25 protein-coding genes (2 of these 25 only partly in view) are annotated in these 57,671 nt (G+C 74.2%); 9 read left to right on the forward strand and 16 right to left on the reverse strand.

Annotation, left to right across the window (positions count from 1 at the left end):
- Positions 1-396 carry the end of a LacI family DNA-binding transcriptional regulator gene (locus FHU36_RS39220; protein ID WP_185089183.1) on the forward strand. 675 nt of this gene lie to the left of the window's left edge, so only the last 396 of its 1,071 coding nucleotides appear in the window; its start codon lies off the left edge, out of view; it ends in the stop codon at positions 394-396.
- Positions 397-434: 38 nt separating this feature from the next.
- On the opposite strand, the gene FHU36_RS46650 is transcribed toward FHU36_RS39220, so the two are convergent.
- From FHU36_RS46650 to FHU36_RS39270, 10 genes are all read right to left on the reverse strand, one after another.
- Positions 435-5,903: a type I polyketide synthase gene (locus FHU36_RS46650; protein ID WP_185089184.1), complete on the reverse strand. Its 5,469-nt coding sequence runs from the start codon at positions 5,901-5,903 to the stop codon at positions 435-437.
- Positions 5,904-5,924: 21 nt separating this feature from the next.
- Entirely contained in the window at positions 5,925-12,338 is a 6,414-nt protein-coding gene (locus FHU36_RS39230) for a type I polyketide synthase (protein WP_185089185.1), read from the reverse strand.
- An 11-nt stretch (positions 12,339-12,349) separates the two neighbouring features.
- Positions 12,350-18,733, reverse strand: a complete 6,384-nt coding sequence (locus tag FHU36_RS39235; protein ID WP_185089186.1) for a type I polyketide synthase — start codon at positions 18,731-18,733, stop codon at positions 12,350-12,352.
- Positions 18,734-18,738: 5 nt separating this feature from the next.
- Positions 18,739-20,004, reverse strand: a complete 1,266-nt coding sequence (locus FHU36_RS39240; protein ID WP_185089187.1) for an activator-dependent family glycosyltransferase — start codon at positions 20,002-20,004, stop codon at positions 18,739-18,741.
- Between the two features lie 43 nt (positions 20,005-20,047).
- Positions 20,048-22,492: an ABC transporter permease gene (locus tag FHU36_RS39245; protein ID WP_185089188.1), complete on the reverse strand. Its 2,445-nt coding sequence runs from the start codon at positions 22,490-22,492 to the stop codon at positions 20,048-20,050.
- Positions 22,492-23,289 carry an ABC transporter ATP-binding protein gene (locus FHU36_RS46060; RefSeq protein WP_312892147.1) on the reverse strand — a complete coding sequence of 266 codons (798 nt, stop codon included), beginning with the start codon at positions 23,287-23,289 and terminating at the stop codon, positions 22,492-22,494. Before FHU36_RS46060 ends, FHU36_RS39245 begins: the two co-directional genes overlap by 1 nt.
- Before the next feature lie 41 nt (positions 23,290-23,330).
- Positions 23,331-36,059, reverse strand: a complete 12,729-nt coding sequence (locus FHU36_RS39255; RefSeq protein WP_185089190.1) for a type I polyketide synthase — start codon at positions 36,057-36,059, stop codon at positions 23,331-23,333.
- An 11-nt stretch (positions 36,060-36,070) separates the two neighbouring features.
- Positions 36,071-37,312, reverse strand: a complete 1,242-nt coding sequence (locus FHU36_RS39260; RefSeq protein WP_185089191.1) for a type III PLP-dependent enzyme domain-containing protein — start codon at positions 37,310-37,312, stop codon at positions 36,071-36,073.
- Entirely contained in the window at positions 37,309-38,817 is a 1,509-nt protein-coding gene (locus FHU36_RS39265) for an AMP-binding protein (RefSeq protein ID WP_185089192.1), read from the reverse strand. Before FHU36_RS39265 ends, FHU36_RS39260 begins: the two co-directional genes overlap by 4 nt.
- 93 nt (positions 38,818-38,910) lie before the next feature.
- The gene (locus FHU36_RS39270; RefSeq protein ID WP_185089193.1) at positions 38,911-40,389 is read right to left on the reverse strand and encodes an AMP-binding protein; all 1,479 of its coding nucleotides are present in this window, start codon (positions 40,387-40,389) and stop codon (positions 38,911-38,913) included.
- Between the two features lie 64 nt (positions 40,390-40,453).
- Between FHU36_RS39270 and FHU36_RS39275 the strand changes: the two genes are divergently transcribed.
- A complete protein-coding gene (locus tag FHU36_RS39275; protein ID WP_221497284.1) occupies positions 40,454-40,693 on the forward strand; it encodes an acyl carrier protein in 240 nt (79 codons plus the stop codon).
- Between the two features lie 42 nt (positions 40,694-40,735).
- Here the strand turns inward: FHU36_RS39275 and FHU36_RS39280 are convergent, their stop codons facing one another.
- From FHU36_RS39280 to rfbC, 4 genes are read right to left on the reverse strand one after another with little or no spacing between them, the layout of a single operon-like run.
- The gene (locus tag FHU36_RS39280; protein ID WP_185089194.1) at positions 40,736-41,647 is read right to left on the reverse strand and encodes an ACP S-malonyltransferase; all 912 of its coding nucleotides are present in this window, start codon (positions 41,645-41,647) and stop codon (positions 40,736-40,738) included.
- On the reverse strand, positions 41,644-42,543 hold the full coding sequence (locus tag FHU36_RS39285) for a proline iminopeptidase-family hydrolase (RefSeq protein WP_185089195.1): 900 nt from the start codon (positions 42,541-42,543) through the stop codon (positions 41,644-41,646). Before FHU36_RS39285 ends, FHU36_RS39280 begins: the two co-directional genes overlap by 4 nt.
- 8 nt (positions 42,544-42,551) lie before the next feature.
- Positions 42,552-43,667 (reverse strand): DegT/DnrJ/EryC1/StrS family aminotransferase, encoded by a 1,116-nt coding sequence (locus FHU36_RS39290; protein WP_185089196.1) that lies wholly within the window; start codon positions 43,665-43,667, stop codon positions 42,552-42,554.
- Entirely contained in the window at positions 43,664-44,284 is a 621-nt protein-coding gene (rfbC, locus tag FHU36_RS39295; RefSeq protein ID WP_246503229.1) for a dTDP-4-dehydrorhamnose 3,5-epimerase, read from the reverse strand. Before rfbC ends, FHU36_RS39290 begins: the two co-directional genes overlap by 4 nt.
- A 245-nt stretch (positions 44,285-44,529) precedes the next feature.
- Between rfbC and FHU36_RS39300 the strand changes: the two genes are divergently transcribed.
- The 6 genes from FHU36_RS39300 (at position 44,530) to FHU36_RS39325 (ending at position 52,281) form a co-directional block, all read left to right on the forward strand.
- Complete coding sequence (locus FHU36_RS39300) at positions 44,530-46,689, forward strand: penicillin acylase family protein (RefSeq protein WP_312892149.1); 2,160 nt, start codon at positions 44,530-44,532, stop codon at positions 46,687-46,689.
- A 75-nt stretch (positions 46,690-46,764) separates the two neighbouring features.
- Entirely contained in the window at positions 46,765-48,183 is a 1,419-nt protein-coding gene (locus FHU36_RS39305) for an acyl-CoA carboxylase subunit beta (RefSeq protein WP_185089197.1), read from the forward strand.
- Positions 48,184-48,200: 17 nt separating this feature from the next.
- Positions 48,201-49,529 (forward strand): crotonyl-CoA carboxylase/reductase, encoded by a 1,329-nt coding sequence (gene ccrA, locus FHU36_RS39310; protein WP_185089198.1) that lies wholly within the window; start codon positions 48,201-48,203, stop codon positions 49,527-49,529.
- Positions 49,530-49,551: 22 nt separating this feature from the next.
- A complete protein-coding gene (locus FHU36_RS39315; protein WP_185089703.1) occupies positions 49,552-50,481 on the forward strand; it encodes a 3-oxoacyl-ACP synthase III family protein in 930 nt (309 codons plus the stop codon).
- Positions 50,478-51,338, forward strand: a complete 861-nt coding sequence (locus tag FHU36_RS39320; protein ID WP_185089199.1) for a 3-hydroxybutyryl-CoA dehydrogenase — start codon at positions 50,478-50,480, stop codon at positions 51,336-51,338. The genes FHU36_RS39315 and FHU36_RS39320 overlap by 4 nt, the downstream gene beginning before the upstream one ends.
- A 10-nt stretch (positions 51,339-51,348) precedes the next feature.
- Positions 51,349-52,281, forward strand: coding sequence for an alpha/beta hydrolase (locus FHU36_RS39325; protein ID WP_185089200.1), 933 nt, complete (start codon positions 51,349-51,351; stop codon positions 52,279-52,281).
- 19 nt (positions 52,282-52,300) lie between these two features.
- Here the strand turns inward: FHU36_RS39325 and FHU36_RS39330 are convergent, their stop codons facing one another.
- Positions 52,301-53,074: a thioesterase II family protein gene (locus FHU36_RS39330; RefSeq protein ID WP_185089201.1), complete on the reverse strand. Its 774-nt coding sequence runs from the start codon at positions 53,072-53,074 to the stop codon at positions 52,301-52,303.
- Between the two features lie 355 nt (positions 53,075-53,429).
- On the opposite strand from FHU36_RS39330, the gene FHU36_RS39335 reads away from it, so the two are divergent.
- A complete protein-coding gene (locus FHU36_RS39335; RefSeq protein ID WP_246503231.1) occupies positions 53,430-56,165 on the forward strand; it encodes a helix-turn-helix transcriptional regulator in 2,736 nt (911 codons plus the stop codon).
- Between the two features lie 44 nt (positions 56,166-56,209).
- Here FHU36_RS39335 and FHU36_RS39340 read toward each other — a convergent pair whose 3' ends face one another.
- On the reverse strand, positions 56,210-57,671 hold the 3' portion of the coding sequence (locus FHU36_RS39340; RefSeq protein ID WP_376774205.1) for an MFS transporter. 95 nt of this gene lie beyond the right edge of the window; 1,462 of the gene's 1,557 nt are visible here — the last part of the coding sequence; its start codon lies beyond the right edge, outside the window; the stop codon is at positions 56,210-56,212.

Here is a 57,671-nt window from a genome sequence, read left to right on the forward strand (position 1 = left end):
CACGAGGACTACGGCGTCACCTGCGACCCCGGCCTCGTCATCCCGGCCGACTTCACCCGCGCCGCCGGCCACGCGGGCGCCAGGCGGCTGCTGGCCGCCGGCGTCGACTTCACCGCGATCTTCGCCGGCACCGACATGGTGGCCGTCGGCGTGCTGGCCGCGCTGCGCGAGGCCGGGATCAGCGTGCCGGGCGAGGTGTCGGTGGCCGGCTACGACGACATCCCGCTGGCCGCCGACCTCGTGCCGGCGCTGACCACCGTACGGGTCCCCAGCGAGGAGCTGGGCCGGACGGCGGTGCGCCTGGCGCTCCATCCCGACCAGCCGCAGCACGTCACCCTCGGCACCCACATCGTCGTCCGCGACTCCGTCAAGCCCCCGCCCCGCGCTCGTCGCTGAGGCCCCCGTCCCGGTGCGTCACTCGGGCGGGCGGTGGGTCAGTCGAGTGTGGGCAGCCACTCCTCGATGGCCTCCGTCATGAGCGGTGCCGTGTCCTCCAGCATGGTGAAGTGGTCGCCCTTGACCTCCTGGGTGACCTGGGCGGCCGGCCAGGACGAGCGCCAGCCCTCGGGAGCGGGCTGTGACAGCGGCGTGTCCGGCACCACGAACAGGATGGGCGCCTCCAGCGGACCCAGCGTCGACTGGCGGAACAGCCGGTAGTACCTGCCCATCGCGGACAGCCGGGCGTCCGAGAACGGGCCGAACCTGTTCTCCCTGTCGAACATGCCCTGCATCATCTGCGCCCCCAGGTCGTCGATGACGGCGTCGTCCGGGAGGAACGTGTCGAGCAGGATCACCCCCGCGGGCGGGAGGCCGCGCTGCTCCAGGAGCCCGGCGACCCGGTGGGCGAAGTTGCCGCCGGCGCAGTAGCCGAGCAGCGCGTACCGCCGGCCGGGTTCGAGTGCCGCGGCCACGATCTCGGCCCAGGTCGCCACGGCCGCCTCGACGGTCGCGGGCAGTCCCTCGTCCTCGACGAAGCCGTGCACCGGCAGCGCGTACACGTCCCGGACGCCGCGGAAGGCCGCGGCGAGCCGGGCGAACTGGGCGGCGCCACCCAGCGCCATGGGGGTGCTCATGCAGAACAGGGCCAGGTCGCCCGGCCCCTCGGCCAGCTTGAGCGCGGGAGGCAGCGCCGGCAGCTCGCCGGGCGCGTCGAACGAGTCGCGCAGCGCGGCCGCCGCCTCCAGCAGCGCCAGCCCCTCGTGCACGCGACCGGTCCGCATCGCCCGGCGCAGGAGCGCGCTCAGGCCGCCGTCGGGCTGCTCGCCCGTGGGGGCCAGCTTGGCCGACAGGTGGGCGGCGAGTGCCGTGGGGCTCGGATGGTCGAAGATCACGGCGGTGGGCAGGCGCAGGCCGAGCGCCTTGGTGAGGGCGTTGCGGAGCTCCACGGAGGTGAGCGAGTCGAAGCCGGCCTCCAGGAAGTTCTGGTCGGCGGCCACGGCGTCGGGTCCGGCGTGGCCGAGGACCCGGGCCACGTGCGTCCTGATCAGGTCGCGCAGCGCGGCCAGCCGTTCCTCCTCCGGCAGCGCCGCCAGGCCGGGGTCCTCGGCGGGCTCCTCGGCCGCGGCACCGGCGAGGACCTCGTCGACCTCGGGGAGGCCGCGCAGCAGCGGGCGCGGCCGGGCCAGGGTGTAGGCGGGGGCGAACCTCACCCAGTCGACGTCGGTCACCACCAGGTGCGTCTCGTCGTCGTGCAGCGCGCGGCCGAGGACGGTCGTGGCCCGCCTGGGGTCCATGGCGCGCAGGCCGAGCCGGCGCAGCCAGTCGCCCACCTCGCCGTCCACCATGCCGCCGCCGTCCCAGGCGCCCCAGGCGATCGACAGCGCGTGACGGCCCGCGGCGCGGCGGGCGTCGGCCAGCGCGTCGAGCACGGCGTTGGCCGCCGCGTACGCCGCCTGCCCGGCCTGCCCCCAGACCGCCGAGCCGGAGGAGAACAGCACGAACCGCTCCGCCGCGTCGCCGAGCAGGGCGTCCAGGTGCAGCGCACCGGCCACCTTGGCGCGGGCCACGTCGGCGAACTCCCCGACCGTGATCTCGTCGAGCGTCAGGCCGTCGTGCACGACGCCGGCCGCGTGGAACACCGCCGTCGGGGACAGCCCGTCGAGCGCTGCGGACAGCGCGTCGCGGTCGGCCACGTCGCAGGCGGTGACCGTGACCTTCGCCCCGAGGGCCACCAGCTCGGCCTCCAGCTCGGCGACGCCCGGAGCGGCGCGGCCACGCCGGCCGAGGAGGACGAGGTGCTCCGCGCCGCCCTCGGCGAGCCAGCGGGCCACGTGCGCGCCGACCCCGCCGGTGCCGCCGGTGACCAGGACGGTGCCGTGGGGCCGCCATCCCGCTCCGGCTCCCGTGCCGACTCCTGCGCCGGCTCCTGCGCCGGCTCCTGCGCCGGCTCCTGCGCTGGCTCCTGTGCTCGCCGCGCGCACCATGCGCCTGCCGTACGCCTTGCCGTCCCTGACCGCGATCTGGTCCTCGTCGCCCGTCAGCGCGCCGAGCAGCGCGTCCACGTCGCGGTCCGCGGGCGCGGCGGGCAGATCCGCCAGGCCGCCCCAGGTGGCGGGGTGGTCGAGGGACAGCACGGTGCCCAGGCCCCAGACGGCGGCCTGGTGCGGCGCGGCGACCTCGCCGGGCCGTTGCGTGGCGACGGCGCCGCCGGTGACCGCCCACAGCGGGGCGGTGACGCCGGCGTCGCCGAGGGCCTGCGCCAGGGCGACGGTGCCGGCCGTGCCGAGGGAGAGCACCGGGTGCTCGGGGTGCGGGCGGTCGTCCAGCGCGACCAGGGACAGCACGCCCACCGGCGGGCCGTCGGCCACGACCTCGCGCAGGGCGGCGGCGAGCGGCTCCCGGCCGGCTCCCGCGGGGACGATCGTCACATGCGCGCCGAGCCGCCGCATGCGGCCGGCGACCCGTTCCCCGAACCCGGCCCCTCCGGACTCCAAGGAGTCGCGATCCCCGGACCCGGCCGTCCCGCTCTCCGGGGTGACGAGGAGCCAGCGGCCGGTGAGCGAGGGGTCCGGGCGGTCGCGGAGCAGCCGCCAGGCCACCCGGTAGCGCCAGGAGTCCGCGGTCGCCTCCTCTCGCCGGCGCCGCCGCCAGGAGGCCAGCGCGGGCAGCACCTTCCCGGCGACCTCGGGCCCCATCTCGGCGGCCAGCGCGGGGTCGCCCCGCTCGACCGCCTCCCAGAGCTCCGCCTCCGCCGATCCGTCCGGCCGGGCCTTGGCCGCCGGGGCCAGCCAGTAGCGGGACCGCTCGAAGGGGTAGGTCGGCAGGTCCACCAGGCGGCCCTCGGCGGGCCAGACGACCGGCACGCCCTGGACGTGCAGCTCGGCCAGGGACGCCAGCGCGCGGGCCGGGCCGCCTTCGCCGCGCCGCAGCGTGCCGGTGACCACGGCCTCGCGGCCCAGCTCGTGCAGGGTCTCCTGCATGCTCGTGGTGAGCACCGGGTGGGGGCTGCTCTCCACGAAGACCCCGTAACCCTGGTCGAGCAGCGCCGCGACGGCGTCGTGGAAGCGCACGGTCTGCCGGAGGTTCGCGTGCCAGTACGCGGCGTCGAGCCCCGACCCGTCGCACCGTTCCCCGGTCACCGTCGAGATCATCGGCACGTCGGCGGCCCGCGGCCTGATGGGCGCCAGGTCGCTGAGCAGCCGCTCGCGCAGCTCCTCCACCTGCGCCGAGTGCGAGGCATAGTCCACGGGCACGTGCCTGGCCCGCACGCCTTCGGCGGTCAGGTCGGCGACGAGCCGGTCCAGGGCGTCCGGAGGTCCGGACACGACGGTCGAGCGGGCCCCGTTGACGGCGGCGAGCGAGAGCTCGCCGAGCCTGGGCAGCAGTTGCTCGGCCGGCAGGGCGACCGACACCATGCCGCCGCGGCCGGCCAGCACCTCTCCGATGGCGCGGCTGCGCAGGGCGGCGACCCGGGCGCCGTCCTCCAGGGACAGCGCGCCGGCCACGGTGGCGGCGGCGATCTCCCCCTGCGAGTGGCCGACGACCGCGTCGGGCCGGACCCCGTACGACGCCCACAGCTCGGCGAGGGCCACCATCACGGCCCACAGCGCGGGCTGCACCACGTCGACCCGGCGCAGCGCCTTCTCGTCGGCCAGCACGCCGGCGACGGTCCAGTCCACGTACGGTTCCAGCGCCCGCGAGCAGGCGGCCAGCCGGTCGGCGAAGGCGGGCGAGCGGGCGAGCAGCTCCGTCGCCATGCCCGTCCACTGGGAGCCCTGCCCGGGGAAGACGAGCACGGTCCTGCCGCGCGTGTCGGCCACGCCGCGTACCCCGGCCTCGCCGCCCTCGGCGAGGGCGCGCAGGCCGGCGAGGAGGTCCGCCCCGTCGGTGCCGACCAGCACCGCCCGGTGGCGGTAGGGGGTCCTGGCGGCCAGGGTCCTGGCGACGTCCGCCGGGGCGGGGCCGGGGTGGCCGTCGAGGTGGGCGGCGAGGCGGGCGGCCTGGTCGCGCAGGCCCCGCTCGGTCTTCGCCGAGACGGTCCAGGCCACGGCGTGCCCGTCCGCCGGCGCGGCCGGCGCGGGCTCGTCCTGGGGGGCCTGTTCGATGATGATGTGCGCGTTGGTGCCGCTGACGCCGAAGGACGACACGCCGCCCCGCCGCGGCCGCCCGGCCTCCGGCCACGGCCTGGCCTCGGTGAGCAGCCTGACCTGTCCGGCAGACCAGTCCACGTGCGAGGACGGCGCGGCGACGTGCAGCGTCGGCGGCAGCACCGCGGACCGGAGGGCGGCCACGGTCTTGATGACGCCGGCGATGCCGGCGGCGGCCTGGGTGTGGCCGATGTTGGACTTGATCGATCCGAGCCAGAGCGGGCGGTCCTCGGGCCGGTCCTGGCCGTAGGTGGCCAGCAGCGCGTGGGCCTCGATGGGGTCGCCGAGCGTGGTGCCGGTGCCGTGCGCCTCGACGACGTCCACGTCGGCGGGGGTCAGGCCGGCGTTGGTCAGCGCCCGGCGGATGACCCGCTGCTGTGACGTGCCGCTGGGCGCGGACAGGCCGTTGCTGGCGCCGTCCTGGTTGACGGCCGAGCCGCTGACCAGCGCCAGGACGGGGTGGCCGTGGCGCCGGGCGTCGGAGAGCCGTTCGAGCAGGACCAGGCCGGCGCCCTCGCCCCAGCCGGTGCCGTCGGCGTCGTCGGAGAACGCCTTGCACAGCCCGTCGGCTGCGAGCCCGCGCTGGCGGCTGAACTCGACGAACACGTCCGGCGTGGCCATCACGGTGACGCCTCCGGCCAGCGCCATCGTGCTCTCGCCCCGGCGCAGCGACTCGCAGGCCAGGTGCAGCGCCACCAGGGAGGAGGAGCAGGCGGTGTCGATCGTGATCGCCGGCCCCTTCAGCCCGAACACGTAGGCGATCCTGCCGGAGACCACCGAGGTGGCGTTGCCGGTGAGCAGATGCCCTTCGACCTCGGTGGGCGAGGCGGCGCCGTACCCGCTGTCGAAGGCGCCGACGAACACGCCGACCTGGCTGCCCTTCAGCGCGGGCACGTCCAGCCCGGCTCGTTCGAACGTCTCGTGCGCGACCTCCAGCAGCATCCGCTGCTGCGGGTCGGCGGCCAGCGCCTCGCGCGGCGAGATGCCGAAGAAGGCCGCGTCGAACTCGGCCGCCTCGTGCACGAACCCGCCCTCCCTGGTGTAGCTGGTGCCGGGAGTGCGGCCGTCCGGGTCGTAGAGGGCGTCGAGGTCCCAGCCGCGGTCCTCGGGAAAGGCGCCGATGGCGTGCCTGCCCTCCGCCACCAGCCGCCACAGGCTCTCGGGGTCACGGACACCGCCGGGGAACCGGCAGCCCATCGCCACGATCGCGATGGGCTCGCGGTTCTCCTGCTCGACGGCGCGCAGCCGCTGCCTGGCTTCTTGCAGGTCGGCGGTCACCCGCCGCAGGTAGTCGAGGAGCTTCTGCTCATCCGCCACGTCGTCTCACCTTCCGGGAGTTCAGAGCCCTTTGTCGATCAGCGCGAGCAGTTCGTCGGCGCTGGCGGTCTCGATGCCGCCGGTGCCGCCGGTGCCGCCGCCGGGTCCCTCCCCGCGCCATCGGGTGAGGAGGCCGCTCAACCTGGCAGCGACGATGGACCGGGTCTCCTCGTCGGCGTCGAGCCCGGCCAGCAGCGCGGCGACCCGGTCCAGCTCACGCAGCACCCGTTCCCCGGCGGGGGCGTCGGCCGGAGCCAGCTCGCCGAGCAGGAAGTCGGCCAGCGCGACGGGGGTGGCGTGGTCGAACACGAGCGTGGAGGGCAGCGGCCGGCCCGCGGCGGCGCTCAGCCGGTTGCGCAGCTCGACGGCGGTCAGGGAGTCGAACCCGAGGTCGTCGAAGGCCTGTTCCCTGTCCACCGACTCGGCCGAGCCGTGCCCGAGCACGTCCGCCACCTGTCCCAGCACCAGGCCGAGGACGTGGTCGCGGCGTTCGTCCTCGCCCAGTGCGGCCAGCCGGGCCGCGAGGTCGGCCTGCTCGCGCCGCGGAGCCGCGGCCCTGCGGTCCCGCCGGGCCGGGAGCAGGCCGCGCAGCAGCGGCGGCAGGCTCTCGCCCCGGGCGGCGAGGGCCTTGACGTCGAACCGGGCGGGCAGCAGGACCGGTTCGGGACGGGACAGCGCGGCGTCGAGGAGGGCGAGCCCGTCGGCCGCGGTCAGCGGTACGACGCCCTCCCGGGCCAGGCGGGCCAGCTCGGCCTGGCCGAGGCCGTCGAGCATGCCGGCCGCCCACGGACCCCACGCCAGGGAGAGCGCGGGCAGTCCCCGGGCCCGGCGGGCGCGGGCGAACGCGTCGAGGAAGGCGTTGGCCGCGGCGTAGTTGCCCTGGCCGGTGCTGCCGGCCGTACCGGCCATGGAGGAGAACAGGACGAAGGCCCGCAGGTCGTGGTGGCGGGTGAGCTCGTGCAGGTGGAGGACGGCGTCCGCTTTGGGACGCAGGACGCGGTCGAGCCGCTCGGGGGTGAGCGACGTGATGGCGCCGTCGTCGAGCACTCCGGCGCAGTGGACGACGGCGGTGAGGGAGCGGCCGGTGAGGAGCTTGGCCAGGGCGCCGCGGTCGGCGGCGTCGCAGGCGGCGATCTCCACGGTCGCGCCCAGGCCGGTGAGCTCGTCGCGCAGTGCGGCGGCGCCGGGCGCGTCCGGTCCGGAGCGGCTGGTGAGCAGCAGGCGGCGCAGGCCGTGCGCGGTCACCAGGTGCCTGGCGGCCAGCGCGCCGAGCCCGCCGGTGCCGCCGGTGACGAGCACGGTGCCGTCGGGGTCGAGCGGGGCGGGGACGGTGAGGACGACCTTGCCGATGTGCCGGGCCTGCTGCATGTGCCGGAAGGCGTCCTTGGCCTGCCTGACGTCCCAGCAGGCGCGCGGGTGGGCGTGCAGGTGTCCGTCGCCGAAGAGGGTGAGGAGGTGCCGCAGCATCTCGCCGATCCGGGCCGCTCCGGCGTCTCCGAGGTCGAAGGCGGTGTAGCCGGGTCCGGTGCGGATGTCGGTCTTGCCCATCTCGATGAACCGGCCGCCGGGCTTCAGCAGCCGCAGCGAGGCGTCGGTGAACTCGCCCGCCAGCGAGTTGAGCACCACGTCCACGGGCGGGAACTTCTCCTCGAAGTCCAGCGTGCGGGAGGAGGCCAGATGCTCCTCGTCCAGACCCGTCGCCTCCCACTTGCCGGGACTCGCCGTCCCGAACACCTCCGCGCCCAGATGACGCGCGATCTGCACCGCCGCCATCCCCACCCCACCCGCGGCCGCGTGGATCAGCACCCTCTCCCCCGCGCGCAGCCCGGCCAGGTCCACCAGGCCGTAGTACGCGGTCAGGAACGCCACCGGGACGGCCGCGCCCTCCGCGAACGTCCAGCCTTCGGGCAGTGGGGCCACCTGGCGGTGGTCCGTGACCGCGAGCGGGCCGAAGGCGCCGCCGTCGAACATGCCCAGCACCCGGTCGCCCGGGGTCAGTCCGGTGACGCCGGGCCCGGTCTCGACGACCACGCCGGCGCCCTCCAGGCCCATCGGCCCGCTCTCGCCCGGGTACATGCCGAGCGCGTTGAGCACGTCGCGGAAGTTCACGCCGGCGGCGCGGACCGCGATCCGGACCTCGCCGTCCCCGAGGGGGGCGGCGGCCTCGGGCGCGGGCACGGCGGTCAGCTTGTCGAGGCTGCCCTTGTCCTCGCTGTCGATCCGCCAGGCGGCCGGCCGGCGACCCGGTTCGCCGCCCGCCCCGGCGTCGTCCGCGCGTCCGGCGGGCGGAGTGAGGAAGCCGCCGGCGCGGGCGAGGCGGGCTGCCTGCGCCTTGCCGTCACGTATCCGGAGCTGGTCCTCCCCCGTCGCCAGCGCGGCGGGGAGCAGGTCGCGCGAGGCGGGCGCGGCGTCCAGGTCCGCGAGCGCCACCAGGCCGGGATGTTCGGCCTGGGCCGACCGGACGAGCCCCCATACGGCCGCGGCCGCCACGTCGTGACCGTCGACGGCGTCCCCGGTCACGAACGCGAGCCTGGCCCCCTGCGGCCGGTCCTCGGCCAGCCACGCCTGGAGCAGGGCGAGCGCCTGCCGCAGTGCCGCGCGCACCGACTCCTCCGTGGTGAGGGCGTCGAGCGGGGTGGCCGGCTCCGCCAGGAGCAGCTCGCCGGCGGCCACGTCGGCCGGGATCGGGCCGGCCGGGTCGATCCATCGGTGGGCGCCGGACTCCTGGGCGGGGGTGACGGGTGTCCAGGTGAGCTGGTGGAGGAGCCGGTCGAGGGGCTGGGTGAGCCGGTCGGCGGTGACCTCGCGCAGCACCAGACCGTCGATCGACGCCACGGGGTTGCCCAGGTCGTCCGCCGCCTCCAGGGCCACGGCCGACGGGCCGGGCGTCAGCCGGACGCGCAGCGCGCTCGCGCCCGTGGCGTGCAGGGTGACGCCGGTCCAGGTGAACGGCAGCCGGACGGTGTCGTCGCCGGGGTCGGTCAGGTCGATGCCGTGCAGGGCGGCGTCGAAGAGCGCGGGGTGCAGGCCGTAGCCGGGTCCGTCCCGGACGGTGTCGGGCAGGGTGACCTCGGCGTAGACGTGCTGGTCGTCGGCCCAGGCGGCGGTCAGGCCGCGGAAGACGGGCCCGTAGGAGACGCCCTGCTCGGCGAGCCGTTCGTAGAAGCCGGTGACGTCCAGCGGCGTCGCCCCGGGCGGCGGCCACGACGCGAGCACGTTGTCACGCGTGTCGTCGGCGCGTGCCGGGGTGAGGAGGCCGTCGGCGTGCCGGGTCCAGCCCCCGCTGAGCGTGTGGGAGTGGATCGTGACCGGGCGGGTGCCGTCGTCGCCGGGGGCGGCGACCGTCACGTGCAGCGCGGCACCCTCACGAGTGAGCACCAGCGGCGCGTGCAGGGTCAGCTCCTCCACCACCGGGCAGCCGACGTGCGCGCCGGCGTGCAACGCCAGCTCGACCAGAGCGGTGCCCGGCAACAACGGCGTGTCCATGATGGTGTGGTCGGCCAGCCACGGCTGCGCGGCCAGCGACACCTGCCCCGTCATCACCAGCTCGTCACGCTCGGCCAGCGGCACGATCGCCCCGGCCAGCGGATGCCCGGCCGCCACCAGGCCGAGTCCCGCCGCGTCGCTCACGTTCTCCGGCGTCAGCCAGTAGCGCTGCCGCTGGAACGGGTAGGTCGGCAGATCAACCCTACGCGGCCGCAACGGCCCATAAAACGCCCCCCAATCCACCCCCACCCCACGCGCATACGCACGACCCACCCCCGACACCAACGCCCGAACCTGCGACTCCCCCCCACCCGACAACGCAACAAACCCCACCCGATCCCCAACAACCTGCGAACCCAAACCAGACAACACCCGCCCCGGACCCACCTCCAAACACGTCACCACACCCGACTCCGCCAAAAACCCCACCCCATCCGCGAAACGCACCGTCCCCCGCACATGCGCCACCCAATACTCCGGATCCAACAACCGATCACCCGCCGGCCCACCCGTCAGATTCGACACCACCGCCACCCGCGCCCGCCGATACGACAACCCCTCCGCCACCACCCGAAACTCCCCCAACATCGGCTCCATCAACGCCGAATGAAACCCATGACTCACCGGCAACCGCCGACACCGCACCCCACGCCCCACCAACCGCTCAACCGCCGCCACCACCCCCGACTCCACACCCGACAACACCACCGAAGCCGGCCCATTCACCGCAGCCACCTCCACCCCATCCCCCAACACATCACCCACCTGCTCCAACCCAGCCGCCACCGCCACCATCGCCCCACCCGACGGCAACCCCTGCATCAACCGGCCACGAGCCGCCACCAACGCACACGCATCCGACAACGACCACACCCCCGCCACGAACGCCGCAGCCAACTCACCAATCGAATGCCCCGCCACCACATCCGGCCGCAACCCCCACGACTCCAACAACCGAGCCATCGCCACCTCCACCGCGAACAGACCACACTGCGCGAACAACGTCTGATCCACCCGCTCCGGCTCCGACCACATCACCCCCCGCACCCGCTCACCCAACTCACCGAACCCGCCCAGCACCTCCTCCAACGCCCCCGCGAACACCGGAAACGCCCCCGCCAACTCCCGCCCCATCCCCAACCGCTGACTGCCCTGACCCGGAAACAACCACGCCGTCTTCCCCTCCACCACCAACTCAGCCGACAACGGACCCGACAGACCCGCCACCAACTCCTGCCGATCAGCGGCCACCACCACCGCACGCCGCTCCAAACCCGCCCGCGACACCACCAGCGAATGACCCACATCCGCCACCGACACACCCGACCGCCCCGCCAGATCCGCACCCAACCGCGCGGCCCACGCCGACACCCCACCCTCACCACGCCCCGACACCACGACCGGCACCGGAAGCGCCACACCGGCGACGTCCTCGGGCGACTGCCCGACGGCCTGCGCGGGCTCCTCCTCGGGCGACTGCCCGACGGCCTGCGCGGGCTCCTCCTCGGGCGACTGCCCGACGGCCTGCGCGGGCTCCTCCTCGGGCGACTGCCCGACGGCCTGCGCGGGCTCCTCCTCGGGCGCCTGCTCCAGGATCACGTGCGCGTTCGTCCCGCTGATGCCGAACGACGACACCCCGGCCCGGCGCGGACGACCCGCCTCCGGCCAGTCCACCGCCCGCGTCAGCAGGCTCACCCGGCCCGCCGACCAGTCCACGTGTGACGTCGGCGCGTCCACGTGCAACGAGGCGGGCAACCTCCCCTGCCCCAGCGCCAGCACCGTCTTGATCACGCCCGCCACCCCGGCGGCCGCCTGCGCGTGACCGATGTTGGACTTGACCGACCCCAGCCACAGCGGCACCTCCCGCTGCTGCCCGTACGTGGCCAGCAACGCCTGCGCCTCGATCGGGTCCCCCAGCATCGTCCCGGTGCCGTGCGCCTCGACGGCGTCCACCTCGTCCGGCGACAGGCGCGCCGCGGCCAGCGCCGCCCGGATCACCCGCTGCTGCGACGGGCCGCTCGGCGCCGTCAGCCCGTTGCTCGCCCCGTCCTGGTTGACCGCCGAACCACGCACCACGGCCAGCACCCGATGGCCACGCCGCCGCGCCTCCGACAACCGCTCCAGCAGCACCAGCCCCACGCCCTCGGAGAACACCGTGCCGTCCGCCGCGTCCGCGAACGCCTTGCAGTGCCCGTCGGGGGCCAGGCCCCGCTGCCTGCTGAACTCCACGAAGATCTCGGGGATGCTGATGATCGTGGCGCCTCCGGCGAGGGCCATCGAGCATTCGCCCTTGCGCAGCGACTCGCAGGCCAGGTGCAGCGCCACCAGCGACGACGAGCAGGCCGTGTCCACGGTGACGGCGGGCCCTTCCAGGCCCAGCACGTACGAGATCCGGCCCGACATGACGGCCGTGGAAGCCCCGGTGAGCAGGTGTCCCTCCACCCCGGCCGGGGCGGCGCCGACGCCGTACCCGCTGTACGCCGCGCCGACGAAGACGCCCGTGCGGGTGCCGCGCAGCGCGTTCGGCCGGATGCCGGCGCGTTCGAGCAGTTCCCAGGACGTCTCCAGCAGCAGCCGCTGCTGCGGATCGGAGGCGAGCGCCTCGCGCGGGCTCATCCCGAAGAAGCCCGCGTCGAAGTCGCCGGCGTCCTCCAGGAACCCGCCCTTGGTGACGTACGCGGCGCCGCTGGCCTCCGGGTCGGGGTCGAACAGCCGCTCCAGGTCCCAGCCGCGGTCGGCGGGGAACGACGACACCGCCTCCTCACCGGCGTCGACGAGCCGCCACAGCTCCTCGGGGGTGCGCACGCCGCCGGGAAGCCGGCAGCTCATGGACACGATGGCGATCGGCTCGTGTTCCCTGGCCTCCCACTCGCGCAACCGCCGGTTCGCCTTCTGCAGGTCGGCGGTCGCCCGCTTGAGGTACTCGCGGAGCTTGTCGTCATTCGCCATGGTGTCCCGCCTCATCGTTGGGTGCCGAGCTCGTTGTCGAGGATTCCGAACAGCTCCTCGTCGGTGTCCGGGTCGAACTCCGCCAGGTCGTCGTCCGGTGAGTCGGTCGCGTGGGAGTCGGTCCATCGGCGCAGCAGCGCTCGCAGCCGCGCGGTGACCCGCTCCGCGTCGCCGTCCGGCACCGTGGCCAGTGCCTCCTCCAGCCGGTCCACCTCGTCGAGCACGACGCCCGCCGGGTCGTGCTCGGCCGGGGCGAGTTCGTCGCGCAGGAGTGCCGCGAGCAGCCGGGGGGTCGGGTAGTCGAAGACGAGGGTGGACGGCAGCCGCAGCCCGGTCGCCGCGTTGAGCCGGTTGCGCAGGTCCACGCCGGTGAGCGAGTCGAAGCCCAGCTCCTTGAACGCCCGGTCGGGTGGTACGGCGTCGGCGTCCGCGTGGCCGAGCACCCCGGCGGCCTGCGCGCAGACCAGGCGGGTCAGGTCGGCCTCGTCGAGCCCGTCGAGCCCGCCGGGGCCGGCTGCGGCCGGGTTCCGCGGCTGCGCGGCCGGCTCCGTCCGGGGCTTGACCAGGCCGCGCAGGAGTCCGGGGACCGGTCCGGGCGCGGACCGGAAGGCGGCCAGGTCGAGGGGGGCCGCCAGCAGGAGGGGTTCGTCGAGGGTGCAGGCGGCGTCGAACAGGGCGAGCGCCTTGGCGGTGGGGAGGGTGCCGAGGCCGGAGCTCCGGATCCGGTCGAGGTCGCCGTCGTCCAGGTGCCCGGTCATGCCGCTGCGCTCCTCCCACAGTCCCCAGGCGAGTGACTGGGCGGGCAGCCCCTGGGATCGGCGGTGCGCGGCGAGGGCGTCGAGGGCGGCGTTCGCGGCCGTGTAGGCGGCCTGGCCCGCGGGAGCGACCAGCGACGCCGCGGAGGAGTAGAGGACGAAGGCGTCCACATCACCCACCAGCTCGTGCAGGTTCCACGCCGCCACGGCCTTGGCCCGCAGCACCGCCCCCAACCGCTCCGGCGTCAACCCCTCCACCACACCGTCATCCAGCAACCCCGCACAGTGCACCACCGCACTCACCGAACGACCCGCCAGCACACCCGCCAGCGCCTCCCGATCAGCCACGTCACACGCCGCGACCTCCACCACCGCGCCCAACCCCGCCAACTCCGCACGCAGCTCCGCCACCCCGGCACCCGCCGCACCACCACGGCTCACCAGCAGCAACCGCCGCACCCCGTACGCCACCACCAGATGACGAGCCACCAACCCGCCCAGCGTGCCCGTCCCACCCGTGACCAGAACCGTCCCCCCAGGACCCAGCCGCGGCGGCATCGTCAACACGAGCTTGCCCACATGCCCGGCCCGCTGCATCACCCGGAACGCCTCCGGCGCCCGCCGCACATCCCACGCCCGCACCGGCAACCGCCGCAACGCGCCACCCGCGAACAGCTCCAGCACCTCGGCCAGGATGGCCCGGATGCGCTCGGGGTCCACGGCGATGAGGTCGAAGGCGGTGTAGCCGGGTCCGGTGCGGATGTCGGTCTTGCCCATCTCGATGAACCGGCCGCCGGGCTTCAGCAGCCGCAGCGAGGCGTCGGTGAACTCGCCCGCCAGCGAGTTGAGCACCACGTCCACGGGCGGGAACTTCTCCTCGAAGTCCAGCGTGCGGGAGGAGGCCAGATGCTCCTCGTCCAGACCCGTCGCCTCCCACTTGCCGGGGCTCGCCGTCCCGAACACCTCCGCGCCCAGATGACGCGCGATCTGCACCGCCGCCATCCCCACCCCACCCGCGGCCGCGTGGATCAGCACCTTCTCCCCCGCGCGCAGCCCGGCCAGGTCCACCAGGCCGTAGTAGGCCGTGGCGAAGACACCCGCGACCGAGGCGGCGTCGGTGAAGGACCAGCCGTCGGGGATCGGCGCCAGCAGGCGGTGGTCCGTGACCGCGACCGGCCCGAAGGCGCCGTCCATCAGGCCCATGACCCGATCACCCGGCGCGAGGCCGGTCACGCCCGGGCCCACCTCGGTCACCACGCCCGCCGCCTCGCCGCCCATGGGCGTGCCCCGCTCGGGCACCATGCCGAGGGCGACGACGAGGTCGCGGAAGTTCAGCCCCGCCGCGCGGATCTCGACCCGCACCTCCCCCGCCTCCAGCACCCGACCGGCGGCGGGCTCGGGCACCAGCCGCAGGCCGTCCAGGGTGCCCGGGTTCACGGCGTCGAGCCGCCAGAGGCCGGGGGGCGGCACCAGTGCCCGCCCGGTCGCCGCCCGGGCCAGCCGGGGCAGCAGCACCTCGCCGCCGCGCACCGCCGCCTCCGTCTCCTCCTCCAGGGCGGCCAGCACGGCCAGGGCCGGCAGCTCTCCCCCTCCGGGATCGAGGTCGAGCAGCGCGAACCGGCCGGGATGCTCGGCCTGCGCGGCCCGCACCAGCCCGTGGGCGGCGCCCGCCGCCGGGTCGCGGACGTCCGTGGCCGCCGCACCGGCGGTGACGACGACGAGCAGGTGCTCGCCGTCTCCGGCCAGCCCGGTCCGCACCGCGTCGAGCGCCGCCTGCGCGGACTCCTCCGCGCTCCGGCCGGTGGGCAGCACGAGGAACTCCACCTCGGGCGCGCCGCCGTTCACCTCGACGCCCGCCCCGGCCAGCGCCGCGGCCAGGGCTTCGGCCGGGGCGCCGGCGCCGGTCACCGTGCAGCGGCGGGTGCGCGGGTTCCGGTACGGCGACGGCGTCCAGTCCACCCGGTACAGGTGGTCCAGGTTCGCCGTGTCCATGGGGCGGGAAGCGAGTGAGGCCACGGACGCCACCGGCCGCCCCGCCGCGTCGGCCAGCCCCAGGGTCAGCTCGCCCGAGGCGGATTTGGCCAGCCGTACCCGCAACCGGGTCGCCTCACGGGCATGGACGCGCACGCCCGACCAGGCGAACGGCAGCCCCGGGGGGCCGGAGTCCAGCACGGCCTCGGCGTGCAGGGCCGCGTCGAGCAGCGCGGGATGCAGGCCGAAGCCGCTCGCGCCGGCGTCGCCGGGCAGGACGACCTCGGCGTACGCCTCGCCGTCCAGCAGCCACGCGGCGGTGAGCCCGCGGAACCGCGGCCCGTACTCCAGGCCCTGGTCGGCCAGCCGGTCGTAGAGGCCGTCGAGGTCCACCGGCGACGCGCCGGGCGGCGGCCAGGCGGTGAGCTCGACCGCGGCGGGCCCGTCCTCGCGGGTCAGCGCGCCCGTGGCGTGGCAGGTCCAGGGCGAGACGTCGTCCTGGCGCGAGTGGACGGCCACCGGACGGGTGCCCGACTCGTCCGGCGCGCCGACCGCCACCTGCAGGCGCACGGCCGAGCCCGCCGGCAGCGTCAGCGGCGCCTGCAACGTCAGCTCCTCCAGGCAGCCGTGCCCCACCTGGCCGCCGGCGTGCAGGGCGAGTTCCACGAACGCGCTGCCGGGGAGCAGCGGGCTGCCGGACACGACGTGGTCGGCCAGCCACGGCTGCGCCGCCTGCGACAGGCGGCCGGTGAAGAGCACCTCGTCGGTGCCGGCCACCGGCACGGCGGCGCCCAGCAGCGGGTGCTCGGCCGCCGCGAGGCCGGCGGACTCCAGGTTGGGCCGCTCGTCACCCTCCAGCCAGTAGTGCTCGCGCTGGAAGGCGTACGTGGGCAGGGCCGCCGCCGGGCCGTCCCCGAGCAGCGGGCCCCAGTCCACGGCAGCGCCCCGCACCTGCGCCTCGGCGGCCGACAGCGCGAACCGGGCGAGGGTCGCCTCGTCGCGGCGCAGCGTGCCGATCACGGTGGCGCTCTCCGCGACCTCCTGCACGGCGGAGGTCAGCACCGGATGGGCGGTCACCTCGACGAACAGCCCGTGCCCCGGCAGGGCCGCGACGGCCTCGCCGAACAGCACCGGCGAGCGGAGGTTGGTGTACCAGTACGAGGCGTCGAGCCTGCGGGCGCCGAGCGGCTCGCCGGTCACGGCGGAGCAGAACGACACCCGCGGCTCGCGCGGCGCCAGTCCCGCCAGCGCGTCCAGGAGGGGTTCGCGGAGTGGTTCGACGTGGGGGCAGTGGGAGGCGTAGTCCAGCGGGCTGATGCGGTGGGTGCGGACGTCGTCGGACCTGAGCCGCCGCTGCAGCTCGTCGAGCGCGCCGGGCTCGCCCGTGACGACCACCGCGCCGGGGGCGTTCACCGCGCCGACCCACAGCCGGCCCGCCCAGGGCTCCAGCCGTCGCTCGGCCTCCGCGGCGGGCAGGCTCACCGCCATCATGCCGCCGGAGCCGGACAGGTCGCGCGTGATGATCCGGCTGCGCAGGGCCACCACCTTCGCGCCGTCCTCCAGGGTCAGCGCGCCCGCCACGCAGGCCGCCGCGATCTCGCCCTGCGAGTGCCCGACGACCGCGTCGGGTTCGACGCCGTACGCGCGCCACAGCTCGGTCAGCGCCAGCATGATCGCCCAGGAGGCGGGCTGGACGACGTCCATCCGGTCCGGCACGGGGGCGCCGGGGTCGCCGCGCAGCAGGTCGGTGAGCTTCCAGCCGACGTACGGCGCGAGCGCGGCCTCGCACTCCTCGATCCTGGCCGCGAAGGCGGGGGCGGTGTCCAGCAGCTCCGCCAGCGCGCCGGGCACCACGGACGTCTGGCCGGGGAAGACGAAGGCCACGCGGGGATCGAGCTCCGCCGCGCCGGACACCACGCCCGGCGCCGGCGCGGCCTCGGCCACGGCCCGCAGGCCGGTCAGCAGGTCGGCCCGGTCGCGCCCGACCACGACGGCCCGCTGCTCGAACGCCGTCCTGCCGCCGGCCAGTGCCCGCGCGACCTCCTCGGGGGCGAGGCCGGGCGCTGACCCGAGGTGATCGAGGAGTTTGGCGGCCTGGGCCGTCAGCGCGCCAGGTGTCCGGCCCGACAGCGGCCAGGGCACCACGACCGGCACCACGACCGGCTCTGTCGTCGTGTCCTGGCCGGCGGCCCCCCCGGCGTCCTGACCCACGGCCGGGACGGCACCCTGACCCGCGATCCGGCCCGCGGACGGTCGGCCGGGTGCGGGCGGCTCCTCACCGGTCGCCGGCTCCGGCGCGGGCGGCTCCTCCAGGATGAGGTGGGCGTTCGTGCCGCTGACGCCGAAGGCCGACACGCCCGCCCGGCGGGGCCGCTCGGGCGTGCCCGGCCAGGGCTCGTCGGCCGTGGCCAGGACGACGCCGCCGGAGGACCAGTCGACCTTCGGCGTGGGCTCCGTCACGTGCAGCGTCCTCGGCAGGACGCCGTGCCGCATGGCGAGGATCATCTTCATGACGCCGGCCACGCCCGCGGCGGCCTGCGTGTGCCCCAGGTTCGACTTGATCGAGCCCAGGCGCAGCGGCCCGCGGTCCGCCCGGGCGTTGCCGTACACCGCGAGCAGGGCCTGCGCCTCGATGGGGTCGCCGAGCACGGTGCCCGTGCCGTGCGCCTCGACGGCGTCGACGTCGGCGGGCGAGAGACCCGCGTCGGCCAACGCCTGCCGGATGACCTTCTGCTGGGCGGGGCCGTTGGGGGCGGTGAGCCCGCTGCTGGCGCCGTCCTGGTTGGCGGCGCTGCCGCGGATGACGGCCAGGACGCGGTGGCCGTTGCGCCGGGCGTCGGACAGCCGTTCCAGCAGCAGCATGCCCGCGCCCTCGGCCCAGCCGGTGCCGTCCGCGTCGGCGGAGAACGCCTTGCACCGGCCGTCCGGCGACAGCCCGCGCTGCCTGCTGAACTCGACGAACGTGGCGGGCGTGGACATCACGGTCGCCCCGCCGGCCAGGGCCAGCGAGCACTCTCCCCGGCGCAGCGCCTGGACGCCCAGGTGGAGGGCCACGAGGGAGGACGAGCAGGCCGTGTCGACGGTGATCGCCGGGCCTTCGAGCCCCATCACGTAGGAGACCCGCCCGGTGGCGACCGCGCCGTCGCTGCCGTTGCTGAGGTAGCCCGCCACGTCCTCCCGGCCGGAGCCGCGGGTGCCGTAGTCGTGGTAGATGACGCCCGCGTACACGCCGGTGTCGCTGCCCTTGGCGCGTGCCGGGTCGATCCCGGCGTCCTCGAACGCCTCCCACGAGGTTTCGAGCAGGAGCCGCTGCTGCGGGTCCATGGCGACGGCCTCGCGCGGGCTGATGCCGAAGAAGGCGGCGTCGAACCAGGCGGCGTCGTGCAGGAAGCCGCCCTCGCGCGTGTAGCTCTTGCCGGGGGTGTCCGGGTCGGGGTCGTAGAGCCCGTCCACGTCCCAGCCCCGGTCGGCCGGGAACCCGGTGACGGCGTCACCGCCGGACTCCAGCAGCCGCCACAGCCGTTCGGGTGTGTCGGCGCCGCCGGGGAACCGGCAGCTCATGCCGATGACCGCGATGGGCTCGCCGAACTTCTTCAGCCGCCCGCGGGCCTCCCGCAGGTCGGCGGTCGCCCGGCGGAGGTATTCCAGGAGTTTGGCCTCGTTTTCCACGGACGTCACCTCTCGCGGCGGGCGGCGACCAGGTTCTCCAGGTCGCTGACAAGGTCGGCTGGGGACGGGGTGTCCGCCGCGTCCCGCTGGAGCCGGGTGGCGGCGGCGGCGTACGAGGGCCCGTCCAGCAGGCTGATCAGGCCCTTGCGCAGCGTGTCGCCCGTCAGGTCGCCGGGCTCGACGACCACGGCGGCGCCCTGGCCGGCCAGGGCGAGGGCGATGCCCCGCTCGTCGTAGAGCTGGGCGGGCACGATGAGCTGCGGCACGCCGTGCGCGAGAGCGGTGCAGGTGGTGCCGGTGCCGCCGTGGTGGACGATCGCGGCGCAGCTCGGCAGCAGCGAGTTGAGCGGGACGAAGTCGACGAGCCTGACGTTGTCCGGGGCCTTGACGCCGGGGGGCAGCCGGTCGGGCGAGACGGTGGCGATCACTTCGACGTCGAGGTCGGCGACCGCGTCGAACAGGTCGGTCAGGGCGATGCTGCCCTGACCCGCCCACATCTCCGCGCCGCTGACGCCGAGCGTGAAGCAGACCCGGCGCCGGTCCGCGACGGGGATGAGCCAGTCGGGGACGACGGCGGGGCCGTTGTGCGGGATGTAGCGGGCCGGCAGGTAGGTGTGGTCCATGGCCAGGGGGAAGCGCGCCCAGCGGGGCATGGTGTCGACGGTCGCCTGCCCGAGCACCAGGTCCTCGTCGTAGCCGCACCCGTACCTGCCGAGCTTGGCGGTGAGCCAGTCCGCCACCGGGTCCTCGTCGCGGTCGCCGCGCAGGGTCAGGAAGAGGTCGCGCATCCTGGCCCAGTGGTCGCGGCCGAACGTGGTGCGCACGTGGGCGGCGCCGCAGGCGCGCGCGGCCACCGGGCCGGGAAAGGTGATGGAGTCCCAGATCACGAGGTCGGGACGCCACGCGCGGCAGAACTCGACCAGGTCGTCGTACATGGACTGGTCGGTGATGAGGTCGAAGGCGAGGGGCGAGGCCCAGGCGGCCAGGCAGTCGCGCACGTACGGGTAGGTGAGCACCTCCGCGCGCTCCTCCGTCAGGTCGTGACCGGAGCCGTAGATGTGCTGGTCCGGCGGGAGGGCGGCGAGCCGCGCGGCCACGTCCGACAGGACCCCGACCGACACGCCGGTCAACCCGGTCCGGCGAATTCCGTCGACGATGTCGGGTTGCCCCGCGATCACCACGTCGTGTCCGGCGGATTTCAGCGCCCACGCGATGGGGACCATCAGATAAAGATGGGCGGACGCCGCGTGCTGGGTGAGCAGGACACGCATTTACCATTCCTCCAGGCCGCATTTCCGGTAATCGGAAAATTACCTAGCGGCGGGCCTCGCTCCGACCCCTAAGCCACCCCTCTCGCCCCCCTGTGCACCAGGCGTGATAAAGGGTGGCGACCAGTGCGGACGACAGCCCGGTGCCGACGACGGCCAGATAGACCCAGGCCGGGCCGGACGGCAGGGGCAGGCCGTTGACGGCGAGGGCATAGGGGATCACGACAGGGGTGACGGCGGCGGTGCCGAGCACGACCCCGATGACGGCGACGAGCACGGCCTCGACGCCCAGCATGCGCAGCACCTGACCCCGGGTCGCGCCGCCCGCCCGTTGCACGCCGAACTCCTCGCGCCGCCGGACCGCGGCGGTGCCCTGCGCCGAGGCCACGGCGATGGCGGTGAACACCACGAGCACCCCGGTGACCAGGTAGTCGACCCACGCGCGCAGCGGCCGTCCGGCGGGTCCGGCAGCGGGGCGCAGGCCGGCCGACTCCCCCGCGCGGTGCGCGTCCACGCCGGGGCCGGCGCGGATCAGCACCCGGGTGGGGACGGTCGCGGTCGTGTGCGGCGCGAGCAGGTCGGCGGGCAGGAGCAGGAAGTCCTCGCACCACCGGAGCGACAGCAGGGCGACCACCCGCACGTCCACGGCCGCGCCGTCGCCGAGCCACACGGTGAGCGTCTGGCCGACGGTCACGCCGAGCCGCCGCCCGTGCTCCTCGCCCAGCGCGACGCTCCGGCCGTGCAGGGCGGCGAGCGATCCGGCCGACACCGGCAGCCCGGCCACGCCCGCGGGGTCGGTGACGCCGTGCGCCGGCCGGCCCGCCTCGCCCTGCCACGGGTCGCCTCCGACGTACACCCTGCTGGTCACGATCCCGGTGGCGGTGACCCCGGGCCGCGCGGCGGCCCGGGCGAGCGCCGCGGGCGCGACACCGCCCGACCCGGTCTCCATGACGGCGGCGCCCGGCAGGTGCTCGCCGAAGGGCCGCGCGGAGTCGTCCGCGCCGCCGGCGTGCAGGTAGAGGTTGGCGGTGGCCAGGCAGGTGGCGAGCATGATGGGCAGCGCGGCCATGCCCGCCCGGCCGCCCCGGGCGTTGAGCAGCGCCAGATGGCCGGTCCTGACCGACAGAGCGCGCATCGGGCGGGCGAGCAGGCCGGTGATCGCCCTGGTCAGCCGGGGCAGGGTGAGCGCGCCGGCCAGCGCGAGGAGCACCACGGACAGTCCGGCGATGCCCAGGTGCGGCGGGCGGACGAGCAGGGCGGTCGCCACGCTCAGCACGCCGCCGCCGGCCAGGCAGATCGCGGCCAGCGGCGAGCGCTCCCGCTCGTCCCGCCGGCTGTCGTGGTCCGCACCGGCGGCACGGCGCAGGGGCAGGTAGGCGGCGGCCAGGCCGCTCGCCAGGCAGAGGCAGGCGGCGGCGCACACCGCGACCGGCGAGGAGTCGAAGACGAGCGGCGCGGGCACCACTCCCCCGGACTCCAGCCGGTCGAACAGCCAGCGGGCCAGCGGAGGCCCGGCCAGGCACCCGGCCGGCACGGCGGCGGCGCAGAGCACGGCGGCCTCGCCGAGCATCATGCGGCGGATCCGGGCGGCCGGCGTCCCGAGGCCGCGCAGCACCGACACCTCGTGGCCGCGGCGGCCGGTCACCAGGCCGATCACCCCGGCGATGACCGGCATCGAGATCATCAGCGTGATGGCGCCGAGCACGGTGGCGACGGAGGCCAGGTCGCTGGCGTCCTCCCGACCGGCGGGGAACTCGGCCAGCCCGCGTTCGTAGCCGGTGAGCGTCACCGTTCTGGTGCCGGCGAGCGCCGCCGCGACCTGCCGTTCGAGCTGTGCCGGCGGGACGGCGGCGGCGGGCAGCACGGCGAGCGCGTCGGCGGTGCCCGGGTGGCCGGCGAGCCGGCGCGCGTCCGCGGTGGAGAAGAACAGCGCGGGCCGGGCGACCGGCCGGTCCCGTTCGCGGGCGGCCAGGCCCGTCACGGTGAACGTCTCGGTGACGCCGTTGACCTCGACGCCGACACGGCCGCCCACGGCGGCTCCGGTCCGGGCGGCCAGGCCGGCGTCGAGCACGAGCCCGCCCGGCCGGGCGGGCGGCGCGCCCGCCGTCAGCGTGTACGGCCCCAGCCGCGCGACGGCCCAGTCCTGCCCGAGCCCGGCGATCCCCCCGGACACGGCGGGGAAGGACACGTCCTCGACCACCTCGGCGACGCCCGGCAGCGCGCGCAGCACCACGGCGGCCGAGGCGCTCAGCCGTACCTTCTCCGCGAGCCACACCTGGTCCGGGTCCTCGACCGGCGGCCGGAACGACTGGTCTCCCAGCACGACGACCGGCGCGCCCGCCAGGCGCTGCGGCGGCACGGCCGCGCGCGTGCCGGTGGCGGCGAGCACGGCGCAGGCCGACACGATCGCCGCGCCCGCCGCCATGGCGAGGAAGGCGGCGGTGAAGGCGCTCCTGCGGTAGCGGAGGTTGCGCAGGATCAGCGGCCACATCAGAACGGATCCCTCGCCTCCCACACCGCCAGGTGGACGGCCCGTTCCATCACCGCCTTGTCCTCCGCGAGTGTCAGCTCCCGCACCACCCGCCCGTCCTTCAGCAGGACGGCCCGGTCGGCGTAGGCGGCGGCCATGGGGTCGTGGCTGGCCATGACCACGTTGCCGCGGCCCTCATGGACGTAGGAGGCGAGCAGCTCCAGCACCTCGCCCGCGCCGCGCGGGTCGAGCCCGCGAGCCGGGTCGTCGGCGAAGATGACCGCGGGACCGCTGATCATGGCGCGGGTGACCGCCACCATCTGCTGGCGGCTGCGGCACAGGTCGGCCGGCATGCTGTCGAGGTGGTCGGACAGGCCCGCGCGCCTGACCAGCTCGACCACGCGGCCGGGCGCGGCCGACCGCTTCGCCAGCCGCAGGGGCAGCGTGAGGTTCTCCGCCACGGTGAGCGCGGGCAGCAGGTTGCGCGAGGAGAACACGTACGAGATGCGCTCCCTGCGCAGGACGTCGAGCGCGGCCTCGTCCATGGTGGTCAGGTCGGCCCCCTCGACGGCCACCCAGCCCGAGGTGGGCCGGTCCAGGCCGGCCGCGCACCTCAGCAGCGTGGTCTTGCCCGCGCCGGGCGGTCCCACAATGGCGGTGAAGGCGTTTTTCGGACAGCGAAGTGTTACCTCTTCCAGTGCTTTCTTTCCGGCGTAGGTTTTGGTAACGGATTCGAGTCGGACGATTTCCTCGCCAGCTGTTCCCATGTGGCCAGGGTATGGCGCGCACGATCGTCTCCCATCGAACCGCAGGACCATCTGGTCATCCTCCGGAGTAATGACATCGAGCCTTTCTTGATTTACAGCTCGTTGTCGAGAATGCTGAACAGCTCGTCGGCGCCGGCTGTCGCCAGCTCGTCGCCGGCCGTCCAGGCGGCTGCCAGCTCGCGGAGTCTGGCGGCGATCCGCTCCCGGTCCGCCGGCGACGGCTCGGCGCCCGCCATGGCCCGTTCGAGCTCGGCGAGCTCCGCCTCCAGCGGTGGTTCCTCGCCGACCAGTTCGGTCCTGATGTGCGTGGCGACGGCCTCGGGCGTCGGGTAGTCGAACACGAGGGTGGCCGACAGCCTGACGCCCGCGAGCGCACTCAGCCGGTTGCGCAGTTCCACGGCCGTGAGCGAGTCGAATCCGAGGTCCTTGAAGCCGCGCCGGGGGTCGATCTGCTGGGGGTCGGTGTAGCCGAGCACTCCCGCGGTGTGGGTCCGTACGAGGTCCAGCATGAGCCGGGCGCCGGCGGTGCCGGGGAGTGCGCGGAGCCGGTCGGCCAGCGACTCGGCCGGGGCGTCGGCGTCGTCGGCGGCTCGGCGGGTGCTGCCGGAGACCAGTCCCCGCAGCATCGGGGGCGGGCCGTCCTCCCGGTCGCGGACGGCGGCCAGGTCCAGCGGGGCCGCGACGACGGCGGGGGCGGCCAGGCCGAGTGCGGCGTCCAGCAAGGCCAGGCCCTGCTCGGGCGGCATCGGGCGCAGGCCGTCGCGGCGCACGCGCCGCAGGTCGGACTCGCCGAGCCGGGCCGTCATGCCGCCGCTCTCCGGCGCCCACATGCCCCAGGCGATGGAGAGTCCGGGCGATCCGGCGGCCGACCGGGCCTCGGCGAGGGCGTCCAGGTAGGCGTTGGCGGCGGCGTAGTTGGCCTGCCCGGCCCCGTCGAAGGTCCCGGCGCAGGAGGAGAAGAGCACGAATGCCGCCAGGTCGTGGGTGCGGGTGAGGTCGTGCAGGTGCCGGGCCGCCTCCGCCTTGGGCCGCCAGACCTTGTCCAGTCGCCCGGGGGTGAGGGCGGGCACCACGCCGTCGGCCACGAGGCCGGCGGTGTGCACGACGGCGGTGAGCGGGCGGTCGGCGACGAGGTCGGCCAGCGCCTTCCGATCGGCGACGTCGCAGGCGACGACCTCGACGGCGGCGCCCAGGCCGGTGAGCTCGTCGCGCAGGGCGGCGGCGCCGGGCGCATCCGGTCCGGAGCGGCTGGCCAGCAGGAGGCGCCGGGCGCCGTGCGCGGTCACCAGGTGCCTGGCGGCCAGCGCGCCGAGCCCGCCGGTGCCGCCGGTGACGAGCACGGTGCCGTCGGGGTCGAGCGGGGCGGGGACGGTGAGGACGACCTTACCGATGTGCCGGGCCTGCTGCATGTGCCGGAACGCCTCGGGGGCCCTACGCAGGTCCCAGGCGCGGACGGGCAGGGGGTCGAACGTGCCGTCGGCGAGGAGGGCGGCGAGGTGGGCGAGCATCTCGGCGGTCCGGTCGGGTCCGGCGTCTCCGAGATCGAAGGCGGTGTAGCCGGGTCCGGTGCGGATGTCGGTCTTGCCCATCTCGATGAACCGGCCGCCGGGCTTCAGCAGCCGCAGCGAGGCGTCGGTGAACTCGCCCGCCAGCGAGTTGAGCACCACGTCCACGGGCGGGAACTTCTCCGCAAAGTCCAGCGTGCGGGAGGAGGCCAGATGCTCCTCGTCCAGATCCGTCGCCTCCCACTTGCCGGGACTCGCCGTCCCGAACACCTCCGCGCCCAGATGACGCGCGATCTGCACCGCCGCCATCCCCACCCCACCCGCGGCCGCGTGGATCAGCACCCTCTCACCGGGACGCAGCCCGGCCAGGTCCACCAGGCCGTAGTAGGCCGTGGCGAAGACGGCGGGGACGGCGGCCGCCGTGGCGAAGTCCCAGCCGTCGGGGATCGGGACGAGGTGCCGGCGGTCGGCGACGGCGTGCGTGGCGAGGGCGGCGTCGAACAGGCCCATCACGCGGTCGCCGGGTGCCAGGTCGGTCACCTCGTCGCCGACCTCGACCACGACTCCCGCGCCCTCGCTGCCGAGTTCGGCCGCGCCCGGGTACATGCCCAGCGCGATCAGCACGTCGCGGAAGTTGAGGCCGCAGGCGCGCATCGCGACCCGCACCTCGCCGGGGGCCGGCGGTCGGTCGGGGAGGGGGACGGTCGTCAGGTTGTCGATCGTGCCCTTCTCGGTGACGTCCACCCGCCACGCGCCGCCGGGCGCCCGCAGCGGGGCCGGTTCGGCCCGTGCCAGCCTGGGCGTCAGGGCCGCGCCCGCGCGCAGCGCCACCTCGGGCTCGTCCGCTTCGAGGACGGCGGGCAGCGCCCGGTAGGAGGCGTCGGCCCCGTCCACGTCGATCAGCAGCAGCCTGCCCGGGTTCTCCGCCTGGGCGGCCCGGAGCAGGCCGGCGACCGCCGCCTGCTCCGGCTCGGGGGCCGCGTCGTCGGCCCCTGCGGACACGGCGCCCCGGGTCACCACGGCCAGGCGCGTCGTCGCGGACCGCTCGTCGGCGAGCCAGGCCTGGAGCATGGCGAGCACCGCGTGGACGGAGGAGGGCGCACCGGTGTCCGCGTCGTCGCCGGACCGCGCCCGGGACGGCGTCGCAGGCGCGGCGACCAGGACGGCGCCCCGGCCGCCGACGTCGTCCGCGACGGCGACCCCGGCCGTGGCGAGCGCCCGGCGCAGCCAGGCGTCGTCGTCGCCGTTGCCGATCATGGCGACCTGGCCGGCGACCTGCGCGGGTTGCGGGCCCGCGGTCCAGGCGACCTGGTACAGGCCGTCCCGGGGTGCGGCGGCGGGCGCGGCGGCCGGGGCGTCGGCGACAGGCCGCATGGTGAGCCCGTTCACCTCGGCGAGCGGGGCGCCGGCGCCGTCGGCGAGCACGACGCTGGTGACGCCGTCCGTCGTGGTGATCCGCGCCCTGGCCCGGGTGGCGCCCGTGGCGTGCAGGGTGACGCCGGTCCAGGTGAACGGCAGGTCGACGGTGTCGCCTGCTGGATGGGCCAGGTCGATGCCGTGCAGGGCGGCGTCGAAGAGCGCGGGGTGCAGGCCGTAGCCGGGTCCGTCCCGGACGGTGTCGGGCAGGGTGACCTCGGCGTAGACGTGCTGGTCGTCGGCCCAGGCGGCGGTCAGGCCGCGGAAGACGGGCCCGTAGGAGACGCCCTGCTCGGCGAGCCGTTCGTAGAAGCCGGTGACGTCCAGCGGCGTCGCCCCGGGCGGTGGCCACGACGCGAACACCTTCTCCCGGGCCGGCTCCTGCCGGGAGGGGGCGAGGACGCCGCTGGCGTGTCTGGTCCAGGCGCCGTCCGGGGTGTGCGAGTGGAAGGTCACGGGGCGGGTGCCGTCGTCGCCGGGGGCGGCGACCGTCACGTGCAACGCGGCACCCTCACGAGTGAGCACCAGCGGCGCGTGCAGGGTCAGCTCCTCCACCACCGGACAACCGACGTGCGCGCCGGCGTGCAACGCCAGCTCGACCAGAGCGGTGCCCGGCAACAGCGGCGTGTCCATGATGGTGTGGTCGGCCAGCCACGGCTGCGCGGCCAGCGACACCTGCCCCGTCATCACCAGCTCGTCACGCTCGGCCAGCGGCACGATCGCCCCGGCCAGCGGATGCCCGGCCGGGATCTGTCCCAGCCCGGCCACGTCGCCGCCGGGGGCGGAGGTGAGGGTGAGCCAGTAGTGTCGCCGCTGGAACGGGTAGGTCGGCAGATCAACCCTACGCGGCCGCAACGGCCCATAAAACGCCCCCCAATCCACCCCCACCCCACGCGCATACGCACGACCCACCCCCGACACCAACGCCCGAACCTGAGACTCCCCCCCACCCGACAACGCAACAAACCCCACCCGATCCCCAACAACCTGCGAACCCAAACCAGACAACACCCGCCCCGGACCCACCTCCAAACACGTCACCACACCCGACTCCGCCAAAAACCCCACCCCATCCGCGAAACGCACCGTCCCCCGCACATGCGCCACCCAATACTCCGGATCCAACAACCGATCACCCGCCGGCCCACCCGTCAGATTCGACACCACCGCCACCCGCGCCCGCCGATACGACAACCCCTCCGCCACCACCCGAAACTCCCCCAACATCGGCTCCATCAACACCGAATGAAACCCATGACTCACCGGCAACCGCCGACACCGCACCCCACGCCCCACCAACCGCTCAACCGCCGCCACCACCCCCGACTCCACACCCGACAACACCACCGAAGTCGGCCCATTCACCGCAGCCACCTCCACCCCATCCCCCAACACATCACCCACCTGCTCCAACCCAGCCGCCACCGCCACCATCGCCCCACCCGACGGCAACCCCTGCATCAACCGGCCACGAGCCGCCACCAACGCACACGCATCCGACAACGACCACACCCCCGCCACGAACGCCGCAGCCAACTCACCAATCGAATGCCCCGCCACCACATCCGGCCGCAACCCCCACGACTCCAACAACCGAGCCATCGCCACCTCCACCGCGAACAGACCACACTGCGCGAACAACGTCTGATCCACCCGCTCCGGCTCCGACCACATCACCCCCCGCACCCGCTCACCCAACTCACCGAACCCGCCCAGCACCTCCTCCAACGCCCCCGCGAACACCGGAAACGCCCCCGCCAACTCCCGCCCCATCCCCAACCGCTGACTGCCCTGACCCGGAAACAACCACGCCGTCTTCCCCTCCACCACCAACCCAGCCGACAACGGACCCGACAGACCCGCCACCAACTCCTGCCGATCAGCGGCCACCACCACCGCACGCCGCTCCAAACCCGCCCGCGACACCACCAGCGAATGACCCACATCCGCCACCGACACACCCGACCGCCCCGCCAGATCCGCACCCAACCGCGCGGCCCACGCCGACACCCCACCCTCACCACGCCCCGACACCACGACCGGGACGGGCAGGCGGGGGCTCTCGGGGGACGGCTCGGCCGTCTCGGGCCGGTCGCCGGGTGCCTGTCCGGGGATTTCGGGCGCCTGCTCCAGGATCACGTGCGCGTTCGTCCCGCTGATGCCGAACGACGACACCCCGGCGCGGCGCGGACGACCCGCCTCCGGCCAGTCCACCGCCCGCGTCAGCAGGCTGACCTGACCAGCGGACCAGTCCGCGTGCGACGTCGGCGCGTCCACGTGCAGGGAGGCGGGCAGCACACCGTTGCGCAGCGCCAGCACCATCTTGATCACGCCCGCCACCCCGGCGGCCGCCTGCGTGTGACCGATGTTGGACTTGACCGACCCCAGCCACAGCGGCGCCTCACGGTCCTGGCCATAGGTGGCCAGCAACGCCTGCGCCTCGATCGGGTCCCCCAGCATCGTCCCGGTGCCGTGGCCCTCGACGGCGTCGACGTCACCGGGGGTCAGCCGGGCCGCGGCCAGCGCCGCCCGGATCACCCGCTGCTGCGACGGGCCGCTCGGCGCCGTCAGCCCGTTGCTCGCCCCGTCCTGGTTGACCGCCGAACCGCGCACCACGGCCAGCACCCGATGGCCACGCCGCCGTGCCTCAGACAGCCGCTCCAGCAGCACCACCCCGGCGCCCTCGGAGAACACCGTGCCGTCCGCCGCCTCGGCGAAGGACTTGCACCGGGCGTCGCGGGCGAGCCCGCGCTGCCTGCTGAACTCGACGAAGACCTCGGGGGTGGACAGGATGGTCACGCCTCCGGCCAGGGCGAGGCTGCTCTCGCCCTTGCGCAGCGACTCGCAGGCCAGGTGCAGCGCCACCAGCGACGAGGAGCAGGCCGTGTCCACGGTGATGGCGGGCCCTTCCAGGCCCAGCACGTACGAGATCCGGCCGGACATCACCGAGATGGAGTTGCCCGTGATCAGGTAGCCCTCCACGTCCTCGGGCAGCGGGCCGGGACCGGTGGCGTAGCCGGTCGCGGTGGCGCCGACGAAGACCCCGGTGTCGGTGCCCTTGAGGGTGGCGGGGTCGATGCCCGCCCGCTCCAGTGCCTCCCAGGCGACCTCCAGGACCGTCCGCTGCTGCGGGTCGGTGGCCAGCGCCTCGCGCGGGCTCATCCCGAAGAACTCGGCGTCGAACTCGCCGGCGTCCTCCAGGAACCCGGCCTCCCGGACGTAGCTGGTGCCGTGCTTGGCCGGATCGGGGTCGAACAGCCGCTCCAGGTCCCAGCCGCGGTCCGTGGGGAACGCCGACCGGCCTTCGCCCTCCTCCGTCAGCAGGCGCCACAGGGCCTCGGGCGAGTCGACGCCGCCGGGCAGCCGGCACGCCATGCCGACGATCGCGATCGGCTCGTCGGCCTCCGCGGTGTGGGTGACCGGCGCGGCGGGCGCCGTGGCCTCGCCGAGGAGCCGTTCCTTGACGTATCCGGCGAGCGCGGCGGGGGTCGGGTAGTCGAAGACGAGGGTGGACGGCAGCCGCAGCCCGGTCGCGGCGTTGAGCCGGTTGCGCAGTTCGATGGCGGTCAGCGAGTCGAAGCCCAGGTCCGTGAACGCGCGCTGGGTGGAGATGGCGTCCGTTCCCGAGTGGCCGAGCACGGTGGCCACCTGGGTCTTGACCAGCTGGAGCAGCAGCTCGTCGCGTTCGCCGTACGGCAGCGCGGCGAGCCGGCGCTCCAGCGCGGCGGCGGCGCCGGCCGGCGCGGGGCCCGCCGCCGCACCCCGGCGGGCCGGCCTGCGCACCAGCCCGTGGAGCAGCGGCGGGGCGGCGTCGGCGCGGGGGAGGTCGAGGTGGATCGGTACGAGCAGCGCCTCGTCGATGCTCAGCGCGGCGTCGAACAGGGCGAGCCCCTCCTCGGAGGACAGGCCGCGGGCGCCGGCGCGCTCCATGCGGGCCACGTCGGCCTCGCCGAGGTGGGCGCTCATGGCGCTGCGCTGCTCCCAGAAGCCCCAGGCGAGCGACTGGGCGGGCAGGTCACGCGCCTTGCGGTGGGCGGCGAGGGCGTCGAGGAAGACGTTCGCGGCGGCGTAGTTGGCCTGCCCGGCGTCGCCCAGGACGCCCGCTGCGGAGGAGTAGAGGACGAAGGCGTCCACATCACCCACCAGCTCGTGCAGGTTCCACGCCGCCACGGCCTTGGCCCGCAGCACCGCCCCCAACCGCTCCGGCGTCAACCCCTCCACCACACCGTCGTCCAGCAACCCCGCACAGTGCACCACCGCACTCACCGAACGACCCGCCAGCACACCCGCCAGCGCCTCCCGATCAGCCACGTCACACGCCGCGACCTCCACCACCGCGCCCAACCCCGCCAACTCCGCACGCAGCTCCGCCACCCCGGCACCCGCCGCACCACCACGGCTCACCAGCAGCAACCGCCGCACCCCGTACGCCACCACCAGATGACGAGCCACCAACCCACCCAGCGTGCCCGTCCCACCCGTGACCAGAACCGTCCCCCCAGGACCCAGCCGCGGCGGCATCGTCAACACGAGCTTGCCCACATGCCCGGCCCGCTGCATCACCCGGAACGCCTCCGGCGCCCGCCGCACATCCCACGCCCGCACCGGCAACCGCCGCAACGCGCCACCCGCGAACAGCTCCAGCACCTCGGCCAGCATCGTGCCGAGCCGGTCGGGTCCCGCCTCCATGAGCGAGTAGAGCAGGTAGCGCACGCCGCTGTCGGTCCGGACGTCGGTCTTGCCGAGCTCCAGGAACCGGCCGCCGGGCTTCAGCAGCCGCAGCGAGGCGTCGGTGTACTCGCCGGCCAGCGAGTTGAGCACCACGTCCACGGGCGGGAACTTCTCCTCGAAGTCCAGCGTGCGGGAGGAGGCCAGGTGCTCCTCGTCCAGACCCGTCGCCTCCCACTTGCCGGGGCTCGCCGTCCCGAACACCTCCGCGCCCAGATGACGCGCGATCTGCACCGCCGCCATCCCCACCCCACCCGCGGCCGCGTGGATCAGCACCCTCTCACCGGGACGCAGCCCGGCCAGGTCCACCAGGCCGTAGTACGCGGTCAGGAACGCCACCGGGACGGCCGCGCCCTCCGCGAACGTCCAGCCTTCGGGCAGCGGGGCCAGCAGCCGCTGGTCCGCGACGCCGGCGGGCCCGAAGGCGCCGTCCATCAGGCCCATGACCCGATCACCCGGCGCGAAGCGGGTCACGCCCGGGCCGACCTCGGTCACCACGCCCGCGATCTCACCGCCGATGGGCTCGTCGTTCTCCGGCACCATGCCGAGGGTGACGACGAGGTCGCGGAAGTTCAGCCCCGCCGCGCGGATCTCGACCCGCACCTCCCCCGCCTCCAGCACCCGACCGGCGGCGGGGTCCGGCACCAGGGTGAGGGCGGACAGGCTGCCCTTGACCGGCGCGTCCAGCCGCCATTCGGCGACCCCGGCGGGCGGGACGAGGGTGGGCGTGCTCGTCGCCCGCGCCAGCCGCGCCGCCAGCAACGTCCCGGTCCGCGCGGCCGGGTCGGCGGAGGGGCGCACCGCCAGTTGCGGCTCTCCGGCGGCCAGCGCCCCCAGCACCGCGCCGGCGGGCACATCGCCGGCGGCCGGGTCCAGGTCGAGCAGGGCGAACCGGCCGGGATGCTCCGACTGCGCCGACCTGACCAGGCCCCACACCGGCGCGGCTGCCAGGTCGCGCACGTCGCCGTCGGCTCCCGCGGACACCGCCCCGCCGGTCACCAGGACGAGCCGGGTGTCGGCGAGCCGCTCGTCGGCCAGCCATGCCTGCAGCAGCGCCAGCGCCTGCGCCGAGACCTCGCCGAGCCCGGTGGCCACGTCGGTGGTGGACGGGCGCGCGGGGCAGGCGGCGAACACCGTGCCGGGCCGCGGCTCCGCCGCCGCGACGTCCTCCAGGTCTCGGTGGACGGCGCCGGCCAGGCCGTGCCGTACCAGCTCGTGGACGTCGTCGCCCAGCACCGCGGCCGAGCCGCCCGCCGGGGCGGACAGTTCCGGCAGCGGGGTCCACTCGACGCGGAAGAGGGAGTCGTGCCGGGCCGGGGCGAGCTGCCCCGCCGAGACCGGGCGGGACACCAGCGAACGCACCGTGGCCAGCGGGGCCCCTCCGGCGTCGGCCAGCGACAGCGACACGGCGTCACGGCCCGAGCGCCACAGGTGGACCCTGGCGGTGGACGCGCCCGACGCGTGCAGGGTCACGCCCGTCCACGCGAACGGCAGGCTGACGCCCTGCTCGTCGCCGCCGAGCAGCGCCTCGGCGTGCAGGCCGGCGTCGAGCAGCGCGGGGTGCAGCCCGTACCGGTCGGCGCCGGCGCCCTCCGGCAGGCCGACCTCGGCGAACACCTCGTCGCCGCGCAGCCAGGCCGCCTGCAGCCCGCGGAACATCGGGCCGTAGCCGTAGCCGAGCCCGGCGAGCCGCTCGTAGAAGCCGTCGAGGGAGACGGGGGCGGCGCCCTCGGGCGGCCACACGGTCAGGTCCCCGCCGGTGTGCCCGCCGGTGTGCCCGTCGATGGGCCCGTCGGCGGGCTCCGCGTGCGGCGTGAGCAGCCCGGCGGCGTGCCGGGTCCACGATCCCTCCCCGACGCGGGAGTGCACGCTGACCGTGCGGGTGCCGTCCTGGTCCGGGCCGACGGCGATCTGCACCTCGACGCCGCCGCGCTCGGGCAGCGCCAGCGGCGACTCCAGCGTCAGCTCGGCCAGGTGACCGCAGCCGGCCTGGTCGCCCGCCGTGATCGCCAGCTCGACGAACGCGGTGCCCGGGAGCAGCACCGTCCCGGAGGCGGCGTGGTCGGCCAGCCACGGGTGCGTCTGCAGGGAGAGCCTGCCGGTCAGCACGATCCCGCCCGACTCGGCGAGCAGCACCGCCGCGCCCAGCAGCGGATGGTCGGCCGCGGCCAGCCCCGCCGCGGCCACGTCGCCGCCGCCGGTGGCGGCGTCCAGCCAGAACCTGCGCCGCTGGAAGGGGTAGGTGGGCAGCTCCACCCGGTACGGCGAGGTGCCGGTGACCACGGCGGTCAGGTCGGCGGGCACGCCGTTGGCGTACGCCTCGGCCGCGGAGGCGAGGAAACGCCGGGGGCCGCCTTCCTCCCGGCGCAGCGTGCCGGTGGCGTACGCGTCGGCCTCGGCGGCCTCGATCGCGTCCCGCACGCTCATCACCAGCACCGGGTGCGCGCTGCACTCGACGAACGCGCCGTGCTCCTCCGCGAGGAGGGTGGTGACCACCTGGTGGAACTCCACGGGCCGGCGCGCGTTGCTGAACCAGTAGTCGGGGGTCAGCGCCGCGCCGTCCATGGCACCGCCGGTGACCGTCGAGTAGAAGGGCACCCGGCCGGAGCGGGGGCTGATGGGCGCCAGCAGCTCCAGGAGGCGGTCGCGCAGCGGATCGACCTGGTCGCTGTGGGAGGCGACGGTGCTGGCGAGCATGCGCGCCCGCACCCCCTCGGCCTCGCACGCGGCGACCAGCTCGGCCAGGGCCGCCTCGTCGCCCACGACTGTGGAGTGCGACGGGCCGTTCTTGGCGCCGACCGACAGCCGGCCGTCCCAGGAGGCGAGCCTGCGCTCCAGCTCCGCGGCGGGCAGCGCGATCGCGGCGATCGCGCCCTTGCCGACGAGTGTCTCGGCGAACAGGCGGCTGCGCAGCACGATCACGCGGACGGCGTCCTCCAGCGAGAGCGCGCCCGCCACGTACGCGGCGGCCACCTCGCCCTGGGAGTGCCCGACGACGGCGGCCGGTCGCACGCCCACGGACTCCCACAGGGCGGCCAGCGACACCATGACCGCGAACAGCACGGGCTGGACCACCTCCAGCCGCTCCAGCGCCTCGGGGTCGCGCAGCGCGTCGAGCACGCGCCAGTCGACGTACGACTCGATCTCCGCGGCGCACTCGGCCATCCGCGCGGCGAAGACGGGGGACGAGTCGAGGAGCTCCGTGGCCATGCCGGGCCACTGGGAGCCCTGGCCGGGGAAGACGAAGACCGCCTCACGGCGCGCGTCGGCGGTGCCGTGGACGACGGTCGCGGCGGGCTCGTCGGCCGCGAGGGACGCGAGCGCCGCGCGCAGTTCCGCCGCGTCGTCCGCGACGACGACGGCTCGGTGTTCCCAGGCGGTGCGGGTGGTGAGCAGGGAGTGCGCGACGTCGGCGAGCCGCAGGCCGGGACGCTCGGCGAGGTGGGCCTCCAGCCGGGCCGCCTGCGCCCGCAGCGCCGCCCGGCTCCGTCCGGAGACGGCGAACGGCAGCACGGCGGCCTCGAACGCGGGCGGGGTCGGCTCCTCCGTCGGCGGCCGCTCGCCGGAGCCGGTGTCGGCGGGGTCGGGCTCCTCCAGGACGACGTGCGCGTTGGTGCCGCTCACCCCGAACGACGAGACACCGGCGCGGCGGGGCGTGCCGTCCGACGGCCACGGCGTGTTCTCCGTGAGCAGCTCGACGCCCCCCGACGACCAGTCGACGTACGGCGAGGGCTCGTCCACGTGCAGGGTGCGCGGCAGCGTCTCGTGCCGCATCGCCATCACCATCTTGATCACCCCTGCGGCGCCCGCCGCCGCCTGGGTGTGGCCGATGTTCGACTTGATCGAGCCCAGCCGGAGCGGGCCGCGCCCGTTGCGGTCGCGGCCGTAGGTGGCGAGCAGCGCGTGCGCCTCGATGGGGTCGCCCAGCTTGGTGCCGGTGCCGTGCGCCTCGACCACGTCCACCTCGTCGGGCGCGAGACCGGCGTTGGCCAGCGCCTGACGGATCACCCGTTCCTGGGAGGGGCCGTTGGGGGCGGTGAGCCCGCTGCTGGCGCCGTCCTGGTTGATGGCCGAGCCCCTGATCACGGCGAGCACGGGGTGGCCGCGGCGGCGGGCGTCGGAGAGCCGCTCGACGGCCAGGATGCCGACGCCCTCGGCGAAGGCGGCGCCGTCGGCCGACGCGGCGAACGCCTTGCAGCGGCCGTCGCGCGACATCACCCGCTGCTGGCTGAACGCGGTGAACGTGCCGGGCGACGACATGACGGTGACGCCGCCGGCCAGCGCCAGGTCGGTCTCGCCCGTGCGCAGCGACTGGCAGGCCAGGTGCAGGGCGACCAGGGAGGCCGAGCACGCGGTGTCCACGGTGAACGTGGGCCCCTCCAGGCCGAAGGTGTAGGCGACCCGGCCGGACACCACGCTGGGGGCCTGGCCCGTGACGAGATACCCCTCCACGCCCGCCGGCGCCTTGTCCAGGCGCGGGCCGTAGTCCTGCGGCTCGGCGCCGACGAACACGCCCGTCTGGCTGCCGCGCAACGTCGTGGGGTCGATGCCGGCGTGTTCGAGCGCCTCCCACGCCGTCTCCAGCACCAGGCGCTGCTGCGGGTCCATGGCCTGCGCCTCGCGCGGGTTGACGCCGAAGAAGTCGGGGTCGAAGTCGGCGGCGTCGTGCAGGAAGTGCGCCGACCTGGCGTACGTGGTGTTGGGGGTCTCCGGGTCGTCGTCGAACAGCCGGTCCAGGTCCCACCCGCGGTCGGCGGGGAAGCCGGTGAGCGTCTCGCGGCCCTCGGCGACGAGCCGCCACAGCTCGTCGGGCGTGGTCACGCCGCCGGGGTAGCGGCAGCCGATGCCGACGATGGCGATCGGCTCGTCCGACCCCACGACGGCCTTGACGCCGTGGTCCTCCTCGGCGGCATGACCGAAGACGCGGGCGTAGAGGTAGTCGGCCACGGCCTCCGGAGTGGGGTGGTCGAAGGCCAGCGTCATGGGCAGCTCGGCGCCGACGGCCTCGGCCAGCCGGTCGTGCAGCTCCACCGCGCCCAGCGAGTCCAGGCCCAGCTCACGGAATCCACGGCCGGCCTCGACCGTGTCGGGCGGGTCCGGCAGCATGGCCCGCAAGATCTCGGCAGTGACGTCCCGCACCAGCTTGACCAGGAAGCTCCGCTGCTCGCTCAATTCGTACTCCGTCACTCGTACTTGCGGTTGAATTCGACGCGGGAGACCGACACGATCGCGTCGCCGGCCAGGACGATCTCGGTGGGGGCGGGCCGGCCGAGGAACATGACGAGGCTGGCGGTCATGCCATAGGCGCCGGCGTTCGGGATGGTGACCACGTCGCCCGGCCGCAGCTCGGGGAGGCGCACGTTCCTGCCGAGGATGTCGCCCGGGGTGCACAGCGGCCCCACCAGCGTGGCCGTCTCATCCGTCTCCCCCGGGTCCCCGCCCGTGCTCTCGTCCGTGCCCCCGTCCGTGGTGAGGCCGACGCTGATGGGCAGCAGCCTGCCCAGCCCGGACATGCCGCCGAGCACGTTGATCCCGGCGTCGAGGATGACGAACTTCCTGCCCCGGCTCTCCTTGACGTTGACGACCGTGCACACCAGCTCGCCGCAGTCGCCGACCAGGTGACGGCCGGACTCGACGGCCACGTGGGGGGCGCCGCCGCGCCAGCCCGGGACGTGCTCGTCGAGCATGTCCTCCAGCGCCGCGCCCAGCCCGCCGTAGACGGGCCTGTCGCCGGGCGTGAGGTACGGCGCGGCGAACCCGCCGCCGAGGTCCAGCAGCTCGATGGGCATCCCCGTCTCGCGCCGCAGCCGGGCGGCCGTGGAGACGGTGTGGCGGAACTCGGCGATCAGGCTCTGCTCGTCCTTGGCGTTGCTCAGCGAGAACAGGTGGACACCGGCCAGGCGGGTGCCCGGCACGGCGGCCAGCTCCGGCATGAGATCGGCCAGCGTCTCGCTGTCGATGCCGAACTGGGAGGGGGCGCCGGTCATCCTGATGCTCGTGGTGGCGCCGGCCTCGACGCTGTTGACGCGCAGCAGGCAGTCGGCGACCACGCCGCGCGCGGTGGCGGCGGCGCCGACGTTCCGCAGGTCCGTCAGCGACTCCACGGAGTAGACGCGGACCCCGGCGTCCAGGGCGGCGGCCAGCTCGCCGCCGGTCTTGCCGGGGCCGGTGTAGAGGATCTCCGGCCCGGTGAACCCGGCCGCGAGGGCCGCGTCGAGCTCGCCGGTCGAGCTGATCTCGGCGCGCGCCCCCCTCTCCCGCAGGGCACGGCCGATCTCCGGATGGGGATTGGCCTTGAGGGAGAAGAACACGGTGACGCCGTCGGGCAGCGCCGCCTTCAGATCGTCGTGGGCGGCGGCGACCCGGTCCAGGTCGTAGACGTAGAGCGGGCTGCCGAAACGGGCGGCCAGGCGGGCACGGGTCATCCGAGTGTTTCCTTCAGCAGCAGAGCCAGCCGCTTGCGCTCGTTCTTGCCGTTGAGCGTGAGGGGGAAGGCGGGCAGGACGTGGCAGACGGCGGGGGTCTTGGCGGGTTCGAGGCGCTCGCGGATGCCCCGCAGCACCTCGTGGGGTTCGAGGTCGCCCTCGACGAAGATCACCAGATCGTGGCCCTCGCCCGGAGGCAGCGCGGCAGCGGCGCGCACGCCCGGCACGTCCATCGCGGCCGCCTCGATCTCGACGGTGCTCATCCTGGTGCCGCGGCGCTTGAACATGTCGTCGCGGCGGCCTTCGAAGTACAGGTAGCCGTCGTCGTCCAGCCGGCCGTAGTCGCCGGTGTGCAGGCGGGGCTCGCCCGTCTCGGGGTCGGGACGATAGACGCGTTCGGTCAGGTCGGGGGCGCGCCAGTAGCCGGCCATGACGTTCGGCCCGGCCACGACGATCTCGCCGGTCGTGCCGGGAGGCACCGGCCGGCCCTCGTCGTCGAGGATGAGCACCCGGGTGCCGGGCAGTGCCCGGCCGACCGCGCCGGGCCGCTCGTGCTCCAGCTCGGGCTCCATGATCGTGACGCGCTTGCACTCGGTGATGCCGTACATGCGGACCACGACGGCGCCCGGGAAGTGCGTGCGCAGGCCGCCGATGGTGGACTCGGGCAGCGCCGCGCCGGTGTTGGTGAACATGCGGACGCCGCCGGGGACGCCGGTGCCGCGCCCGGCCAGCGTGACCAGCATGCCGCCCAGCGAGGGCACGAGGGGCACCACGGTCGCGCCGCACTCCCCGATCAGCCGGAGCAGCACCGGGTCGGGCTCGTCGCCGGCCAGCACCAGCTCCGAGCCGCCGAGCGTGGCCAGCATGATCTGGTAGAGGCCGTAGTCGAACGACAGCGGCAGCCGGCAGAACACCACGTCGTCGGCCCGGTAGCCGAGCACCGCGTTGATCGACGAGGCGGCGAAGGACACCCGGGCGTGCGGGCAGACCACGGCCTTGGGAGCCGCGGTGCTGCCGGAGGTGTAGATGAGCAGGGCGAGATCGTCGGACACCACCTTGACCGGGTCCGACCGGGCGCCCATCCCGGCCAGGATCTCGATGTCCGGCCAGAGGTCGTCCAGGCCGAGCACGGGCACGGCCGTCTCGACGGGCAGGTCCCCGGCGTCGGTGAGCACCAGCTTCGGCTCGGCGTCCGCCAGCACCGACCGCAGGTGGAAGGGCTTCATGGCGGGGTTGAGCGGCACCGCCACGGCGCCGATGCGCCAGATGCCGTTGAGGAGGGGGACGATCTCGCGCCGGTTGCGCGCGCGCACGATCACCCGGTCGCCGTGTCCCACCCCTTCCGCCGCCAGCCTGCCGGCCACGGCGTGACTGAGATCGACCACCTGCTGGTACGTCCAGGAGCCCCGGGCATCGCGTACCGCCCGGCCCAGCGGGTGACGGGCGGCTGTCTCGTCCAGCAGGTCGTGGACGAGGCCCGAGCGGAGGGACGGCGTCGCGGCCATAATCGCTCTCCCGTCTGGGAAGGAGTTTCCAATCCAAGAAAGAAAGTAGCTTCGCGGCCCCCCGCCGACACACCCCTAAGCGCCCCCTAAGCGTTATTGACCGCCCCTTAGCATGGCCTCGGCCAGGCCCCTGAGATAGACCCTGTCGGTTTTCCTGTTGCCGTTCATCGGCAGTTCGCCGAAATGCCGGTAGTGCCGCGGCACGAGCCCCTCGGGCAGCGAATCACGCAATCCCCTGGCGAATTGGGCGGGGCTCAGTTGAATTCCGGTGTAGAAGACGACCAGCTCGGTCGTATCGCCGTTCTCGGCCCCCACGGTGACGGCGTCCTCGACGCCGGGCAGCTCGCGGACGGCGTGGTCGATCTCGGCGGTCTCCACCCGCCAGCCGCGCACCTGCACCTGGGAGTCGGTCCGGCCGAGGTAGACCAGCTCGCCGTTGGCGGCCCGCCGCACCCGGTCGCCGGTGTTGTACCAGGTCCGCCCCTCACGCTCGACGAACCTGCCGCCGGCCGCCGCCGGGTCGAGGTAACCGGCGGTGAGCTGCGGCCCGGTGATCCAGAGCTCGCCCTCGCGCTCCACCGGCCGGCCGGCGCCGTCCAGGAGCAGGTGGTCGTGGCCGTCGTTGACGGCGCCGATGGGGGCCAGGCCGTTCACCCCCAGCGCGGGCGAGCCGGGGCCCCAGCGGTGCGCGGTGACGGTGATGGTCAGCTCGGTGGGGCCGTAGAGGTTCTCCAGCGTGGACGCGGGCGCCGCGGCCTGCCAGTCGGCGGCGTCCGCGCACTTCAGCGCCTCGCCGGCGAACAGGCTCCAGCGCAGTCCCGGCATCGCGCCGGGGGTCAGCCCGCCCGCCCGGCGCGCCACTCCGATCGCGCTCGGCGTGGCGAACCAGACGGTCACCCCGTGGGCGTCGAGGAAGCCGGGCAGGTCGCGGTAGGCGTGCGGCGGCACGGTCTGCACCCGGGCTCCCGCGTTCCAGGCGCAGAACAGGTCGAACATGGCGCAGTCGAAGGTCAGGTCGAACGTCTGGGAGAAGACGTCGGAGGCGCCGAAGCCGAAGCGCCGCGCCGCCCAGGAGAAGTAGGCGGCGGTGTTGCCGTGCGTGATCGGCACGCCCTTGGGGGTGCCGGTCGAGCCCGAGGTGAACAGCACGTAGGCGACGTCCGCCGGCCGTACGGGCAGGGGGGCGGGCAGCGGCGGACCGGCGGTCGCGACGGGCAGGCCCAGCTCGGCGGCCTGCCGTGCGCCGTCGTCGTCGGCGACGAGCACCGACACCCCGGCGGCTGCCGCCATCCGGCGGGTGCGGGTCACGGGGAAGCCGGGGTTCAGCGGCACGACCGTCAGCCCCGCGTACAGCCCGGCCAGGATGCCCGTGTAGGCGGTCCGCCCCCGGGCCGCGAGCACGCCGACGGCCCGGTGCCCCCGCCCGGCCAGCCCGCCGGCCAGCCGCAGCGCCGCCTCGTCCGTCTCCGCGTACGTCGCGCTGTCACCGTCCGCCGTGAAAGCGAGCCCGCCCGGGGCCGCCGCAAGCCCGTTCCTGAATAATGAATAAAGAGGCTCGAAGGTTTTCGTCATAGACATTTCCTGGCTCCGGATATACGCTTCAAAAAAAGTCTTCTGAATGACGGAGGGAGAATCAATGGACGTCATATGGGACGACAGATTCGAAGAACTCGTACGCCGGTCTCTTCCTTTTCTGCCGCCTAGTGAGGAGCTCCGGGCGGACACCGACCTGACCGACGCCGGCCTCGACTCGCTCGGAATCGTCGAGTTGCTGACGTCCTTGGAGCAGGCCTACGGTGTGCGGTTCGCCGAGGACGCGCTGACCAGGGAGACGTTCGGCACGCCCGCCACGCTGTGGCGCGCCCTGTCGGGATGAGGGGTCGCCGGGACGAGCGGAGACGGAGCCGTCACGGCTCCGTCATCGCCCGGCGAGCGTGAGTCTGGGGTTGACGGCGACCACGGTGAAGTTCCTCGTGGTGATGGGCACCCTGCCGAAGAGGCTGTCCTGGCCCGACACGCACACCCGGGTGACGCCGCGCCCCAGCATCGCCTCCACCACCCGTGGCCAGGAGGGCGCCCGGACGAAGCTGTCGAGCAGCATCGAGCGCACCTGCTCCCCCGTGGTGAGAGCCGAGCCGTCGTGGTCGTCCAGCACAGGCAGCCTGGGGTCGGCGAACCTCAGCCCGGCGAGGACCTTCTCCTCCACCGTGCGGCGCAGCGGTGCGAAGGCCGCCGCGTGCATGGGCGGCCGCATCGTGTACAGCGACAGCCCGCCGGCCGCGCGCACCCTGCCGTCCAGCCACTCCAGCTCCGCGCCGGGCAGCGACAGCATGACGAAGTCGTGGTCGATCCGGCACGACAACTCGTGCCAGACGCCACGCCGGTCCAGCTCGTCCAGGATCTCCGTCAGCCGGGGCTCTGCGACGCGCACGAAGGAGTGGGTGACGATGCCGGGGTGCGCGACCGCGAAGTACTCCTCGGTGCGCCGGGCGATCTCGGCGGTCATGCGTACCGCCGTCTCGAAGTCGACCGCCCCCGAGTACGCGGCGGCGGCCTTCCCGCCGAAGCTCGGCCCCGCGCACAGGTCGGCCCGCACGCCGAGTTCGCGCTCCGCCCAGGCGGCCAGCGCCAGGCAGTTCACCAGGAAGGCGACCTGGGCGGCCTCGCTGTAGTCGTCCTCGGAGGCGGTGAACCGCTCGGCGAGCGGATAGCCGAGCGCGTCGGCGGCCCGGGCGAACAGCTCGCGCGCCACGGGGTCGTCGCGCATGAACGCGGCCGCCTCGCCGTACCTGGTGGGCCCCATGCCGGGGAAGACGATCGCCGTGCTCATACGCGTTCCTCCAGGTAGTCCAGCAGAACCCGGCGGAACCGGTCGGGCTCCTCCAGGTGGGGGGTGTGGCTGGAGTTCTCGAAGATCTCCCACCGCACGTCGGGGATGCGGTCGAAGTAGGGCTGGACGGTCGCCGGCGTCGCCTCGTCGTGCCGGCCCGACAGCAGCAGGGTGGGGACGGCGATGTCGGCCACCCGGTCCTCGACCCCCCAGTCGCGCAGCGTCCCGATCACGTGGAACTCGCTGGGACCGTTCATCGTGTAGTAGACGGTCGGGTTGTTGTAGATCTCCAGGAACGTGGCGGCGAACTCCCGAGGCCACGGGTCGAGGCGGCAGACGTGCCGGGAATAGAAGACCATCATCGCGTCGAAGTACTCGCGCGAGTCGGTGGTGCCGGCCGCCTCGTGCTTGAGCAGCACCTCGTCGATCTCCGGCGGCAGCCGGTCGCGCAGCACCCGCATCTCGCCGAGCCACAGCGGGTAGGAGGCGGGCGCGTTGGCGATGACGAGCCCGCGCAGGCCGGCCGGCCTGGCCGAGGCGTGCAGGGCCGCCAGCATGCCGCCCCACGACTGGCCGAAGAGCACATAGCCGTCACGCAGGCCGAGCGCGTCGAGCAGGTTGTCCAGCTCGTCGAGGAACAGCCGGGGAGTCCAGAAGCCGGCCGGCGCGTGCGGCAGGTGGGTGGAGCCGCCGTTGCCGAGCTGGTCGTAGTGGATCACCGGCCAGCCCTCGTCGGCCAGGTCGGCCAGGCCGACGAGGTAGTCGTGGGTGCTGCCGGGGCCGCCGTGCAGCACGACCAGGGCCGGCCGGGCGCCGGTCAGCTCACCGGTGCGCCGGTACCACGTCCGGTGCTCGCCGAACGGCACGTGGCCCTTGGCGTCGGGGGTGCGGGGCACGGCCGGGCTCACCACCCCTGCCGGACGGTGGCGGCGATGTGCGCCCGCTGCTCGTCGGTGACCCACCAGCCGACCGGGACGCACACCACGCGCGGCGCGACCCGGTCGAGGCCGGGCAGGTCGGCGGCGTACTCCCGTACGCAGGAGTGCAGGTCGTTGCGCTCGTGGACGTTGCTGACCATGATCCCGGCCTCGTCCATGCGCTTCATGAAGCCGGCCCGGTCGTCCACCTTGAGCGGATAGACCCAGAACGAGTGCTCCCGGTCGCCGGCGCGCTCGGTGAGCTCCAGCCCGGGTACGCCCGCCAGCTCGGCGTCGTAGTAGGCGGCGTTGGCGCGCTGCCGCTCCAGGGCCCGCTGCGCCGTGTCCAGGTTGGCCAGGCCGATCGCGGCGTTGATGTCGTTCATGTGGAACTTGTAGCCCCACTCCGCGACGTCGGGCGGGTTGCGCAGCCGGTCGGCCGTCCGCTCGATGCCGAACCAGCGCAGCAGGGTGGCCCGCCGGTACAGCTCGTCGGTCGGCAGTGCGAGCGCGCCGCCGTCCCCGGCGGTCAGATGCTTGATGGCCTGGAAGCTGAAGACGGAGACGTTGCCGTGCGACCCGATGGGGGCGCCGCGGAAGGTGGCCCCCCAGGCGTGGGCGCAGTCCTCGATCACCTGCGGCCTGAAGCCGTGCAGCGCCTCGGCCCGGTCGAGGACGGCGTCGAGCCTGGCCAGGTCCACCGGATAGCCGGCGAAGTGGACCACCACGATGGCCCGCGTCCGCGGCGTGATCTTGCGGGCGAGGTCGTCCAGGTCCACGTTGAGCGTGGCGGGGTCGATGTCCACCCACTTGATGCGCAGGCCGTTGGCGAGGATGGCCCAGTTGGTGGCCTCCATCGTCAGCGGGGTGGTCAGCACCTCGGCGTCGCCGCCGGGACGGTGTCCAGACGCGAGCCGCAGGGCGAGGTGGAGCCCGGAGGTGCCGCTGTTGACCGTGGCCACGCGGGGGTTGCCGATCCGTTCGGCCAGCGCACGCTCGAACGCCTCGACCTTCGCCCCCTGGCCGATGCTGCCGCTGCCCAGCACCTCGGCGGCGGCGGCGGGGGCCTCGGCCGACATGGCGACCTTGAACAGCGGGATCACCGGCGCTCACCGCCCATCGCGAGCCCGTCGAGCCGGGCGTACAGTTCCTGGCACTCGGCGTAGGTGGGCAGCAGGCCACGCTCGGCCGCCTCGCGCAGGGTGGGCGCGGCCCGGTCCTTGTCCGACATCAGCGGCTCGGTGTCGCGGGGCCAGGGCAGGTTCAGCTCGGGGTCGAGAGCGTTGATCTCCACCTCCCGGTCCGGCGCCCAGGTGCTGGAGCACAGGTAGACGACGGTGGCCTCGTCGGTGAGCGGCGCGAAGCCGTGCGCGAGGCCCTCGGCGAGGTAGAGGGCGTGCCGGTTGTCCGCGCCGAGTTCCACCGCGACGTGCTCGCCGTACGTCGGGGAGCCGAGCCGCACGTCGACCACGATGTCGAGGATCGCGCCCTGCGGGCAGGTGACGTAGCGGGCCTGGCCGGGCAGGGCGACGGCGTGCAGGCCGCGGATCGTGCCCCGCCTGGACAGGGAGCAGTTGACCTGCGCCACGGTCAGCTCGTGACCCACCTCCCGCTGGAAGGCCGGCTGGCTGAACATCTCGAGGAAGTGTCCTCTGTCGTCAGGGAAGATGCGCGGGGTCACCAGGAAGGCGCCCGCCACGTCCAAGCGGTTCAACTGCATTGCTGAGCCTTTCGGGGAACCTGGCTGACATTTCATGATCGACCTCGGCCGGAGCGCCGAACAACCCCCTACCGACCCTTAAAGCAAGGTCCCGCCCCTAAATGCAGATAATGGCATTGACCGGACCACCCGGCGGCCGGTAGATCCGGATGATGAGCAGAATCGTCTGGGTGGTAATGCTGCTTGCGAGTGCACTGCGTGGGATTCCCGAACCGCAATACCCGGTGCCCGGGCTGCGTGCGCCCGTGGAAATCATCGTGGACCGGTGGGGCGTTCCGCACATTTACGCGCAGAACGAGCCCGACCTTTTCCTGGCACAGGGTTTCAACGCCGCCAGGGACCGGCTGTTCCAGCTCGACCTGTGGCGGCGGCGCGGTCTCGGCATGCTGTCGGAGGTGTTCGGCCCCGCCTACGTCGAGCGCGACCGGGCCGCCCGCCTGCTGCTCTACCGGGGCGACATGGAACGCGAGTGGGCGAGCTACGGCCCCGCCGCCCGGCAGGCCGCGACCAGCTTCACCGCGGGCCTCAACGCCTACGTCGCCTGGCTGGAGCGCCACCCCGAGGCGCTGCCGCCCGAGTTCGCCCGCCTCGGCTACGCCCCCTCCCGCTGGCGGCCGGAGGACGTGGTGCGCGTCCGCAGCCACGGCCTGGCGATGAACGTGACCAGCGAGGTCCTGCGCGCCCAGGTCGTCTGCAAGGCGGGCATCCAGGCCGACCGGCTGCTGTGGCGGCTCGAACCCGCCCATCGGACCCGGGTGCCGCTCGGGCTCGACCCGTGCGCGATCCCCGCCGACGTGCTGCGCGTGTACCAGCTCGGCACCCAGGGCGTCCGGCTGGAGGGCTCCACGCTGGTGAGCGAGCCGCGGCCGCCCGGCGAGGGCAGCAACGCGTGGGCGGTGTCACCGCGGCGCACCGCGACGGGCCGGCCGGTGCTGGCCGCCGACCCGCACCGGTCGCTGACCGCGCCGTCGCTGCGTTACGTGGCGCACCTGTCGGCGCCCGGCCTGGACGTCATCGGCGCGGGCGAGCCGATGCAGCCGGGCGTCTCCCTGGGGCACAACGGCACGGCCGCGTTCGGCTTGACGATCTTCGGGATGGACCAGGAGGACCTGTACGTCTACCGGACCAAGGGCGACTCCTACCTCTACAAGGGCGCCTGGGAGCCGTTCCGGAAGGTCACCGAGCGGGTGCCGGTGCCCGGCGGCGGCCAGGACGTGGAGCTGGCCTTCACCAGGCACGGCCCGGTCATCGCCACCGACGAGGCGCGCGGCCTGGCCTACGCGCTGCGCACCGCCTGGCTCGAACCCGGCACCGCGCCGTACTTCGGCTCGCTGCGCTACCTGAAGGCGCGGAACTTCGGGGAGTTCGCCGAGGTCATGCGCTCCTGGGGCGGGCCGCCGGAGAACCAGGTGTACGCCGACGCGAACGGCCACGTGGGCTGGGTGCCCGGCGGCCTGGCGCCCCGGCGCACGGGGTACGACGGCCTGCTCCCCGTGCCGGGGGACGGCCGCTACGAGTGGGCCGGCTTCCGTGACGGCCAGGACCTGCCCCGCCTGCTCGACCCGCCCGAGGGCTTCGTCGCCTCGGCCAACGAGTACAACCTCCCGCCGGGCCAGCGCGTCGGCTACGAATGGGACCAGCCGTACCGCAGGCAGCGGATCGCCGAGGTGCTGGCGGCGGACCGGCGGGCTACCGTGGCCGGCTCGGCCCGGCTGCAGAACGACGTGCTGTCCACGCCCGCCCGCTCGCTCGTCGCCCTGATCAGGGACCTGACCCCGTCCGAGCCGGCGGCGGCGCGGGCGCTCGGCGTGCTCAGGGACTTCGACGGGGTGTGCGCGGTGGACTCGGGCCCCGCCGCGCTCTTCGAGGTGTGGCTCAGCAGGCACCTGGGGCCGGGGTTCCTGCGCGCGATGGGGCTGCCGCCGGAGGCGACCCGCTTCGACATGCGGATCCTCCTGGACGAACTGCGCCGCGGCGGCCACGAGGACCTGCTGACGCGCACCCTGGCCGCGGCCTACGACGACGTGGCCGCGCGGCTGGGCGCCGATCCCGCCGCCTGGCGGTGGGGCGACCTGCAGCGCACCGTGTTCGCCTCCCCCACCGGGGCGGATGTCGGGCCGTTCGCGCGGGGCGGCTCGTCGTACACCGTGAACGCCTCCGTCTATCACCCCGGTGACTTCCGGCAACTTCTCGGCGCCTCTTTCAGAATGGTGCTCGACGTGGGCGCCTGGGACAAATCCATCGCCATCAACGCGCCCGGTCAGTCCGGTGACGAGAGAAGCCCGCATTATCGCGACCTGGCCGCCTCCTGGCAGCGGGGCGAATATTTCCCGCTGCTTTACGGCAAGGCCGCGGTGGAGGCCGCCGCAGCCCAGCGGATAGCGCTGTCCCCGGCCTCGGGATAGGGGTGCGTAAGGGGTTGGTCCGGCTGCTTCCGCACAGTTAGCGTGCGTTTGTATTACCTCCGCTGCGACGAACGGATGACGGCGTTGACGGTCATTGCAGAAAATTCCCGGCTGGATGGCCGCGCACCCGCCGTCCGCCTCGCCCGGTTGTTCGACCGCGGCTCCGTGACCCTGATGGCCGAGAGCGACGCCTGCGGCGTCGCCACGGCGCGGGGCAGGGTGGGCGACCGGGACGTGATCGCCTTCTGCACCGATCCCGCCGTCATGGGCGGCGCCCTGGGCTGGCCGGGGTGCGAGAGGATCGTCACGGCCATCGACACGGCCGTCCGGGAGGACGTCCCGGTGATCGGGCTGTGGCACTCCGGCGGCGCGCGGCTGGCCGACGGGGTGGAGTCGATGGACGGCGTGGGCCGGGTGTTCGCCGCGATCACGCGGGCCTCCGGCCGGGTGCCGCAGATCTCCGTCATCCTCGGCCCGGCCGCCGGAGCCGCCGCGTACGGTCCCGCGCTCACCGACGTGGTGGTGATGACGCAGGCCGGGCGGATGTTCGTGACCGGTCCCGACGTGGTCCGCAAGGTCACCGGCGAGGACATCGACATGGAGGCGCTGGGCGGCCCCGCCACGCACGGCGACAAGTCCGGCGTCGCCCACGTGGTGACCCAGACCGAGGACGCGGCCTACGCCGCGGCCCGCCTGCTCGCCGGCCTGCTCGGCGGCCCGTCGCGGTTCGACCCGCGCACGGCGGGCGAGTGCGACGGGCTGCGCGCACTGCTGCCCGACAGCCCGCGCCGCGCCTACGACGTGCGGCCGCTGGTCCGGGGCGTCCTCGACGCCGGCCACCCGTTCGTGGAACTGCAGCCGCGGTGGGCGCCCAACATGGTGATCGGGCTCGGCCGGCTCACCGGTGGCGCGGTCGGGGTGGTGGCCAACAACCCGCTGCGCAAGGGCGGCTGTCTCGACTCGCTGAGCGCCGAGAAGGCATCCCGCTTCGTCAGGATGTGCGACGCGCTCGGCGTACCCCTGATCGTCCTGGTCGACGTGCCCGGATACCTGCCCGGTGTCAGGCAGGAGTGGGAGGGCGTGATCAGGCGCGGCGCGAAGCTGCTGCACGCCTTCGCCGAGGCCGTGGTGCCTCGGGTGACGCTCGTGACGCGCAAGGCGTACGGCGGCGCCTACATCGCCATGAACTCACGCTCGCTCGGCGCCACCCGCGTCCTCGCCTGGCCCGGCACCAGCATCGCGGTGATGAGCGCCGAGGCGGCGGCCGGTGTCCTGCACCGCAAGGAGCTCGCCCGGGCGCCGGAGGCCGAACGGGCGGCCCTCCAGCAGCGGCTGGCCGCCGACCTCGAACGTGAGGCGGGCGGTGTGGACAGGGCGCGAGCCCTGGGCGTCGTGGACGAGGTGATCGACTTCCCGGAGACCCGGCGCAAGCTCGCCGAGGCCCTGGCCACGGCCCTTCCCCGGCGGGGCCGGCACGCCAACATCCCGCTGTGATCCAAGGACGGAGCCCCATGGAGCCCCTGACCGAAGCCGTACTGGCGGGCGCCGGCCCGCAGGAACTGGCCGCCGCCCCGTTACCCGACGACTACCTCGCCGCCCACCTGCGGATCGAGGACGTCGACATGTTCGCCGGCATGGACGACAAGGACGTGCGCAAGTCGCTGCGCGTGGGCCGGGTCCCGATGCCGGAGCTGGCCCCGGACGAGGTGCTGGTGGCCGTGATGGCCAGCTCGATCAACTACAACACCGTGTGGTCGGCGATGTTCGAGCCGCTGCCCACGTTCGGCTTCCTGGAGCGGCTGGCCGCCACGGGCGGGCACGCCCGCCGCCACGCCCTGCCCTACCACGTGCTCGGCTCCGACGGGGCGGGCGTGGTGGTCAGGGCGGGAGACGGCGTGCGGCGGTGGAAGGCCGGCGATCACGTGGTGATCAGCCCTTCCTACGTGGACGACCAGGAGCCCGCCACGCACGGCGACGGCATGCTGGGCGCCGAGCAGCGGGTCTGGGGGTTCGAGACGAACTTCGGCGGGCTCGCCCACTACACGGTGGCGCGGGCCAGCCAGCTCGCGCCCAAACCGGCCCACCTGACCTGGGAGGAGGCCGCGTCCCTCACGCTGTGCGCCATCACCGCGTACCGCATGCTGATCAGCCCGCAGGGAGCCAGGATCAAGCTGGGCGACCTGGTGCTCGTCTGGGGCGCGGCGGGCGGGCTCGGCGCGTTCGCCGTGCAGATGGTCAAGGCCGCCGGCGGTGTCCCCATCGGGGTGGTCAGCTCCGACCGCAAGGCTCAGGTGGTGCGCCGGCTCGGCTGCGACGTGGTCATCGACCGGAACGAGATCGGGCTCGGCGGCGCGCCGCCCGCCACGCCGGAGGAGACCATCGCCGCGGGCAAGCGGCTGGGCAAGGCCATCAGGGCCGCGACGGGCGAGGACCCGCACGTGGTCTTCGACTACGTGGGCCGCGAGACCTTCGGCCTGTCGACGTTCGTGGTGCGGCGCGGCGGCGCGGTCGTCACCTGCGGGTCGAGCACCGGCTACGTCCACGAGTACGACAACCGCTACCTGTGGATGAACCTCAAGCGGGTCATCGGCAGCCACGCGGGCAACCTGAACGAGATGTGGGAGTGCCTGCGCCTGTTCGCCAGGGGCACGCTGGTGCCGACCCTGGCCGCGCACTACCCGCTGGCGGAGGTGGCCGAGGCCACCCGCCTCGTGCAGACCAACCAGCATCTCGGCAAGGTCGGCGTGCTCTGCCTGGCTCCGGAGCCGGGGCTGGGCGTGACCGATCCGGCGCTGCGCGCCCGCGTCGGCGAAGAGCGCCTCAACCTGCTGCGCGCCTGACCAGGAGACACCAGTGCGAGCCATGGGAATACTCGCCACCGGCTCCTACCTGCCCAAGGAGGAAGTAGGCAACGAGGAGCTGGCGGCCGGCGCGGGTGTCACGCCGGAGTGGATCGTCAGGAAGACCCGCATCTCCACGCGCCGTTTCGCCGCGAGCGGCGAGACGACGGCCGATCTGGCCGTGCGCGCCGCACAGCAGGCCATGGAAGGTCTGGACCCCGGGGACCTGGGCCACGTCATCGTGTCGACGTCCACGGCCGACACGCCGCAGCCGCCTGTCTCGGCCCTGGTGCAGCACGCGATCTCCGCGCCCGGCGCGGCCTGTTTCGACGTCAACGCCGTCTGCAGCGGGTTCGTCTACGGGCTCGCCCTCGCGCGGGAGCTGGCGGCCGAGAGCGGCCGGCTCGCGCTCGTGGTGGCGGCCGACGTCTACTCGCGCATCCTCGACTTCTCCGACCGCCGGACGGCGGTGCTGTTCGGAGACGGCGCCGGGGCCGCGGTGGTGGGCCCGGCCGCCGCCGGTTTCCTGGGCTTCGAGCTGACCAGTGACGGGTCCGGGCACGGGCTGATCAGGGTGGAGGACGGCCTGTTCAGGATGGAGGGCCGCCGGGTGCGGGACTTCGTCCTGGAGAAGGTGCCGCCGGCGCTCGGCGCGCTCGTCGCCCGCACCGGCCACGACATGGGCGACGTCGACGTCTTCATCCCGCACCAGGCCAACGGCGTGCTGGTGGCCGAGCTCGCCGAGCGGGCGGGGCTCGCCGGCGCTCGCCTGCACCGCACGCTGGAGCGCTACGGGAACGTGGGCAGCGCGTCGGTGGCCGTGACCCTGGACGACGCCCACCGGAGCGGCGTGCTGAAGCAGGGGGATTTGGTGCTGCTGGCCGGGTTCGGCGGCGGCATGTCGATTGGCGCGGGCCTGCTGCGGTGGGCGGCACCGGAGGAGAAGCGATGAATCAGCCACGGAAGATCGGCGTGGTCGGCTGCGGCCTCATGGGGGCGGGCATCGCCGACGTGTGCGCCCGTGCGGGCCTCGACGTGCGGATCGCCGCCCAGTCGCCGGGCGCGGTGGGACGCGGCCTCGACAGGGTGGCCAGGTCGATGGGACAGGGCGTGCGCAAGGGCCTGCTCACGCCGGACGAGCGGGACGCCGCGATGGCGCGGGTCTCCTTCACGACGGAGCTGAAGGAGCTGGCCGACCGGGAGCTGGTGTTCGAGGCGGTGCCCGAGGACGAGGCGCTCAAGCTCCACGTGTTCGGCGAACTCGACAAGATCATTGAGGATCCGCGCGTCGTCCTGGCGTCCAACACGTCCTCCATCCCGATCATCCGGCTGGCGCGCGCCACCAGCCGGCCCGAGCGGGTGATCGGCGTGCACTTCTTCAGCCCGGTCCCCCTGCTGCCGCTGGTGGAGCTGGTCGCGTCGCTGCTGACGGGCGAGCACGCCCGCGCCACGGCGGCCTCCTTCGTCACGGACGTGCTCGGCAAGGAGGTGATCCGCTCGCAGGACAGGGCGGGATTCCTCATCAACACGCTGCTCATCCCCTATCTGCTGTCGGCGATGCGGATGGTCGAGTCGGGCTTCGCCGACGCCGAGACGGTGGACAAGGGGATGACCCTGGGCTGCGGCCACCCGGTGGGGCCCCTGCGGCTGGCCGACCTCATCGGGCTCGACACGGTGAACTCCATCGCCTCCGCGCTCTACCAGGAGCTCAAGCAGCCGCAGCTCGCGCCCCCGCCCATCCTGCTCCGCATGGTCGAGGGCGGCCTGCTGGGCAAGAAGACCGGCCGCGGTTTCCACGCCTACGTCTGAGGAGGGCACCTTGCCGTACGCGTTCGACCCCGAGCTGGTGCCGTACACGGAGCTGATCCCCACCGTGGGACTCGACGAGGTGATCAAGCGGGACGCCCCGCCCATGGACCCCGCCGTGCTCGCGGAGATCGAGAAGGTGCTGCCGTCCTACTCGGCGGTCAGGGCCGTGGCCGTCGAGGACCGGCGGCTGCCGGGCGGCGTCCGGGTCCGGGTCTACCGGCCGGAGGCGGAGGAGCCGCTGCCCGCGCTGATCTACCTGCACGGCGGCGGGTTCGTCTCGGGCGACATCGACTTCTTCCACGTACGGAGCCTGCGGTTCGCCGACCGGATCCCCGCCGTCGTGGTGACCGTCGACTACCGGCTGGCGCCCGAGCACCCGTTCCCGGCCGCGCTCGACGACGCGTACGCCACGCTGGAGTGGCTGGCCGGCGCGGCCGGGGACCTGGGCGTGGACCCGGGCCGGATCGCCGTCGGCGGCGACAGCGCGGGCGGCAACCTGTCCACCGCGCTCGCCCTCCTCACCCGTGACCGCGGTGGTCCACCGCTGCGCTTCCAGTGCCTGGACGTGCCCGTGACGGACGACCGGCTGACGACACCCTCGATGCTGGCCTTCACCGACACGCCGATGTGGAACCGCCCCATGGCCGTGCTGAGCTGGCGCTACTACCTGGGGGAGGCCGCCGGGGCGACGCCGTACGCGGCGCCGATCCGGGCGACGGACCTGACCGGGCTGCCGCCCGCGTACGTGTCGGTCTGCGAGTTCGACCCGCTGCGCGACGAGGGCATCGCCTACGCCCAGCGGCTCGTGCAGGCGGGGGTGCCGACGGAGCTGCACCTGTATCCGGGCACGTTCCACGGAGCCGCGCTGGTCGCCGACGTCGCCGTGACCCGGCGGATGAACGCCGACATGGTCGACGCGCTGCGCCGGGCGCTGCGTCCCTGACGCGTATCCCGCGGCCGCCTCACCTCGCGGACGAGGGGGAGGCGGCCGTTTCGCGCGCGTGCGCCTCGATCAGGGCGACGACCCGCTGCGCGTGCTCCGTCAGGTAGAAGTGGCCGCCGGAGAAGGTGTGCAGGCGGAAGGCGCCGGTCGTGTGGGCGCGCCACGCGGCGGCGTCCTCGACGCTCGCCCGGGGATCGTCCTCGCCCACCAGCGCGACCACGGGGCAGCTCAGCACCGGCCCCTCGGGGTGGCGGTAGGTCTCGATGGCCCGGTAGTCGGACCTGATCGCGCGCAGGGCGGCGCGCATGAGCTCCTCCTCGCGCAGCACGGCCCCGGCCGTGCCGCCCAGCCTCCGCATCTCCTCCAGGAGGTCGGCGTCCGGCAGGCGGTGTAACCCGCGGTCGCGCACGATCGACGGAGCGGGCCTCGCGGAGGCGAACAGCCCCGCCGGCGGCAGGCCGCGGGCCTCCAGCCGCCGCGCCACCTCGTACGCGACGGTCGCCCCCATGCTGTGTCCGAAAAGGATCACCGGGCGGGCCGTCCACGGCTCCAGCTCCTCGGCGATCAGATCGGCCAGTTCGGCGACGGTCTCGACGCAGGGCTCGTGGCGCCGCTCCTGCCGCCCGGGATACTGAACGGCCAGCACATCGGCCCAGGGGGCGGCCGCGCGGGCGACGGGGAGATAGAAGGTGGCCGACCCTCCGGCGTGCGGAAGGCAGACCACGACCGAGCCGGCCTCGGGCCGTTCCGCGTAGCGCCTGATCCAGTCGCCCGCGACCTTATTACCGTCCATAATTACGACGACATCCTCACCGCATTTGCACGACACTCCGTTACGGAGAATAGAATATCTCCGTAACGGCGCCGCCGACCAGGCGTGCCGGCCCCTAGTTCGGTCCTTCGGATAAGGGTTGCCAAGGGGTTACGAGAAGGCGTCCAACCCGCAGATAAATGCACGCGCGGCCGCCCGGGCTCGTGATGAAGTGATGAAATATGGGCCCTCCGTGATGAATGACAAAGGCATTGATTAATGACCGCAACTCGGTACAGAATGTTGGCGTCTAGACGGATTTGACCAGTAACGGTCGCGTGGTGTCGTGCGTAATCCGCACAGCCACTGTGCCACGCCGGGGCAAACGGGGAGCCTGATGCTACTGATCGAGCGTGCCAGTGAATTGGCCACACTGAATAGTCTGCTAGCCCGGAGCGCGCGGGGCAGCGGGCGGGTCGCGGCGATCACCGGACCGACCGCCGCCGGAAAAACCGAACTCGTTTACACCTTCAGCCAACATGCCGTCAAGGTGGGCGCCACCTGGCTCAGCGCCACGTGTTCGCCGGCTGATCGAAATTTGTCGCTGGGCGTGGCCAGCCAGTTATTCCACAGCGCCGCCATGCCCATTGAGCTGGCCATCAACGCCGCGGAGCTCATCGAGAGCATGGCGTGCAACCGGGCGTGCGCGGACGTGCCGGCCACCGACGATCCGGCCTGGCTGCACATGACGCAGCGGCTCTGGTCGGCGGTGCTCGAACTGTCCGGCAGCGGGCCGGTGCTCATCACCGTCGACGACGTGGAGTACGCCGACTCGCCCTCCTGGCACCTGATGCTCCACTTCGTCCAGCGGCTGAAGAGCAGCAACGTCTTCCTCGTGCTGACCACCGGCGAGGACACCCAGGGCATGGAGCCCGAGGTGGAGTTCGCCCTGACCCGCCACGCCCACTACCAGCGCGTCAAGATCGGCATGCTCTCGGCCGAGGGTGTGCTGCGCATGTGGGAGCTGGAGGCCGGCGAGCACGCGGCGCGCAAGCTGGGGCCGTGCAGTCACCAGGTGAGCGGCGGCAACCCCCTCCTCGTCAAGGCGCTGATCGACGACTACCTCGACACCGGAGAGCCGGCCGACGACCTGGTGGTGGGCGACGCCTTCGCCCGGGCCGTGCGGGCCGTGCTCCACCGGGGCGACCCGACGGTGCTGCAGACCGCGCGTGGCCTCGCCCTGCTGGCCGAGCCGGCGCCGCCGCACCTGCTGCCCGAGCTGCTCGGTCTGAGCCCGGCCGCGGTCAGGCAGGCGGAGGGCGTGCTGCGGACGATCGGGCTGCTGGAGTCGGACGACTTCCGCCATCCGGCCGTCCGCGCCGCCGTGCTCGACGGTCTGAGGGAGGACGAGCGGACGACGATGCACGCCAGGGCGGCGCGGCTGCTGCACGCCGAGGGGGCGGTGCCGACCGCGGTGGCCGAGCACCTGCTCGGAGCCGGGTCGCCGCCGGAGCCGTGGGCGCTGACCGAGCTGCGGATCGCCGCCGACCAGGCGCTGCTCAGCGACCAGCCCGAGTTCGCCGCCCGGTGCCTGAAGCTGGCGATCGGGCTGTGCGGCGACGACGAGCAGCGCGCGCGGCTCCTCGCCGCGCTCGCCCGGGCCGAATGGCGCTTCAATCCCGCGGTGGTGAGGCGGCACCTCGGCCCGCTGGCCGAGTCGGCCCGCGCCGGCGCGCTGTCCTTCGACGACACCGCGGCCCTGCTGCGCTACCAGGTGTGGCACGGGGCGCTCGACGCCGCGGCCGACACGCTGAACCGGCTGCCCGAGCCACGCGACGAGGAGGCGGCGCTGCGCCTGGCGGCCACGACGGAATGGCTGGCCACCACGTTCCCCACGATCCGCGTCGAGGGCGCGCGCACCGGTGGGCGCGAGCCCGCCGGGTGGGGGCTGTCCGTGGCGCAGGGCCCCAGCCTGCTCTCGTCCGTCCTGCGCGACGGGCCGGACGAGACCACGCTGGACAACGCCGAGCGGGCCCTGCAGTCGGTGACCCTCGACGACGCGAACCTCGACACGCTGGAGACGGCGCTGTTCGCGCTGGTCTACTCCGACAACACGCATCGGGCGGCGCCGTGGTGCGACCGGTTGTACGAGGAGGCGGTGCACCGTCGCTCGCCCACCTGGCGCACGCTGCTGGCCGCGATCAGGTCCGCCATCGCGATCCGGCAGGGCGACCTGACCGCCGCCGAGGAGTACGCCCGGGTCTCGCTCGCGCCCCTGCCCCCGCGCGGTCTCGGCGTGTTCGCGGGCCTGTCGCTGGCGGCCCAGATCAGGGCCGCCACCGAGATGGGCCGCTTCGCCGAGGCCGAGGAGTGCCTGCGCAGCCCCGTTCCCGAGGCGCTGCTGCAGACCAGGTTCGGGCTGCACTACCTGCAGGCGAGGGCGCACTACTATCTGGCGGCCGACCAGCCCCAGGCGGCGCTGCGCGACTTCACCACCTGCGGGAGCCTGATGCGGTCCTGGGGGCTCGACACGCCGGGGATCGTGCCCTGGCGCCAGGGCGTCGCGGCGGCCCTGCTGCGGCTGGGACAGCGCGGCAAGGCGCGCACCGTGCTCGGTCACGCCTACGCGCTGCCCGGAGAGCGCTCACCGCGGATCAGGGGCATGTCGCGCCGGTTGCTGGCCGCCGTGAGCGACGCGCCCCAGCGCCCGGCGCTGCTGCGGGAGGCCGTGGACCTGCTGCAGGCCGCCGGCGACCGGCTGGAGCTGACCTACGCCCTCGTGGATCTCACCCACGCCCTGAACGAGCTGGGCGAGTCCAACAAGGCACGGCTGGTGGGCCAGCAGGCCGACAAGATCGCCGAGGAGTGTCAGGCCGAGCCGCTGCGCCGGGCGGTCGGCCCGGTAGGAGAGCCGGCCGGGGTGTCGGAGGCCGAGTCGCTGAACCTGCTGAGCGACGCCGAGCAACGCGTGGCCTCGCTGGCGGCGCTCGGCTACACCAACCGGGAGATCTCCAAGAAGATTTACATCACGGTGAGCACGGTCGAGCAGCACCTCACCCGCATCTACCGCAAGCTGAACGTGAAGGGCAGGCGTGACCTGCCCACTCAGTTCCGCCGCCTGCAACTGCGGTGAGCCCCTTCCCATTTCCTCCCGCTGTTTCCGCTCGGAGTTTCCGCTCAGGGGCCCGCCGTCCGGTCACCGGCGTGGGTCATGTCGAGGCTCAGCCGCCTTAGCGTCAGCGCCGTCAGCACCGCGGCGAGACCCAGGATGACCGCGGCCACCAGCGCCGACACCCGCATCCCCGTGGTGAACGCCTCGCGGGCCGACTCCAGCACGGCGGCCGCCAGCGCGTCCGGCAGGTCACCGGCCACGCCGGCCGCCCCGCCGAGCGTCTCGCCCGCGACGCGCGCCACGTCGGGCGACAGGCCCTGGGGCGCCTCGAACACCGACCGGTAGACGGCCAGCCCCATGCTGCCCAGCACGGCGACGCCCAGGGCGCCGCCCAGCTCGGTGGCCGCCTCCAGGACGGCGGAGGCTGAACCGGCGCGCTCGGGCGGCGCCACCGCCACGACCAGATCGGAGGCCAGCGCCTGCACCACGCCGATGCCCGCGCCGAGCAGCGCCAGGCCCAGCACCAGGATCGCCTGATGGCTGCCCGGCCCCACCTGGGCGAGCACCACGAACCCGGCGCAGGCGACCAGCATGCCCGCCGCGATGGTCAGCCCCGGCCGGAACCACTTCACCAGCGCCGCCGCCGACAGGGCGCCGACCAGGGCCATCACCGCGGCGGGCAGCGTGAGCAGCCCGGCGACGAAGGGCCGCAGCCCGAGCACCATCTGGAGGTACTGGGAGACGAAGTAGAACACGCCCACCAGGGCGAAGATCGCCAGAGTGTCGGTCAGCAGGGAGACGCCGAAGCTCCGGTCTCGGAAGAGCCGCAGGTCGAGCATCGGGTCGGCCAGCGTGCGCTGGCGGCGCACGAACGCCAGGCCGAAGGCGAGGCCCACGACCACCGCGCCCGCCACCTCCAGCACCGCGCCGCCGCCGGCCACCTGCTTGACGCCGTAGACCACCGGCAGCACGGCGGCCAGCGAGAGGACCGCGCTCCACAGGTCGAACCTGCCGGGCTGGGGGTCGCGGTACTCCGGCAGCAGGAGCGGCCCGAGGACGAGGAGCAGCACCATGATCGGCACATTGATGAGGAACACGGCGCCCCACCACAGGCGCTCCAGCAGCCAGCCGCCCACGATCGGACCGAGCACGCTGCCTCCCGCGAAGCTCGCCGCCCAGACCGCCACGGCCAGGCGGCGCTGCGCGGCGTCATGGAACATGTTCCTGATCAGCGCCAGGGTGGGCGGCATGAGCGTGGCCGCGGCGGCTCCCTGCAAGGCCCGGGCGGCGATGAGCAGCTCGGGCGTGGGCGCGTACGCGGCGGCGGCCGAGGTGAGGCCGAACGCGGTGGCCCCCCACAGGAGAAGCTTCCTGCGGCCGATCCGGTCGCCCAGCGAGCCCATGGCGATGAGCAGCCCGGCCAGCAGGAAGGCGTAGATGTCCACGATCCACAGCAGCTGGGCCCCGCTCGGCCGCAGGTCGACGCTGAGGAAGGGCACCGCGAAGTAGAGGACCGTCACGGTGATG

The sequence above is a fragment of the Nonomuraea muscovyensis genome, assembly GCF_014207745.1.
Lineage (GTDB): Bacteria > Actinomycetota > Actinomycetes > Streptosporangiales > Streptosporangiaceae > Nonomuraea > Nonomuraea muscovyensis.

Bases quoted from the DNA above. Each gene is read 5' to 3' on its own strand.
- FHU36_RS39230 (WP_185089185.1), bottom strand. From the start codon at position 12,338: ATGGCGAATGACGACAAGCTCCGCGAGTACCTCAAGCGGGCGACCGCC.
- FHU36_RS39240 (WP_185089187.1), bottom strand. From the start codon at position 20,004: ATGCGTGTCCTGCTCACCCAGCACGCGGCGTCCGCCCATCTTTATCTG.
- FHU36_RS39245 (WP_185089188.1), bottom strand. From the start codon at position 22,492: ATGTGGCCGCTGATCCTGCGCAACCTCCGCTACCGCAGGAGCGCCTTC.
- FHU36_RS46060 (WP_312892147.1), bottom strand. From the start codon at position 23,289: ATGGTCCTGCGGTTCGATGGGAGACGATCGTGCGCGCCATACCCTGGC.
- FHU36_RS39260 (WP_185089191.1), bottom strand. From the start codon at position 37,312: ATGACCCGTGCCCGCCTGGCCGCCCGTTTCGGCAGCCCGCTCTACGTC.
- FHU36_RS39265 (WP_185089192.1), bottom strand. From the start codon at position 38,817: ATGGCCGCGACGCCGTCCCTCCGCTCGGGCCTCGTCCACGACCTGCTG.
- FHU36_RS39270 (WP_185089193.1), bottom strand. From the start codon at position 40,389: ATGACGAAAACCTTCGAGCCTCTTTATTCATTATTCAGGAACGGGCTT.
- FHU36_RS39275 (WP_221497284.1), top strand. From the start codon at position 40,454: ATGGACGTCATATGGGACGACAGATTCGAAGAACTCGTACGCCGGTCT.
- FHU36_RS39280 (WP_185089194.1), bottom strand. From the start codon at position 41,647: ATGAGCACGGCGATCGTCTTCCCCGGCATGGGGCCCACCAGGTACGGC.
- rfbC (WP_246503229.1), bottom strand. From the start codon at position 44,284: ATGCAGTTGAACCGCTTGGACGTGGCGGGCGCCTTCCTGGTGACCCCG.
- FHU36_RS39305 (WP_185089197.1), top strand. From the start codon at position 46,765: ATGACGGCGTTGACGGTCATTGCAGAAAATTCCCGGCTGGATGGCCGC.
- ccrA (WP_185089198.1), top strand. From the start codon at position 48,201: ATGGAGCCCCTGACCGAAGCCGTACTGGCGGGCGCCGGCCCGCAGGAA.
- FHU36_RS39315 (WP_185089703.1), top strand. From the start codon at position 49,552: ATGGGAATACTCGCCACCGGCTCCTACCTGCCCAAGGAGGAAGTAGGC.
- FHU36_RS39320 (WP_185089199.1), top strand. From the start codon at position 50,478: ATGAATCAGCCACGGAAGATCGGCGTGGTCGGCTGCGGCCTCATGGGG.
- FHU36_RS39330 (WP_185089201.1), bottom strand. From the start codon at position 53,074: ATGGACGGTAATAAGGTCGCGGGCGACTGGATCAGGCGCTACGCGGAA.
- FHU36_RS39335 (WP_246503231.1), top strand. From the start codon at position 53,430: ATGCTACTGATCGAGCGTGCCAGTGAATTGGCCACACTGAATAGTCTG.